The sequence below is a fragment of the Actinacidiphila sp. bgisy144 genome (assembly GCF_057708105.1).
On record NZ_JBYIRM010000023.1, the window covers coordinates 1 to 57,432 of the forward strand.

Sequence of the window (57,432 nt, forward strand, 5' to 3'; positions counted from 1 at the left end):
CACTTTCTGGGGGGGGGTTGTGCGCGCAGTTCCCCGCGCCCTTGGGGTGCGCCCCTGCGGGGCGCACCCGGTAAGTGGGTCAGGGGGCGCGGCGGACGCCCTGCGCCAGGTCGGCGGCGAGGGCGCGGACGGCGGCGAGGCCGTCGGCGAGGTCGGGGTGGTCGAGGAGCCGCTTGACGAACGCGGAGCCGACGATCACGCCGTCGGCGAAGCCGGCCACCTCGGCGGCCTGCTCGGCGTTGGAGACGCCGAGCCCGACGCAGACGGGCAGGTCGGTGGTCGCGCGGGTGCGGGCGACCAGCCCGGCCGCCTGCTCGCCGACGCTCGCCCGGGTGCCGGTGACCCCCATGAGGGAGGCCGCGTAGACGAAGCCGCTGCCGGCCGCGGTGATCCGCGCCAGCCGCTCGTCGCGGCTGGAGGGCGCGACGACGAAGACGGTGGCCAGCCCGTGCGCCTGCGCCGCCTTCCGCCACGTCTCGGACTCCTCCACCGGCAGGTCCGGCAGGATGCAGCCGGCCCCGCCCGCGTCGGCCAGCTCGGCGGCGAACCGCTCGACGCCGTACCGGTCGACCGGGTTCCAGTACGTCATGACCAGCACCGGCTTGCCGCTGGCCGCGTGGCCCTCGCGCACGGTGCGCAGCACGTCGGCGATACGGACGTGGTTCTTGTTGAGCGCGATGTCGTCGGCGGTCTGGATGACCGGCCCGTCCAGCACGGGGTCGCTGTGCGGCAGCCCGACCTCGACGATGTCGGCGCCGCCCTCGAACGCCGCCTTGACCGCCTCGATGCCGCCGTCGACGGTCGGGAACCCGGCCGGCAGGTAGGCGACGAGTGCGGCGCGCTGCTCGGCGCGGGCGTCGGCGATGGTCTGTTCCAGCAGCGTGATGGTGCCGCTCACTTCGCGTCCCCCTCGTCGTAGAGCCCGAAGTAGCGGGCGGCGGTGTCCATGTCCTTGTCGCCGCGGCCGGAGAGGTTGACCAGGACCAGGCCGTCGGGGCCCAGCTCGCGGCCGATCTCCAGGGCGCCGGCGAGCGCGTGGGCGCTCTCGATCGCGGGGATGATGCCCTCGGTCTCGGAGAGCAGCCGCAGCGCCTGCATCGCCGCGTCGTCGGTGACGGCGCGGTACTCGGCGCGGCCGGTGTCCTTGAGGTAGGAGTGCTCGGGGCCGACCCCCGGGTAGTCCAGGCCGGCCGAGATCGAGTACGGCTCGGTGATCTGCCCCTCGTCGTCCTGAAGGACGTACGACCGGGAGCCGTGCAGGATGCCGGGCTCGCCGACGGTCAGGGTCGCCGCGTGCTCGCCGGTGTCCACGCCGTGTCCGGCCGGCTCGCAGCCGACCAGCCGGACCGAGGCGTCCGGCAGGAACGCGTGGAACAGGCCCATCGCGTTGGAGCCGCCGCCGACGCAGGCCACCGCCGCGTCCGGCAGCCGGCCGGCGCGCTCCAGCAGCTGGCGCCTGGCCTCCACGCCGATCACCCGGTGGAAATCCCGCACGAGGGCGGGGAAGGGGTGCGGGCCGGCCACCGTGCCGAAGAGGTAGTGGGTGCGGTCGACGTTCGCGACCCAGTCGCGGAACGCCTCGTTGATCGCGTCCTTCAGCGTGCGGCTGCCGGAGGTGACCGCGACCACCTCGGCGCCGAGCATCCGCATCCGCGCCACGTTCAGCGCCTGGCGCTTGGTGTCGATCTCGCCCATGTAGATGGTGCAGTCCAGGCCGAACAGGGCGCACGCGGTGGCCGTCGCCACGCCGTGCTGGCCCGCGCCGGTCTCCGCGATGACCCGGGTCTTGCCCATGCGCTTGGTGAGCAGGGTCTGCCCGAGGACGTTGTTGATCTTGTGCGAGCCGGTGTGGTTGAGGTCCTCCCGCTTGAGGAAGACCCGCGCGCCGCCGGCGTGCGCGGCGAACCGCGGCACCTCGGTGAGCGCGCTCGGGCGACCGGCGTAGTTGGCCATCAGGTCGTCGAGTTCGGCGGCGAAGGCCGGGTCGGCCTTCGCCTTCTCGTACTCCGCGGCGACCTCGTCCACGGCGGCGACCAGCGCCTCCGGGATGAACTTGCCGCCGAACGGGCCGAAGTAGCCGGCCTCGGTGGGCACGGCGCCCTGCGGGTCGGGCAGGAAGAAGGTGTGCGTGTCTGGCGTGTCGGACATACGTGTCCCCTGGGGGGTGGTCGGTGCGAGGTGGCGGACGGCTGCTGCGCGGCTCAGCCGCGGCGCCATCGGCTCCCGTTCACCTGGCCCGGCTCGCACCCGATGACGTACCGCACCCGGCGGCCCAGCACCCGCCGCGCGGGCGCACGGCAGCCGCGGGGCTTGCACCCGGGTGCGAGACGCTGCGCGATGGCCATGGGGGAAAGTCTAGCGGGCCGGGCGGCGCGTGGAGCCGCGCCCGGGAGCCGCGCCGGTACGGTCAGTCGCGGCCGTGCCGCAGGGCCGGGTGCGCGCCGGCGGCAACGAGGTCGGCGACGGCCGTCCGCGGGTCGCGCCCGGTCACCAGCGACTCGCCGACCAGGACCGCGTCGGCGCCGTCGTGGGCGTAGGCGATCAGGTCGTGCGGCCCGCGCACGCCGGACTCCGCGACCTTCACGATGTGGTCGGGGATCTCCGGCGCGACCTGCGCGAAGGTGTTCCGGTCGACCTCGAGCGTCTTGAGGTTGCGCGCGTTGACCCCGATGATCCGCGCGCCCGCGTCGACCGCCCGCGCCACCTCTTCCTCGTCGTGCACCTCGACGATCGGGGTGAGCCCGATGGACTCGGCCCGCTCGACGAGCGAGACCAGCGCGGGCTGGTCGAGCGCGGCGACGATGAGCAGCGCCAGGTCGGCGCCGTAGGCGCGCGCCTCCCACAGCTGGTAGGCGGTGACGATGAAGTCCTTGCGCAGCACGGCCGTGTCGACCTTCGCCCGGACCGCCTCCAGGTCGGCGAGCGACCCGCCGAACCGGCGCTGCTCGGTGAGCACGCTGATCGCCGCGGCGCCCCCGGCCTCGTAGTCCGCCGCGAGGGCCGCGGGGTCCGCGATCGCGGCGAGCGCGCCCTTGGACGGGCTGGAGCGCTTGACCTCGCAGATCACCTTGACGCCCTCGCCGCGCAGGACGGCCACGCCGTCGCGGGCGTCCCGCGCCTTGGCCGCGCGCTCCTTGAGGTCGTCGAGAGAGACCCGGGCCTGTCGCTCGGCGAGGTCGGCTCGTACTCCGTCGATGATCTCGTCGAGCACACTCACGCGAGAACTCCCCTTCCGGCCGGTCCGAGCAGCGAAATGATCAAGCCAGTGGCGGTTGACCGCCGGCGCTCCGATGGTATCGGGCGGGGGCACGCTACCCGAATCGCGCCGCCCGCGATCCCACCACCTGGACGAACGCGCTCGGGGCAGCCGCGCAGGTCACGGGGCGAGCGCGGCGCCGAACGGCAGGTTCCGGACAACGGTGAAAGCCAGCACGAGCCCGCCGACCGCCCACCGCCAGGCCGGCCGCACCGCCGGGTCGAACGGCCGGCCGCGCACCGCCCGCACCGCCCACAGCACCCAGACGACGGCGAAGACGGCGTATCCGGCGACGGCCACCGCGTTGCAGCCCAGCGCGGTGCGCAGGTGGCCGTGCGCCAGCGCGTACGCGCCGCGCAGACCGCCGCAGCCCGGGCAGTACACGCCCGTGTAGTACAGCAGCGGGCAGGCCGGATAGTGCCCGGGCGTGTTGGGGTCGACGGAGCCCACGTACGCGAACGCCGCCGCGACCCCGCCGAGCACCCCGAACGGTACGGCGGCGCGGCGCAGCACACCGCGGGCGCCGGGAGCGCGGTCCCGCTCCGCGGCCAGGGGCGCCCGGGGCGCCTGGGAGGTCAGGTGCGTCACGGCGCCGATTCTGCCCCCGGACACACGAAGGCGCAGCGCGCGGACGGGGTCCGGGCACTGCGCCCTGCGGGGTCCTGCGAAGCTCTCGCGGCTGCGGCCCGGGCCTCCGCCCGGTTCCGGCCGTTGGGCCGACCGGGTCCCGTGCCTGCCAGGTCCTGCGCGGCGCGCTCAGACGCCGGCGTGGGCGCCGGGCTTCTCGATGCTGCCGCCGGTGCGCTGGATCGGCTCGTACTTCTGGCCGAGGCCCATCAGCTTCATCACGCCGCCGACGACGACGCCGACCGCGATGATCGCCATGCCCAGCCAGAAACCGGCCGTGTTCGCCGCCACCATGAAGCCGCCGGCCAGGCAGCTACCGATGAACGCGATGATCACACCGGTCCAGGCGGCTGGGGTGTGTCCGTGGCCGTGCTGTGCCGCCATGTGTGCTCCCTGCTGAGTCGGGGTCGGGTCGGGCGTCCTGCGCCTCCCACTTCTTCCCCATTGTTGCGCGTGGGGACGCACCTCCCCCCACCGGGGGGTGGCGTTTTCACCCACCCCGCCGCCGGAGGGCACCCCACCTGCTGCCTGCTGACCCGTACGTGGGAGCCGCGCTTACGGGGCGGCGCCGTTACGTGGAGCCGTTCTTACGGGTTGGTGCCGTCACGTGGGAGCCGTTCTTACGTGTCGGGCACCCGACGGGCCCCTTTTTTGCCGCCCTCTCGCCTCCGGGGGCTTTAACCCGGTGTCGACAGTCGATCATGCTCGGTTCGCTCGTTCCTCGCGAACCTCCGCGTTCCCCCAGAGCTTCGCCTGGGAGGGACCCCCACTTTTCGACACCGGCGCCCCCTTTGGCTCGCTGGCTACCACGGGCGGGCCGGGGGGAAGTTGGGCACCGACCGGGCCCCCGGGCGCACGTGCGGTGGGGGCTTCCACGCAAGGGCAACCAACCTTCTCCCGGCCGACCCGTGGTAGCCGGTGAGCCGAAGGGCGCGCCGGTGTCGAAAGATGGGGGTCCCTCCCAGGCGAAGCTCTGGGGGAGCGCGGAGTCCCCGAGGAACGAGGGGTCGAGCACGGTCGACTGTCGACACCGGGTTAAAGCGCCCGGAGGCGAAGCGGCGGCAAAAATCAGTCGGTGGGGTCCTCGCCGCGGTCGAGGGCTTTCCAGAGGTCTTCCGGGCGGTCCGGGTCGACCGGGCGGGCGGCGGCGGTGGAGGGGCGTTCGTAGCGCGTGGAGGAGGACATCGCGGGCCAGCGGGAGCCGTAGCGCAGGGCGGTGAGCCCGGCGAGGAGCAGGAGGACGCCGCCGAGGACGGAGACGTAGGGCCAGCCGGTGGTGGCGGTGTGGGCGGCGGTGGCGTGGGTGAGGCTGGTGGCGGTGGCGGCGGCGGAGTCGAGTGCGCCGTGGTCGCCGCGGCGGGCGAGCGCGGTGGCGGCGGCGCCGAGCCCGCTGAGGGTGAGCAGCGCGGCCACGGTGTAGCGGCCGATCCGGCGGACCGCGAAGATCGCCACCAGCGAGGCGAGCCCGACCAGCGCGAGGGCGCCGGGGAGCGCGGTCATCTGGCTGCCGCTGGCGTGCACGGGCATGGCGTGGCCGGCGGAGGAGGCGGTGCCGCGGGCCCAGGTCTTGCCGGCGGCCAGCAGCACCAGGCTGGCGCCGACGACGCCGCAGGCGAGCGCGACGGCCAGGGCGCGGTAGGCGGTGCGGCGCGCGGGGTCGCCGCGGCGCACGACGCCGGGTCCGCCGGGCTCGACCGGGTCGGGCTGCTCGGTGGACGTCGCGGGGTGCTCAGGCGCGGCCGGGGGCGTGTTCACCCCTCCACTATCCCCCTGCCCGCGCGGCGCCCGGCGGCGGGGTGCCGGGCAGGGCGCGGCGCGGGGGTCATGAGGAGCCCCCGTACCCGCCAGGTGAAGGTAAAGCGGAGATCGCCAGAGCTCCCTTGTTGACGTGGACTCGTCAGTAATAACGTGCCGGGCGTCCCACTGTTCCCAAAACCGAACAGAAGCAACAGCTTTCGCACGCACTACTCCTCGCACCCCCCACCACAGGAGGAAGTCGGTTGCGCCTCTCCTTCGGCAACTTCAAGCCCCTCTCACTCCGTACCGGCATCGCGCTGACCGCAGCAGCGGGGCTGGCCGCGTCCGGACTCGCCCTCGCCTCGTCGGCCGAGGCCGCCACGACCGCGCACACGCTGCGCACCGCCCACTCGTGTGCCGTCCCCTCGGGCGTCGGCCAGATGGCGTGTCAGGCCGTCAAGGTCACCAGCGGGGCGAACACCCTGGCCCGTTCCACCGGCGCCGTCAGCCCGGCCGCCGACCCGTCCGGCTTCGGCCCGGACGACCTGCACTCCGCCTACAACCTGCCGACCACCGGCGGTTCGGGCGCCACCGTGGCGATCGTCGACGCCTACGACGACCCCAACGCCGAGTCCGACCTCGCCACCTACCGCTCCACCTACGGCCTGTCGGCGTGCACCACCGCCAACGGCTGCTTCAAGAAGGTCGGCCAGAGCGGCAGCACCACCTCGCTGCCGAGCGCCGACGCCGGCTGGGCCGAGGAGATCTCCCTCGACCTGGACATGGTCAGCGCGGTCTGCCCGCAGTGCCACATCCTCCTGGTGGAGGCGAGCAGCGCGAGCATGACCGCCCTGGGCACCTCCGTGAACACCGCGGTGTCGCTGGGCGCTAAGTACGTCTCCAACAGCTACGGCGGCGGTGAGTCCTCCTCCGACACGTCGTACGACAGCTCGTACTTCAACCACCCGGGCGTGGCCATCACGGTCAGCGCGGGCGACTCCGGCTACGGCGTGGAGTACCCGGCGGGCTCGAAGTACGTCACCGCGGTCGGCGGCACCTCGCTGACGTCCGACTCCTCCTCCCGCGGCTGGAGCGAGTCGGTGTGGGACGGCTCCGGTTCGGGCTGCTCGGCCTACGACGCGAAGCCGAGCTGGCAGACGGACACCGGCTGCTCCAAGCGCACGGTGGCCGACGTCTCGGCGGTGGCCGACCCCAGCACCGGTGTCGCGGTCTACGACACCTACGGCGGTGACGGCGGCTGGGAGGTCTTCGGCGGCACGAGCGTGTCCTCGCCGATCATCGCCTCGGTCTACGCGCTCGCGGGCACCCCGTCGTCCGGCTCCACCCCGGCGTCGTTCCCGTACGGTCACACGTCCGCCCTCAACGACGTGACCAGCGGCTCCAACGGCTCGTGCAGCACGTCCTACCTGTGCGGCGGCGCCAGCGGCTACGACGGCCCGACCGGTCTCGGCACCCCGAACGGCCTGACGGCGTTCACCGGCTGACACCCGGCGGCCCGCCAGGGCAGCACACCGCTCACCCGGTTCCCCGCACCCTCCTCCACAAGGGGTGCGGGGAACCGCGCGTTCTCCCCCGCCGAACGACCCCCCTGGTGTTCCCCCGGGCCGCACATGAGAATTGGCCGGTCGGACGGGGGTGCCGGACGAAGGGTGGGACCGGGTGGCCGAACACGCGCTCGACGGGACGCGGTTCGTGGGGCGCGACCGCGAACTCGCCCGGGTGGTGGAGGCGTTGGCGGGCCCGCCCGCGCTCGTCCTGGTCGAGGGCGAGGCGGGCATCGGCAAGAGCCGGCTGGTGCGGGAGGCGGTGGCGGCCGGCGACCCCGACGGCGCGCGGACGCTGCCGGCGGTGTGCCCGCCGTTCCTGGAGGCCTTCACCCTCGGGCCCGTGGTGGACGCGGTACGGCAGGCCGCGCCCGACGTGGCCGCGTTGGGGCTGACCGCCGTCGCGGGCGTGCTGCGCCCGCTGTTCCCCGAGTGGTCCGGCGCCCTGCCGCCCGCACCCGAGGCACCGCCCGACGCCGGAGCCGCCCGCCACCAACTCGTCCGGGCCCTGGCCGAACTGCTCGACCGGGCCGGCGTGCGGGTGCTGGTCGTGGAGGACGTGCACTGGGCCGACAGCACCACATGGGACTTCCTGGTGTACGTCGCCACCCGCCGGCCACGGCCGCTGACCCTGGTGCTCACCTACCGTCCCGAGGAGGTGGCGGCCGGCTCGCCGCTGCTGCGGCTGACCTCCCGCCCGGCGCCGGACGTCCGGCAGGTGCGCGTGACCCTCGGCGGGCTGCCGGTGTCCGACGCGGCGGGACTCGCGTCCTCGATGCTCGGCGGCGCGCGCGTCTCGGCCGCCTTCGCCGCCTTCCTCCACGACCGGACCGAGGGGGTGCCGCTGGCGCTGGAGGAGTGCGTGCGCCTCCTGCGCGACCGGGACGACCTCACCTGCCGCGACGGCGAGTGGGCGCGCCGCGGCCTGGACGAGATCGCCGTACCGCCGACGATCCGCGACTCGGTGACCGAGCGGGTGGCCCGGCTCACCGCCGACGCCCGGCGGGTGCTGCTGGCCGCCGCCGTGCTCACCGACCCGGTCGACGAACACACCCTGGCTGCCGTCACGGGCCTGCCGCCCGACCGCTGGCCCGCGGCGCTGCGCGCGGCGTACGGCAGCGGGCTGCTCGGGGAGACCGCCACCCGGCCCGGCGGGGGCCTCGCCGCCGGCCGGACCGGGATCGCCTTCCGGCACGTGCTCGCCGCGCGGGCGGTGTACGACCGGGCACCGGCCCCCGAGCGCGCGGCCGCGCACCGCCGGGCCGGCGAGGCGCTGGAGGCCACGGTGCCGCGGCCGGTCGGGCGGCTGGCCCACCACTTCCGGGAGGCCGGGCTGACCCGGCGGTGGTTCGGCTACGCCCGCCAGACCGCCCTGCTGGCGCTGTCCTCCGGGGACCATCTGACGGCGGCGACGCTGCTGCACGCCCTGATCACCGAGCCGACGCTGCCGCCCACCGAGGTCGCGGCCCTGGCCGGGCAGGTGTCGGCGCACGCGTTCACCGGTGATCCCCGGGCCGGGGAGATCGTACGGACCCTGCGGGCGGTGCTGGACTCCGGGCGGCTGGGCCGGCGCGACCGGGCCGCCGTCCGCGCCCAACTGGGCCGGATGCTGCTGACGGTGGGCGAGTACACCGAGGCGGCGGCCGTCCTCGAACAGGCCATCCCCGACCTGGCCGACCACGGCTACCCGATCGCGTCGGCGATGACCGTGCTGGGGCTGCCGCTGCACGGCTCCTGGCCGGTGGCGACACATCTGCGCTGGCTGGAGCGGGCGGAGGCGGTCGCGGCTGCCTCCGACATCGGCCCGGTGGACGGGATCGAACTGCGGCTGGCCCGGATGACCGCGCTGTTCGAACTCGGCGAGGAGTCCGGGTGGGAGCTGGCCGGCCGGGTCGGCGCGGACGAGTCGAGCCCGCGGGCCGCGATGCTGACCGCCCGGTTCCACCTCAACACCGGGCACGCGGCGATGAAGTGGGGCCGGTACGCCGACGCCCGCCGCTACCTCGCCGCGGCGGTGGACGTCGCCGGCCGGCACGGCTACCAGCGGCTGCGCGACCTGGCCGTGGTCACCACCGGCCACCTGGACTGGCTCACCGGCGCCTGGGACGGCCTGGACGAACGGCTCGCGGCCTGGCAGGAGGTGGACGGCGAACCGCTGATCCGCATGGACGCCCTGCTGGTCGGCACGCAGCTGCGGGTCGCCCGCGGCGGCCCCGACGAGTCCGCCCGCGCCGTGCTCTCGGCGGTGCGCGAGGAGAGCACCCGGCGCGGCACCACCGACCTGCCCGCGGAGACCGCCGGCGCCCTGTCCAGGGTCGCGGCGCGGCCCTCGGCGGACCTCACCGCGGAACCGGTCGCCCGCATGGTCCGCAAGGGCGTCTGGCTGTGGGCCGGGGAGGTCCTGCCCGAGCACCTCGCGGCGCTGCTGTCGGCCGGCCGCCGCGGCGAGGCCGAGTCGCTGGCCGCGGCCTTCGAGGACGGCGCCCGGGGCCGCGACGCGCCCGTGCTCGCCGCCACGCTCGCCTGCTGCCGCGCCCTGCTCGCCGAGGGCCGCGGCGACCTGGCGGCGGCGGCCGCGGCCTGGGAGGCGGCCGCCACCGCGTGGCAGGCGCTGCCCCGCCCGTACGACGCGGCGAAGGCCCGGGAGCGCCGGGCCCGGTGCCTGCTGCCCGACCGGAACCGGGCCCCCGCGCTAACCGAACTGCGCACGGCCTGGCGCGAGTTCACCGCGCTCGGGGCGCGGCACGACGCGGACCGGGTGCGGCACGTGCTCGACGCGCACGGCGCCGGGACCGACGGCGCCTGGCGGCCCGGCCGGCGCGGCTACGGCGACCGCCTCTCGCCGCGCGAGCTGGAGGTCGTCCGGCTGGTCGCCACCGGCCTGACCAACCGGGAGATCGCCAAGGCGCTGTCCCGCTCGCCGAAGACGGTCGCCACGCAGCTCAACTCGGCGATGCGCAAGCACGGGGTCTCCTCGCGGACGGCGCTGGCGGTACGGGTCACCCAGGCCGGGTACGACGCCGGGGGCCCGCCCGGCCCCGGCACCTCGTGAGCCCCGCGACGTCGTGCGCCCCTGGAACCCCGTGGGCCCCGCGCCCTTGCGTGCTCGCAAGGGCGCGGGGCCGCGGGTCGGAGCCTCCGGGTCAGTGGTGCCCCTTCTTCGGGGTGACGGTGAAGGCGACCGGCACCGGCGGATGGACGTAGGGCGCGTCGGTGACCAGGGTCAGGCCCGCGGTGTAGCGGCCGGCCGCGGGGACGTCCGCGGCGTCCGCGGTGACCTGGAGGACCGAGGAGTGCCCGGGCTTGATGGTGAGGGTGGTGTGCTGCTCGGTCAGCCAGCCGACGTCGTCGCCCCCGCACTGGTCGAAGCCGGGGAGCACGTCGGCGTCGGTGGTGCCCACCCCGAAGGACAGGCCGTTGGCGTAGTCGCCGCCGACCTGGTACATCCCGCACCCGCTGCCTCCCCCGCGCAGCAGCGCGAGCGGGGTGTCCGGCAGGTCGGTCCACCGGTCGGTCACCGGGTCGAACTGGATCGCCCGGTCGGTGGAGCCCGAGGCGGTGTAGCCGCCGGCGACCTGGAGTTCGCCGTTGGCGCCGCTGGAGGCCATGCCCCAGACCGGGTAGGGCAGGTCGGGCAGCCGGGTCCAGCTGTCGGAACGGGGGTTGTAGGCGTAGGCGGTCGCCAGGGCCTGGGTGTGTCCGGCGGAGTCCTGGCTCGCCCCGCCGGCGCACACCACCTCCCCGGTGATCCCCGCGCACGCCTCGCGCTGCACGGTGCTCGGGTAGTCGGCGACCGCCGTCCAGGTGTCCGTGGCCGGGGTGTAGCGGTAGACGTCCGACCGGAGCGGGCCGCAGCCCTGGAAGCAGCCGCCGACGACGTAGAGCCCGCCGTCCAGCACCGCGGTGGCCGCGGTCTCCTCGGGTGCGGGCAGGCTCGCGACCGTGGTCCAGGTGTCGGCGGCGGGATGGTACGCGTAGACGGCGGACCGGATCTGGACGGTGCCCGCGTTCGCGTCGCCGGTCCAGCCGCCGACCACGTACAAGGTGCCGTCGAGGAAGGCCGCCGACGCGCCGGCCAGCGGCTCGGGCAGGTCGGCGATGCGCTGCCAGGCCGCGGCCACCGGGTCGTAGACGTACGCCTCGGCCAGCGCGGTGCCGCCGACGATCTGGCGGATGCCGCCGACGGAGTACGCCCTGCCCTGGTAGGAGGCCTCGGCGTTGTCCATCACCGGTTGCGGCAGCGCGGGCAGTTGCTGCCAGCTGCCGGACGAGGCGCCGGTGCCGGCGGTGTAGCTGCCGCTCTGCTCGCCCACGGTGACGGTGATCGGCGCGCCGCCGGTGTTGGTGAGGGTGACCTTCTGCCGGTCCTGCTTGCCCAGGGCCGCGCTCGCGGTGACCTTGCCGGGGGTGACCGCCAGTCGGCCCGCGGAGAGCGCCGTGTGCGTGGTGGTGACGGTGTCCCTGGTGGTGGCGACGGCCTTGGTGGCCGTGGTGTAGCGGTTGGCGGCCGCGGTGTAGGTGTGACGGCCGGCGCCCTGGGCGAACAGCCAGTACCAGCCGTCCGGCAGCGCCGGGTCGTCCGGGGTGGCGGCGGTGGCGGTGGTCACCTCGGGGTCGGCGGTGTCGGTGACGACGGCGCCGTCGACCGCCTTGCCGGTGTTCGCGTCGGTGACGGTGCCGGTGACGATCCCGCCGGGCACGGTCGCGCAGCTGCCCACCGTCACGTCGTCCACCTGCCAGAGCGTCGTGCCCTGCCCGGTGAAGTGGAAGCGCAGCTCGACGTCGCCGCGGCCGTAGGCGGCGGTGAGCGGCAGGCTGACCGAGCTGATCATGTCACCGGTGGTCTGGTGCCATACCGAGGTCCAGGTCTTCCCGCCGTCGGTGCTCAGCCCGACGTCGGCGGCCGTGTCGGACGTGCCGAGGTAGGCGGTGTCGAAGTGCAGCGCGGGGTCGGTCTGCCCGCTCAGGTCCATCGCCGGCGTGGTCAGGGTGGTGTCCTCGGCGGCACCCGCGTGGTCGTAGGGGTCGGCGGTGGCGAAGTTGCCGCTGCCGCCGGTGAGGTTCCACATGGAGGAGTCGAACTGCCAGGTGTCGCCCGTGCTTCCTCCGGTGACGGTCCACCCGCTCCGCGGCGCGGTCGACCAGCCCTCGAAGTCGGCCGCCGCCGGGTACGCGTAGCCGGGCGCCGCGCACCCGGCCTGGTCGGCGGAGAGCCGCACGTCGTGGCGCACGTCCGACGTGCCGACGGTGACGGTGCCGTCGGACTGCTCGTAGCCGGGGTAGACCGACGCCACGTGCAGCGTGTACGCGGCGTTCCGGGGCAGCTCGACGGAGTAGCGGCCGGTCTGCGGGTCGGTGTGGAGCACCCCGGACGGGTAGCCGTCGATGGTGATCTTCGCGTAGAGCGGGTAGCCGTGGCCGGAGCCGTCGGTGACCGTGCCGCTGACCGTGCGGGTGGGCTGCTTGGTCAGGGCGAGGTCGGTGGTGGCGGACCCGCCGACGGACACGGTGACGCCGGACGCGCTCGCGGTGTCGTAGCCGAAGTCGGTGGCGGCGGCGGTGTACGTGCCGGCCGGCAGGGTCAGGGTGTAGGCACCGGAGGAGTCGGCAGTGGCCCGGTAGGTGAGGGTGCCGTCCGCGGCGGTGAAGGTGACCACGGCGCCGGGCAGCCCGGCCCCGCCGGAGGCGTCGGTCAGGTGGCCGGCGACGGTGCCGCCGGGCTGCTGGGCGAGCGCGGACACGCCGTCAGGGGTGCCGAGGCCGGTCGGCCCGTCCCAGCCGGCGCCGGCCGTGCACAGCACGGTGCCGCAGCTGCCGTCGGTGCCGGCGGTGACGTCGAACAGGTGGTTGCCCTGGTCGGTGTACGGATACGTGACCGGGTAGGTGCTGTCGGCGGGGGTGCCGGCCAGCGCGTACATCGCGGCCATCAGCGGCGCGGACAGGCTCGTGCCGCCGACCTGGAGCCAGCCGTCCTGGCCGAGCGTGTCGTACACGCCCAGGCCCGTCTGCGGGTCGGCGTCGGCGGCGATGTCGGCGGTCGCCCGCCGGGCGCAGCCGGTGGCCAGCCCGCTCTGGTAGGCGGGCTGCGGCTCGTACAGCGAGCAGCCGCTGCCGCCCTCGGACCAGGCGGACTCGCGCCAGCCGCGGTCGCTGCCGGCGTCGGCGGTCAGCGTGGTGCCGCCGACGGCGACCACGTCCGGGTCGGACGCCGGCCAGTTGACGATGTTCCCCTTGTCCCCGGTGGACGCGGTGACCACGACGCCGGGGTGGTCGTAGTACGCGGAGTAGGAGGTCTCGATGCTGTTCTCGCCGGACAGGCCGTAGGAGTTCGAGACGAACTTCGCGCCCAGGCGCACCGCGGTGTCTGCGGCGGCGCCGAGGTCGCCGATGTCCGCCGAGTCGCCCTCGACCAGCAGGATGTGGCACTGCGGGCACGCGGAGGACACGGCGTCCAGGTCGAGCGCGGTCTCCAGGGCCCATCCGGCGTCGTCGGCGGGGTACCCGGTGCCGCCGCGCTGGTCCACCTTGCGGAAGCAGCCGTCGGAGCTCCCGCAGGCGGGCAGGCCGTACTGGGCGCGGAAGGCCGCGAGGTCGGACTCGGCGGCGGCGTAGCCGCCCGCGTCGACCACCGCGACGGTCTGCCCCTGGCCCGCGTCGGCGGGCAGCCGGTAGGCCTGCTGGATGTCGGCGGGGGTCAGCGCGGTGGACGGCGGCCCGGCGGCGTCCGCCCGGACGGTGTGGCTGGTGCCGGTGCGGATCAGGGCGTCGCAGGTGGCGACGGGCTGCCCGGAGTCCGCGTCGGCGGCGGCGCAGCCGGCCGGGGTGTACTGCGGCAGGTCGTCGGCGAGGGCGCGGGGGACCTCGGGTCCGGTGGTGCTCGTGGCGGCGGCGGTCGTTGTCACGGCGGTCGCCGGGGACGGCGTGGCCGCGGCGCCGGTGCCCTGGCCGGCGGCCAGCGTGCAGAGCGCGACGGCGGCGATGAACAGCGGGACAGGCGCGCGCGTGCGCCCGCGTCGGAACATGGCGGAGGTCACCCTTTCGTCGGTCCTGACGACTCGTCGGCCGCGCGTCGGCGCGCCCGCCGTGCGGGTAATCGTCGGTGGAGGCGCGCCCAGTATCCGCACCGCCGGGGCCCGTTGACGATCGGGCAGATGACCTAAACAACCCCCCGCGGTGCCCTGGCGGGCGGCAACCAGCGAACGCCCGCCGACGTACGGCGTGCAGCGGCATACGGCCGCCGGCGGCCCGGCGGCGGGCGACAACCGGCAGGCGGCGCTCGCGCTCGGCGGGGAACCCGCGGCGCAGCGGCAGCCACCGGACGGCGGGCGGCGGCATGCGCGCAACGACCCCGGTGCAGCGAGCGGCTCTCGGCGAGTTGCGGGAGAAGGGCGCCAGGCAGCGGCCCGTGCCGACGACCGGCGCCACGCGGGCAGCGGACGGCAATCGCTGCCAGCGTCAGGTCACCAAGCCGCACAAGCGGCGGCCCCCCGCCCGACCTCGCGGACGGCGGGCACAGACAGATTGCGGGCGGGAACCGTAATCCGCCGACGCCGGGCAGCGCGCAGCGCGACACACGACCCGACGGCGGGCAGCGGGCGCCAGACCGTTGCCGGTGGCGGGTCGGCACACCGCGCGGGCGGCGGGTGGCGATCCGCCGGCGACAGGCGGGAGCAGCGCAGCCCATGGCCGGACAGCAGACGCCGAACGGCGGGCGGCGGCGGTCAGTGGACCGTGCGGGCGGCGGCCGGGTTGGGCCGCCGCCCGGGGGCGGGTGTCAGGGGTGGAGGCGGTTGGCGGTGTCAACGGCGCGCAGCACCGCGGCGGCCTTGTTGCGGCACTCCGTGTCCTCGGCGACGGGGTCGGAGTCGGCGACGATGCCCGCGCCCGCCTGGACGTAGGCGGTGCCGTCGCGCAGCAGCGCCGTGCGGATCGCGATCGCGGTGTCGGAGTCGCCGGCGAAGTCCAGGTAGCCGACGCAGCCCCCGTACAACCCCCGCCTGCTGGGCTCCAGTTCCTCGATGATCTGCATCGCCCGGGGCTTGGGGGCGCCGGAGAGGGTGCCCGCGGGGAAGCAGGCGGTGAGCACGTCGAAGGCGGTGCGGCCGGGCGCGACGCGGCCGGTGACGGTCGAGACGATGTGCATCACGTGCGAGTAGCGCTCGATCGACATGAAGTCGACCACCTCCACGCTGCCCGGCTCGCAGACCCGGCCGAGGTCGTTGCGGCCCAGGTCGACCAGCATCAGGTGCTCGGCGCGCTCCTTGGGGTCGGCGAGCAGTTCCTCGGCGAGGGCCGCGTCGGCCTGCGGGGTCGCGCCGCGCGGCCGGGTCCCGGCGATCGGGTGCACCATCGCGTGCCCGGCCTCCACCTTGACCAGTGCCTCGGGGCTGGAGCCGACCACGTCGAAGCCGCCCGCCGCGCCGCCGTCCTCGCCCGGGAAGCGCAACAGGTACATGTACGGGCTCGGGTTGGTGGCCCGCAGCACCCGGTAGACGTCCAACGCGCTTGCCGTGCACGGCGTCTCGAACCGCTGCGAGGGCACCACCTGGAACGCCTCGCCCGCCCTGATCCGCTCCTTGACGTCCTCCACGGCGTCGCGGAAGTCCTGGCCGCCCCAGCGGGTGGTGTACTCCGGCAGCCGTGAGGACGGCAGGGCGACCGGCGGGTGCTCGACCGGGCGGCCGAGGTCCGCCTCCATCGCGTCCAGCCGGGCCACCGCGTCGGCGTACGCCTCGTCCACGCCGGTGTCCTGGTCGTTGTGGTTGATCGCGTTGGCGATCAGCAGCACGCTGCCGTCCCAGTGGTCCAGCACGGCCATGTCCGAGGTGAGCAGCATCGTCAGCTCGGGCAGCCGGAGTTCGTCGCCGCCCAGGTCGCCGATCCGCTCCAGCCGCCTGACGATGTCGTAGCCGAGGTAGCCGACCATGCCGCCGGTGAAGGGCGGCATGCCCGCGCCGAGGTCGCGCGGGGTGTGCAGCGCCTCCACGGTGGCGCGCAGCGCGACCAGCGGGTCGCCGTCCACCGGGACGCCGACCGGCGGGGTGCCGAGCCAGTGCGCCTGCCCGTCGCGGACGGTCAGCGTCGCGGCCGAGCGCACCCCGACGAAGCTGTAGCGGGACCATGCCTTGCTGTCCTCGGCGGACTCCAGCAGGAAGGTGCCGACACGTTCCCCCGCGAGTTTTCGGTACAGGCCGACCGGGGTGTCGCCGTCCGCGAGCAATCGCCGGGTGACCGGGATGACGCGGCGGTCGACGGCGAGTTTGCGGAAGGTAGCGAGGTCCATGCAGCGGAGACTAGCCGTCCGGGCGGCGCGCTGTCCCGCCCGCCTGTCCCGCCCGGCCGCCGGGTGCTGCCGGCTCCGGGACCGCCCGCCGCGGGAGCCGCACGCGCGGTGTCCGCGCCGGTGGAGCCGCTACCCCTCTTCCTTGAGGAGAACGTCCTCCTCGAAGCAGGTGCGGGCGCCGGTGTGGCAGGCGGCGCCGGTCTGGTCGACGCGGACGAGGAGGGTGTCCCCGTCGCAGTCCAGGGCGACGGACCTGACGTGCTGGACGTGGCCGGAGGTGTCGCCCTTGACCCAGTACTCGCGGCGGCTGCGGCTCCAGTAGGTGCAGCGGCCGGTGGTGAGGGTGCGGTGGAGCGCCTCGTCGTCCATCCAGCCGAGCATGAGCACCTCGCCGGTGTCGTACTGCTGGGCGATGGCCGGAATCAGACCGTCCGGGTTGCGTTTGAGGCGCGCGGCGATCGCGGGGTCAAGGGAGCTGGAGGACATGTTCCTATTCTGCCGCTGATTTCCCGCAACGAGAAAAGCCGCATTCGAACGCCAAACACCGCAAGGAGGTTGTCCGGTATGCGGTAAGAGCTCGCCCTGTGTCACCCGTATGGGGCATCCTTTTGCCATGGGTTTTCCTCCGCCGCCGTCAGATGGTCCGCCGCCGCCCCCGGAGCAGGGTGGCGGCTTCGGGCCGCCCCAGGGTTTCGGGCCGCCCCCGCCTCCTCCCCCGCCGGGTGAGGGCGGCTTCGGCACCCCCCAGCAGCCGGGCGGCGGCCAGTCGTACGGCTATCCGCAGCAGCCCGGCGGCCAGCAGCCGTACGGCTACCCGCAGCAGGGCCAGCCGGGCGGGTACGGCCCGCCCGGACCTCCCGGTCCGCCGGCGCCCGGCGGCGGCTTCGGCTACCCCGGCGACCCGCAGGGCTTCGGCTACCAGCAGCCGCCCCCGCCGCCGAACAACAACAAGCGCAACGCCTGGATCGCGGTCGGCGTGGTCGTGGTGATCGGCGCGATCATCGGCGGCATAGCCCTGTCGAGCGGGGGTGACGACAAGAAGAACCAGGCCGACGACAAGCCGACCGGCACCGCCAGCACCAGCAAACTGCCCACCGGCGTCCCCTCGTTCACGCTGCCGTCGGACCTGCCCACGGGCGACCCGTCGTTCACCCTCCCGACGGACCTGCCCACCGGTGACGACACCGGCCTGCCCACCGACTCCTCGTCGCCCACCGAGAAGCTGGTGCCGTACGTCTCGCTGTCGCCGGGCACCTGCTTCGACGCGCCGTCGCTGACCCCGTCGGTCTCCGAGGTGACGAAGCGGTCGTGCAGTTCGGCGCACGACGCGCAGGTGGTCGCGAATGAGACGCTGAGCGGCACGTTCTCCAGCGACGACGAGATCCAGACCAAGGCGCTGTCGCTGTGCCAGACCGACGCGCGCAAGCACCTTCCGCAGGACGGCCGGGAGTACTACCCCTACGCGCTGTTCCCGAAGCTCGTCACGTACGAGTTGCAGGGCAAGAAGACGGTCACCTGCTCGCTGACCCGCAACAACGGCACCAACGGCACGAAGCTGTACAGCAAGCTCTGACCGGTGGCGGACGCGCCGCGGCCCGAACAGGGATGATTCGGGCCGCTTCGCGGTTAGCCTTGCGGACATGACGACCCATGCGCAGCGTGAACGTCTGCTCCTCGCCGACCTGCTGGAGCGTTCGGGGCCCGACGCCCCGACGCTCTGCGAGGGTTGGACCGCCAAGGACCTCGCCGCCCACGTGGTGGTCCGCGAGCGCCGTGGGGACGCGGCCGTGGGGATGGTGGTACCCCAGCTCGCCGACCGCCTGGAGCGGGTGCGCAACGAGTACGCGGCCAAGCCCTACGCCGAGCTCATCCAGCTGATCAGGACCGGGCCGCCGCGGCTGTCCCCCTTCTCCCTCAAGCAGGTTGACGAGGCGTCGAACACCCTGGAGTTCTACGTCCACACCGAGGATGTGCGGCGGGCCGCACCGGACTGGACGCCCCGGACCATCGACCCCGTCTTCGGCGACGCGCTGTGGTCGCGGCTCGAACGCGCCGCCCGCCTGTTCGGGCGCCGCAGCCCCGTCGGGCTGGTGCTGCGCTGCCCCGACGGCCGCACCGCCGTCGCCCACAAGGGCACCCCGGTGGTCACGGTCACCGGCGAGCCCGCGGAGCTGGCGATGTTCGCCTCCGGCCGCCAATCCGCCGCCGACGTCCAGACCGAGGGCCCCAAGGACGCGGTCGCCCAGGTCTACGAAGCCCGTCTGGGCGTGTAGTCCCCCACTGGGTCTCCCCTGTCCTCCCCCTCAGTCCGCGGTGCGGACCGCGGGGGAGGACAGGGCTATGACGCCGCCGAGCATGCTGACGGCCGCGGCGGCGAGGAAGACGGGGGTGGGGCCCCAGAGGGAGACAGCGGCGCCGAAGGCCGGGTAGACCAGCGGCGCGATACCGAAACCGGTGAGGCTCATGACGGAGGTGACGCGGCCGAGGTAGGCGGGGTCGGTGGCGGTCTGGATCATGGCGACGGCGAGCCCCCCGCAGATACCGCAGATGAGTCCGGCGAGCAGCGCGAGCACGACGGCGGCACCGAGCACCGGGGCGGCGCCGATGAGGCCGATGGCGGCCGAGCCGGCGAAGAGCGTGGCGACCTGGACGACACCGGCCCGGCGCACCCTGCCGCGCACGGTGAGCAGCAGCGCGCTGGCGGCGGCGCCGGCGCCGAACGCGGCGATGATCCAGCCGTAGCCGGCCGAGCCCCAGCCGCGCTGCCGGGCGAGCAGCACCATGCCGATGTTGAGCGGGCCGGCGAGGCCGAACTCGCTGACGGCGCCGGACAGCACGAGCGGCCCGACCAGGCGGTGCCGGCGGACGTAGCGCAGCCCGTCCCGGAGTTCGGCCCAGGCGGTGCCACGGTCGGCGAGTTCGGCGGGCGCGGCCAGTCCATCGGGTCCGGCGGGTCCATCGGGTGCGGCGAGTTCGGTGGGTGCGGTGGGTGCGGCGGGTTCCGCGAGTTCGCCGGGTTCGGCGAGCCCATCGGGCCGGGCACGTGCGGCAAGTCCAGCGGCCGGGTCGTCGCGGTGCGCGGACGCGCCGATGCGGGTGCCGAGCAGGAGCGGTACGGACAGCGCGAACAGCCCGCCGGCCACGGCGAACGCGGTGCTCGCGCCGCCGAGTCCCATGGCGAGTCCGCCGAGCGGCGGCCCGGCGATGTTCCCCGTGCGGACGGCGAGCGCGCGCATCCCCTGGAGCCGGACGAGCTGGTCGCCGGTGACCAGCCGTGGCGGCAGCGCGCCGACCGCGGGCAGGAACAGCGCGTCCACGACGCCGAAGACCAGTGCGAGGGCGATCAGCAGCCACAGCCCGGGCGCGGTCAGCGCGAGTACCGCGGCGGCGGCGAGGATCAGCACGCAGCGCACCGCGTCGCTGCCTATCACCACCAGGCGCGGCCCGAACCGGTCGGCCACCACTCCCCCGCCGAGCAGCAGCAGGGCGCGCGGCACCGCGCCGACGGCCATGACGACGCCGACCTCGGCGGGTGGCGCGACCTTGGCGGCGGCGAAGCCGAGGGCGAGGAAGTAGACGCTGTCGCCGAGCAGGGAGGCGGTGTAGGCGGCGAGCCAGCGCAGCACGTTCGGGTCGCGGTGGGCGGAGACGGTGGCGGGTGGTGGAGCTGCGTGCGCGGTGCCGATCATGGCGGGCGGGCCTTCCTGGTGGGCGATTCGCTTCTACATGTAAGACACGCAAAGTGACGAAATATCACGCATTGACAGGGATCGGGGCATGCGGGCCCTACCGGCGGGCGGTCGGGCAAGGGCGCGCCGGGTGGTCGGGGAACAGCGGGGCCGGGCGGGGCGGTTGTCAGGCGGGCGGGGAGCGGACTCCTAGTCGCGGTACGGGAAGCCGTACATCTGGACCGCCACGTGTTCGCGGCCCTCGATGTCGCCGGCTTCCTCGGCGGCTCTGCCGCGCTCGGTCCAGCGCCGCATCAGGGCGCTCATCTCGTCGGCCATCTCCTGGAGTTCCGCGGCGGTCAGCCGCGGCATGAACTCGCTGCTGAACGCCGCCGAGGTCCACTCCCTGGACCAGGCCGCCTGTTCGTCGAGGTACTGCTCGTACCGCTCGTTGCGGGTGGCCAGGAGCTGCCGGGTGACCTGGCTGACGACGGCGGCGCCCTCGGGCCGGTCGTCGAAGTCGGCGTTGCGGAAGGTGAAGCCGCGGTCGGAGGAGAGCTGCCACCAGCGCTCGCGGCCGTCGCCGCCGTGGCCCGGCGCTTCGACGATGAAGCCGTGCGCGGCGAGCTTGCGCAGGTGGTAGCTGACCAGGGAGACCGCCTCGTCGACCTGGTCGGCCAGCCGTGAGGCGGTGGCCTCGCGGCTGGTGTAGAGGGCGCGGTAGATCCGGATGCGCAGGGGGTGCGTGAAGACCTTCAGCGCGTCCAGGTCGGTGATGCGCGGGTCGGGCCCGTGCGGGTCGGATGACGGTGCTGCCGGTTCGTCTGCCACCCTCTCACCGTAGATAGGAAAATTAAGTTGCACAATATTATTTGCGCAACTTTTCTTTCGTATCAGCCCGCAAGACAAGAGCGGTAACGGCGACGGCCGCGGGGACACCGGCACCCGCACCCGCACCCGCACCCGCACAGCGGACCCGCTCAGCGGACCGGGTGGCCCGCCCCCCGCAGCGCGGACTTGACCTCGCCGATCCGCAGGTCGCCGAAGTGGAAGACGGACGCGGCCAGCACCGCGTCCGCGCCGGCCTCGACCGCGGGCGCGAAGTCGGCGACCTGCCCGGCCCCGCCGGAGGCGATCACCGGCACGCTCACCCGGGCGCGGACGGCCGCGATCATCTCGGTGTCGTAGCCGTCCTTGGTGCCGTCCGCGTCCATCGAGTTGAGCAGGATCTCGCCCGCCCCGAGGTCCGCGGCGCGCTCGGCCCACTCCACCGCGTCGATACCGGTGCCGCGCCGCCCGCCGTGCGTGGTGACCTCGAACGAGCCGTCCGGGGCGCGCCGGGCGTCCACCGACAGCACCAGCACCTGGCGGCCGAACCGCTCGGCGATCTCCCGGATCAGCTCGGGCCGGGCGATGGCCGCGGTGTTGACGCCCACCTTGTCCGCGCCGGCCCGCAGCAGCTTGTCCACGTCGTCCGCGCTGCGCACCCCGCCGCCGACGGTGAGCGGGATGAACACCTGCTCCGCGGTGCGCCGCACCACGTCGTAGGTGGTCTCCCGGTCACCGGAGGAGGCGGTGATGTCGAGGAAGGTCAGCTCGTCCGCGCCCTCGGCGTCGTACAGCTTCGCCATCTCGACCGGGTCGCCCGCGTCGCGCAGGTTCCGGAAGTTGACACCCTTGACCACCCGCCCGGCGTCCACGTCCAGGCAGGGGATGACTCGGACCGCCAGGCTCATGCGCCCTCTTCTCGTTCACCAGGTTCTTCAGGCCCGCGCCGCACGTCACCGCGGTACGCCTCGATCTCCACCTCGACCAGCACCCGGGAGTCCGCGAAGCCCGCCACCACGACCATGGTGGCCGCCGGCCGCGCCGCGCCGAACACCTCGCGGTGCGCCCGGCCGACCTCGTCGGCGTCCCGGGCGTGGCTGAGGTACATCCGGGTCCGGACCACGCTGGCCGCGTCCAGCCCGAACGGCTCCAGCGCCGACAGCGCGCCGCGGAACGCGATCAGCGCCTGGCCGTACGGCTCGTCGTCGCCCGGGGCGCTGCCGGCGGCGGGCGACGGGGTGACCCCGGAGACCAGCACCCGGTCCCCCGCCGCGACCGCGCGGGAGGAGCCGATCGCCTCCTCCCAGGAGCTGTCCTCCGAGCGCAGCCGCTGCACCTGACCGGCGCTCTCCACGCTCTCGGGGCTCTCGGGGCTCCCTGCGCTCCCTGCGGGCGCCGGTTCCCCGGCGGACCGGGAGGGTCGCGGGGCGCGCGGGGACTCGGGCGGTTCCGGGGATTCGGTCATCGGGACACAGCCTCCAGGGCTTCCTGCAACGTGAACGCCTGTGCGTACAGCGCCTTCCCGACGATCGCGCCTTCCACGCCCTTGGGCACCAGAGTGGCGATCGCCCGCAGGTCGTCGAGGCTGGAGACGCCGCCCGAGGCGACCACCGGCTTGTCGGTGGCCGCGCACACGTTCTCCAGCAGCTCCAGGTTGGGGCCCTGGAGGGTGCCGTCCTTCGCGATGTCGGTCACGACGTACCGCGCGCAGCCCTCGGAGTCCAGCCGGGCCAGCGTCTCGTACAGGTCGCCGCCGTCGCGGGTCCAGCCGCGGCCGCGCAGCGTGGTGCCGCGCACGTCCAGGCCGACCGCGATCCGGTCGCCGTACTCGGCGATCACCTTCGCCACCCACTGCGGGCTCTCCAGCGCGGCGGTGCCGAGGTTGACCCGGGTGCAGCCGGTGGCCAGGGCCGCCGCGAGGGTGTCGTCGTCGCGGATGCCGCCGGACAGCTCGACCTTGATGTCCATGGTGCGGGCCACCCCGGCGATCAGCTCGCGGTTGTCACCGGTGCCGAACGCCGCGTCGAGGTCGACCAGGTGCAGCCACTCCGCGCCCGCCTGCTGCCAGGCCAGCGCCGCGGCGAGCGGGTCGCCGTAGGAGGTCTCGGAGCCGGACTCGCCGTGCACCAGGCGGACGGCCTGGCCGTCGCGGACGTCGACGGCGGGGAGGAGTTCGAGCGTGCTCATCGGATTGCGGTCCTCGGGGTCGGGCGGATGCGGGACGGTGGCCTACGGCGCGGCGGCCGTACGGCGGGACGAGCGGCGGTAGGGACGGGCGGGCGGGCGGGACGGCGGCGGCGGTACGGTCCCGCGGGTGCGGCGGCGCGAGCGCCGTACGGGCCGGTGCCCTGGGCGCCGCGGGCGCCCGCGGGGCGGGTCAGAGCGTGTCGAGCCAGTTCTCCAGCAGCCGCGCGCCCGCGTCCCCGGACTTCTCCGGATGGAACTGCGTGGCCCATAGCGCGCCGTTCTCCACCGCGGCCACGAACGGCTCGCCGTGCGTGGCCCAGGTGACCTTGGGGGCGCGGATCGCGCTGGAAGACGGCTCCATCTCCCACGCGCGCACCGCGTAGGAGTGCACGAAGTAGAACCGGGCGTCCTCCGCCAGCCCCGCGAACAGCTGGGAGTCCTGCGGCGCCTGGACGGTGTTCCAGCCCATGTGCGGGACGACCGGCGCGCGCAGCGGGGCGACGGTGCCGGGCCACTCGTCCAGGCCGTCGCTCTCCACGCCGTGCTCGATGCCGCGGCTGAAGAGCACCTGCATGCCGACGCAGATGCCCAGCACCGGGCGGCCGCCCGCGAGCCGGCGGCCCACGATCCAGTCGCCGCGGACCTTCCTGATGCCCTCCATGCAGGCGGCGAAGGCGCCGACGCCGGGCACGAGCAGCCCGTCGGCGGCCATCGCGCGGTCGTAGTCCGCGGTGATCTCCACCTCGGCGCCGGCCCGGGCCAGCGCCCGCTCGGCGGACCGCACGTTGCCGAAGCCGTAGTCCAGGACGACGACGCTCTTGCCGGTGGTGTTCGTCATGTCCGCACGCCCCTCTACAGCCGGAGCAGGCCGGTGACGAGCGCCATCGCCGACCCGATCGCGAGCAGCGTGATCAGGCTCTTGGACTGCTTCTGCTTCCAGAACGAGTAGACCCCGCCGGCCAGGAACAGCCCGAGCAGGATGAAGAGGGACGACCCCTTGTTCACAGCGCACCCTTCTTGTTCACAGCGCGCCCTTCGTGGACGGCAGGATGCCCGCGGCGCGCGGATCGCGCTCGCTGGCGTAGCGCAGGGCCCGGGCCAGCGCCTTGAACTGGCACTCCACGATGTGGTGCGCGTTGCGCCCGTAGGGCACGTGGACGTGCAGCGCGACCTGGGCCTGGGCGACGAAGGACTCCAGGATGTGCCGGGTCATCGTGGTGTCGTAGGAGCCGATCATCGGCGCCATGTGCTCGGGCTCGGTGTGCACCAGGTAGGGGCGGCCGGACAGGTCGACGGTGACCTGGGCGAGCGACTCGTCCAGCGGCACCGTGCAGTTGCCGAAGCGGTAGATGCCGACCTTGTCGCCGAGCGCCTGCCGGAACGCGGCGCCGAGCGCGAGCGCGGTGTCCTCGATCGTGTGGTGGGTGTCGATGTGCAGGTCGCCCTCGGTCTTCACGGTGAGGTCGAACAGGCCGTGCCGGCCGAGCTGGTCGAGCATGTGGTCGTAGAAACCCACGCCGGTCGAGACGGAGACCTGCCCGGTGCCGTCGAGGTCGATCTCGACGACGGTGGACGTCTCCTTGGTGGTGCGCTCCACGCGGCCCACGCGGGTCATGCGGACTCCTTGTCGGTGCGGCGGTCGCCGCCACTGTGCTCGGTGTGCTCGGTGCCGTACGTCGCGTACACGGCCTTGGCCGCGTCCAGGAACGCGCTGTTCTCGGCGGGTGTGCCGGTGGACGCCCGCAGCCAGCCGGGGACGCCGTTGTCGCGGATCAGGACCCCGCGGTCGAGGAACGCCTGCCAGGCGGCGTGGCTGTCGGCGAAGCGGCCGAACTGCACGAAGTTCGCGTCGGACTCGGTGACCTGGAAGCCGATGGCGCGCAGCTCGGCGACGACGCGGTCGCGTTCGGCCTTGAGCTGCTCGACGTAGCCGAGCAGGGTGTCGGTGTACTCCAGCGCGGCCAGCGCGGTCGCCTGGTTGACCGACGAGAGGTGGTAGGGCAGCCGGACCAGCTGGACCGCCTCGACCACGGCCGGGTCGGCCGCGAGGTAGCCCAGCCGCAGCCCGGCCGCGCCGAACGCCTTGGACATGGTGCGGGTCAGCACCAGGTTCGGCCGGCCGTCGATCAGCGGCAGCAGCGAGGGCCGGTGCGAGAACTCGCCGTACGCCTCGTCGATGACCACCAGCGACGGCTTCGCGGCCTGTGCGGCCTCGTAGAGCGCCAGCACGGTGGCGGCGTCGGTCGCGGTGCCGGTCGGGTTGTTCGGCGAGCAGACGAAGACGACGTCGGGGCGGAGCGCGGCGATCTCGCGGCAGGCCGCCTCGGTGTCGATGGTGAAGTCGGCGTGCCGCGGCCCGGACACCCAGCCGGTGCCGGTGCCGCGGGAGATCAGCGCGTGCATGGAGTACGACGGCTCGAAGCCGATCGCGGTGCGACCGGGCCCGCCGAACGCCTGGAGCAGCTGCTGGATCACTTCGTTGGAGCCGTTGGCGGCCCAGACCTGGCCGGCGGCGACCGGGTGGCCCGCGGTGCGGCTGAGGTACTCGGCGAGCGCGGTGCGCAGCTCGACCGCGTCCCGGTCCGGGTAGCGGTTGAGGTTGCGGGCGGCCTCGGTGACGCGTTCGGCGATCCGCGCGACCAGCGGCTCGGGCAGCGGGTACGGGTTCTCGTTGGTGTTCAGCCGCACCGGCACGTCGAGCTGCGGGGCGCCGTACGCGGACTGGCCGCGCAGTTCGTCGCGCAGCGGCAGGTCGTCGAGTGAGGTCATGATCCGGCTCCGAACCGTACGGTCACGGCGGTGCCGTGCGCGGGCAGGTCCTCGGCGGTGGCCAGCGCCACCACGTGGTGGGCGACGTCGGCGAGCGCGTCGCGGGAGTAGTCCACGACGTGGATGCCGCGCAGGAAGGACTGCACGGACAGGCCCGAGGAGTGGCAGGCGCAGCCGCCGGTGGGCAGCACGTGGTTGGAGCCGGCGCAGTAGTCGCCGAGGGAGACCGGGGCGTGCGGGCCGACGAAGACCGCGCCGGCGTTGCGCACGCGGGCGGCGACGGCGGCGGCGTCCTGGGTCTGGATCTCCAGGTGCTCGGCGGCGTAGGCGTCCACGACCTGAAGGCCCTGGGCCAGGGAGTCGACCAGGACGGTCGCGGACTGGCGGCCGGCGAGCGCGGCGGCGATCCGCTCGCGGTGCTTGGCGGCGGCGACCTGCACGTCGAGTTCCTTGTCGACGGCGTCGGCGAGCTCGGCGGAGGTGGTGACCAGGACGGCGGCGGCCAGCGTGTCGTGCTCGGCCTGGCTGATCAGGTCGGCGGCCACGAAGGCGGGGTCGGCGGAGGCGTCGGCGAGGATGGCGATCTCAGTCGGTCCGGCCTCGGCGTCGATGCCGATCCGGCCCTTGAGCAGGCGCTTGGCGGCGGCGACGTAGATGTTGCCGGGGCCGGTGACCAGGTTGACCGGGCGGCACTCGTCGGTGCCGTAGGCGAACATGGCGACGGCCTGGGCGCCGCCGGCGGCGTAGACCTCGTCCACGCCGAGCAGGGCGCAGGCGGCGAGCACCGGCGCGGCGGGCAGGCCGCCGTTGTCCTTCTGCGGCGGGGAGGAGACCGCGACGCCCTCGACGCCGGCCTCCTGGGCGGGCACCACGTTCATCACCACGGAGGACGCGTAGGCGGCCAGGCCGCCCGGTACGTACAGCCCGACGCGCTGGACGGGCACCCACCGCTCGGTGACGGTGCCGCCGGGCACCACCTGCGTGGTGGTGTCGGTCCTGCGCTGGTCGCGGTGGACGGTCCGGGCCCGGCGGATGGACTCCTCCAGGGCGGCGCGGACCTCGGGGTCGAGCCGGTCGAGGGCGTCGGCCAGGGCCTGGGCGGGCACCCGCAGCCGCTCCACGCGCACCCCGTCGAAGCGCTCCCCGTACTCGATCACCGCCGCGCCGCCGCGATGGCGCACGTCCTCGCAGATGGGCCGCACGGCGTCGAGCGCGGCCTCCACGTCGAACTCGGCCCGGGGCAGCAGGTCGCGGTCGATCCCGCCCTCGGGGAAGGCGGCACCGCGCAGATCGATTCGGGAGATCACGGTGCCAAGTGTAGAGACCTGCCCAGGGCACCTGTTCCGCGGTTCCACTCCGTGATACGGCGGCAAGGCGGCGGCAAGACGGCGGCGCGGGCGTTCCGGGCCCCCGCGGGGCCCGCGCGGCACGGCGTGTGGCACGGCCCGCGGCACGGCGGGCGGCCCTGCTGACAGCACGGGCGCCGGGAAGGGTGCCGAACGGGGGCGTACTGCCCGTACGCTGACCGCTGTGACCGATCGCCTTCCGCTCTTCCCGCTCAGTTCGCCGCTGTTCCCGGGGCTGGTGCTGCCGCTGAACGTCTTCGAGGAGCGCTACCGGGCCCTGGTGCGGGACCTGCGGGCGCTGCCGGAGGACGCGCCGCGGCGGTTCGGGGTGGTGGCGATCAGGAACGGCCAGGAGATCGCGCCGACCGGCCAGGAGGGCCGGGCCACCGGTCCGGCCGCGGGCCTGGGCGACGACCCGATGGCGGCGCTGTACGGGTACGGCTGCGTCGCCGACGTGGCCGACATCGTGGACAGCGGCGACGGCGGCTTCCGGATGCACGCGACCGGCATCGTACGGTTCCGGCTGCTGTCGGTGGACGCGTCCGGGGCCTACCTGACGGCGGAGGTCGAGGAGCTGGCGGAGGAGCCCGGCAGCGGGGCGGGCGGGCTGGCGCCGGAGGTGACCCGGGCGTTCCGCACCTACCAGAAGCGGCTGGCCGGCTCGCGCGAACGCAGCCTGTCGGGGCAGGAGTTCACCGACAACCCGACGGTGCTGTCGTACCTGGTGGCGGCCACGATGATCGCCGAGACGCCGGCGAAGCAGCGGCTGCTGGAGGCGCCGGACACCGCCACCCGGCTCGGCGAGGAGCTGCGGCTGCTGCGCCGGGAGGTCGCGGTCATCGAGAAGCTGCCGTCGCTGCCCGCGGTGGACCTGACCCAGCAGGCGATCTGCGCGAACTGACCGGCCGGGCCGCACCGCTGCGGCCGGACCTGGCAGGCTTGCCGGTCATGGCGAAGAAGTCACGTACCGGCGGCGGCACTCCGGCGACCGTCGCGCTGGACCGGGCCGGGGTGCCGTACACCGTGCACGCGTACCCGCACGACCCGGGCGGGGAGCTGTCCTACGGCCAGGAGGCCGCGGCCGCGCTCGGCGTGGAGCCCGGCCGGGTGTTCAAGACGCTCGTCGCGGAGGTGGACGGCGCGCTGACGGTGGCGGTGGTGCCGGTGTCCGGCTCGCTGGACCTGAAGGCGCTGGCGGCCGCGGCGGGCGGCAAGCGCGCGGCGATGGCCGATCCGGCCGCGGCCGAGCGCAGCAGCGGCTACGTCCGCGGCGGCATCTCCCCGCTCGGCCAGCGCAAGGCCCTGCCGACGGTGGTGGACGCCACCGCGCTGTCGCATCCGACGGTGTTCGTGTCCGCGGGCAAGCGCGGGCTGGAGGTGGAGCTGGCGCCGGCCGAGCTGGTGCGGCTGACCGGCGCGGCGACCGCGCCGCTACTGCGCCCGGCCGCCCGGGGCTGACCCCTCTGCCTCCTCGGCCTCCCCGGCCTCCTTGGCCCAGGTTCCCGGGCGCGGCTCCTCGCGCACCCCGAAGGTGTAGGTGAGCGCGGAGTACACCAGCATCGCGGCGGCCGGCCAGACCACGATCGCGACCTTGGCGCGCAGCTTCAGCGGGCCGTCGAAGACCACCTTCGGCCCGACCTGCTTGGCGTGCGCGATGATGTCCGTGGTCGGGCCGAGCCACACGCCCAGCCGCCAGCCGATGACGGAGGCGACCGCGCCGCCGACCGCCAGGCCGAAGACGACGCCGACGCCGCCCCTGCGGTGGCGCCAGAACACCGCGGCGGCGGTGAGCGCGCCCAGGATCAGCGCGATGACCACGAACGTGCCGTCGCCGCCGATCGCCTCCTCGCCCTCGGTGTCCTTGAGGTAGACCGCCTGCCCGTCGGAGACCATCGGCACCCGGGGCGACAGCCACAGCCAGAACAGCCCGAGGATGATCCCGCAGACCGCGACGAGCACTGCGACGACGAGCCCGTTGCGCAGCGCGGTGGCGACGCTGTCGCGGTCCCGGCCGGGCTGGTAGGGCGCGAGCGTCGCGCCGTCGCCGCTTCCCGCCGGGCCTCCCGCGGGAAGGGGCGGAAGCTGCGGGACGGTCGGGTCCTGCGGGCCCTCGGGCGGCGCGGGCTCGGGCTGCGGGGACCCGGAGTTCGAAGGCTCGGGCGTCAGAGGAGCGGTCACCAGGCCATCGTGCCAGGTGTTCCCGGCGGGTGCGCCACCGGCCGTACGGGCGCCGGGAAGCGGGCCTCCACCGGCCGGCCGGCGCCCGGCCGTACGGCGGTCAGCGGCGGGCGGCCCGCCGGTACGCCCAGGTCGCCACGGCCAGCGAGGCGACCCCGACGCCCGCGCACACCGCGAGGTCCCCGGCGACCGCGGCCCAGTCGGTGCCGCCGTGCCCGAAGGTCCGGGCGAACGCCTCCACCCCGTACGTCGACGGCAGCAGGTCGCGCGCCCAGCCGACCGGCGCGGGCATGTGCGAGGCCGGCAGCACCCCGAGCAGCAGGGCCGCGGACATGCCGAGCTGCCCCAGCAGCGTGGCGATCTCCTGCCGGGGTGCGAGCAGCCCGCAGGCCGCGCCGAGCCCGGACATCGCGGCGCCGGCCAGCGGCACCACGAGCACCAGCACCCACAGGTTGGCCAGGCCCAGGTGGAACAGCACGCAGCCGGTGACCGCGGTGACGAGGGTGCCGGGCACGGTGAACGAGGCGTACGCGCCCGCCGCGCCGAGGACGACCGCGGCCGGCGGCACCGGCAGCGTCGCGTAGTGGTCGAGTCCGCCGGAGGCGCGCAACTGGCCGAAGTACTGGGCGAGCAGGTTCAGCGCGACGAACGCGACGACCAGCACGCTGGAGCCGGCCACGACCGCGCGGGCCGCCTCGCCGTCGCCGGCGTGCACCACGCCGCGCAGCATCACCATGATCCCGATGGACTGGAAGGTGGCGACGAACAGCAGCGGGATGCGCGCCACCCGGGCGCGGGAGAGCTGGGCCCGGTAGACCGCGCCGAGCGCGGGCCACAGCCGGGCCCGGGGGGCGAGCGGTGTGGCGCCGCCGCCGATCAGCTCGCCGGGTTCGAGACCGGCCGGTGCCGCCAGGGTCATACCTTCACCAGTCCCTCGCTGCTGCCGCCGAGCGCCAGGTAGACGTCCTCCAGGCTGGGCATGGCCAGGGTGAAGTCGTCCAGCGCGGCGAACGCCGGGCCGGACGTGACCTCCGCGACCGCGGCCCTGGCCCGTTCCTGCGGCAGCCGCAGCGTCCAGCGGCGGCCGGCGACCTCTGCCAGGGGGCGCAGCGCGGCGACCGCGGGCAGGTCGGCCGGGGGGTCGTGCCGCCAGACCAGGTCGAGCCGCACCTCGCCCTCGACCAGGGCGCGCAGCCCGGCGGGCGAGTCGCAGGCGATGACCCGGCCGTGGTCGAGGACCGCGACCCGGTCCAGCACCGTTTCGGCCTCGATGACGTTGTGGGTGACCAGCAGGACGGTGGTGCCCTGCTCGGTGCGGCGCCGGTCCACCGCCGCCCACACCGCGCGGCGCGCGACGGGGTCCATGCCGGTGGTGGGCTCGTCCAGGACGAGGACCGGCCGCGGGCCGACGAGGGCCGCGGCGAAGCAGGCGAGGCGGCGCTGCCCGCCGGAGAGCCGCTTGATCGGGCGGGCCGCGAGCGGGCCGAGGCCCAGCTCGTCCAGGACCGCGTCCCGTGCGGTGCGGGCCGCGGCGGCGGGCATCCCGCGCAGCCTGCCGGTGGTCTCCGCGGCGAGCGCGACCGTCAGCTCGTCCAGGGCGGTGGACTCCTGGCCGAGGTAGCCGATCAGCCGCGCGGCGCGCTCGGGGTGGCGCACCAGGTCGTGGCCGAGCAGGTCGATGCTGCCCGCGTCCGGCCGCAGCAGGCCGGTGAGCTGGCGGACCAGGGTGCTCTTGCCCGCGCCGTTCGGGCCGAGGATGCCGAAGAGTTCGCCGGTGTGTACGTCCAGGTCGATGCCGTCGTTGGCCCGCACCGCCGGGATGTCCCGGCCGCGGCGCCCCCGGCCGCCCGGGTACGTCCGGACGAGGCCGCGTACGGCTACCGCCGGTCTCGCCCGTCCTTCGGTGCCCGTCCTCACGAGCACCGAGAGTACGCGGTCCCCGCGCCCCACCACGAAACGGGGTGCCCCGGCGGAAAACGGTGCCCGTCAAGGGCGCGTGGCCCCGGCGTGCGGCGCCCGACCCCGTGCGGCCCTCGTCGGCCGGTCTGCGCGACGGGCGGTTCAGTCCGCCGGGGAGGCGGTGTCGAACTCGCGCCAGAAGCCCGCGCGGATCGCGTAGCGGTCGTTCTCGTCGATCTGGTCGTCCTTGTGTGCCAGCAGCCCGAAGCGGGCCGCGTAGCGCAGGAGTTCCCCGTCGATCCGGTGCGGGACGCGCGGGTAGTGCGTGGAGAGGTGCTCCAGGTGGGTCCGGTCGCCGACCCGGGCGATCCAGCGGCGGGCGAAGACCTGCCCGACCTCGTAGGGGTCGCCGCTGACCGCGGTGATGTCGGCCTCGCGGTCGGCCCAGCGCTGCTCCGCGGTCGTGAGCTGCGCGAGGGTCGGCAGACCGGAGGTGTCGGGCTGGTCGGCGCCGGGCCGGTCGGTCCACCCCTTGTCGGAGGACCAGCGCAGGGTGCTGGGCGCGGGGTGGGCCGGGGGCGGCGCCGGCTGGGCGTGCACGCGGCCGAGGTCGGCGAGGTCCTTCGGGGTGGGCACGCCCTTGCCGGGCGCCGGGGCGGTCGCCGTGTCGCCGGGGTGCGGGGCGGGCGCGCTGCCGTTCTTCGCGGGGGTCTCGGCGGGGGCCGGCTGGACCGCGCGGGGCGCGGCGGCGTGCTCCGGCAGCGGCGCGGCCAGGATCGCGGCGATCTCCGGCCGTACCCCGGGGCGCGGCCCGGGTGTGGGCCCGCAGGCCCCGGCGACCTCCCGCGCCCGGATCGCCGCGGTGATCCACTCCCGGTCCAGCACGCGGCGCTCGTCGGCCTCGGCGACCAGGTCCTCCGACTGGTTGTAGTCGCCGTCGGCGGCCTGCACGGCCCACAGGTGGACGGCCACGCCGTGCTCCTTGGCCGACATCATGCCGGGCAGCAGGTCGCCGTCGCCGGTGACCAGCACCACGTCGGAGCAGGCCCGGTTGCGGGCCAGTTCGGACAGCTCGGCGTGCATCGCGGCGTCGACGCCCTTCTGCGCCCACCTGCCGTCCGTTCGGGTGAGGGCGCCGAGCCGTACGGTGACGCGCGGCATCACCCGCAGCCGGCGGTGCTCGGGTTGCGGAACGCGGTCGGGGGCCCCGTCGAACCAGTAGATCCGCAGCAGCGGCTGACCGGTCTCCGCTTCGGCGCGTTCGCGCAGGCCGGCGACCACGGCGGCATGATCGACGGTGATCCGCGAACGCGACGGTTCGCCGGCCAGCAGGCTCGCCGCTGCGCCCAGCAGGTACCCGGCGTCCACCAGGACGACGCAGCGGTCCATGTTGCACCTCTTCCGGTCGACCCCCGGCACGGATGCCCCCTGAGTTTCCCCCGAGTCTGCCCGAATGCCCGGGGGTTATGACCGCGAACACGATCTTCGGCGTGGCGGTCGGCGGTTTTTCCCGGCCAACGCCGGTCCCAAACGCCCGAAATGCGACCTTCGCCCCACCGTGTCAGTCTGATTGCGGCCGATCGGCCACCATCCCCTCACCAGGAAGGCACGATCGTGGCGAAGAACCGGAACCAGAACCGCCCGCAGCGCGACCGCCAGGACGAGCGGTCCCACCCGGCCGGCGAGGCCCAGGAGCCCCAGCACAAGGGCACCGTGGCCGAGGAGCACATGATGCCCGCGGCCACCCGCGTGGCGCGCAAGCAGCAGAAGAAGTTCGGCCACAACTGATCGCGCCTGACCCGCACTTCACGGACGCGGGGGTGCCTCCGGCAAGGGGGTGCCCCCGCGTTCGGCGTCGTGTGGGCGGGGCGGACTAGGGTGGAGCCCTCCCCCTCGACCGTCCTGGAGGTGCCAGCCCGGTGGCCGACAGCTTTGTTCACCTGCACAACCACACCGAGTACTCGATGCTCGACGGCGCCCAGCGCCTGAAGCCCATGTTCACCGAGGTCGCACGGCAGGGCATGCCCGCCATCGCGATGAGCGACCACGGCAACATGTTCGGTGCGTACGAGTTCCAGCAGGTCGCCAAGGGCTTCGACGACGTGAAGCCGATCATCGGCATCGAGGCGTACGTCGCGCCGTCGCACCGCCGGTACAAGAAGCAGGAGTTCTGGGGCCCGGGCGGCCAGCGGGCGATGTCGGACGACGGCGAGGGGAGCAAGGACGTCTCCGGCGGCGGCCGCTTCACCCACATGACGATGTGGGCGCGGAACGTCGAGGGCCTGCGGAACCTGTTCTACCTGTCGACGGAGGCCAGCTACACCGGGCAGTTCCCCGCCGGCAAGCCCCGCATGGACATGGAGCTGATCTCCGAGCACGCCGGCGGCATCATCGGCACCACCGGCTGCCCCTCGGGCGCCATCCAGACCCGGCTGCGGCTGAACCAGTACGACGAGGCGAAGAAGGTCGCCGCCTCCTACCAGGACATCCTCGGCAAGGAGAACTACTTCCTGGAGCTGATGGACCACGGGCTGGACCTGGAGCGGAACGTCCGCGGCGACCTGCTGCGGCTGGCCAAGGAGCTGGAGATCCCGCTGCTGGCCACCAACGACGCGCACTACGTCCTGGAGGAACACGCCGACGCGCACGACAACCTGCTGTGCATCGGCGTCGGCAAGAACAAGGACGACCCGAACCGCTTCAAGTTCAACGGCACCGGCTACTACCTCAAGACCGCAGCGCAGATGCGGGAGCTGTTCCGGGAGCTGCCGGAGGCGTGCGACAACACGCTGCTGATCGCCGAGCGCATCGAGTCGTACGACGAGGTCTTCGACCTCGAGGACGAGATGCCGCAGTACCCGGACGTCCCCGAGGGCGAGACGCAGGAGTCCTGGCTGCGCAAGGAGGTCCTCAAGGGCCTGGCGATGCGCTACGGCGACCCGATCCCGGCGGAGGTGCTGGAGCGCTTCGAGACCGAGATGAAGGTCATCGGCCCGATGGGCTTCTCGTCGTACTTCCTCGTGGTCGCGGACATCTGCCGGTACGCGCGGGACAACAAGATCCCGGTCGGCCCGGGCCGCGGCTCGGCGACCGGTTCGATCGTCGCCTACGCGACCCGGATCACCGAGCTGTGCCCGCTGGAGCACGGCCTGCTCTTCGAGCGGTTCCTCAACCCCGAGCGCATCAACCCGCCGGACGTCGACCTCGACTTCGACGACCGCAAGCGGGACCAGATGGTCGCCTACGTGGTGGAGAAGTACGGCGACGAGTACACCGCGCTGGTCAACACCTTCGGCAAGCTGAAGGCGAAGAACGCGATCAAGGACACGTCGCGGATTCTCGGCTACCCCTTCGCACACGGCGAGCGGATCACCAAGGCGCTGCCGGCCGACGTGATGGGCAAGAGCATCCCGATCGACGGCATCTTCAACCCCGAGCACCCGCGGTACGGCGAGGCCGGCGAGATCCGGACGCTCTACCAGAACGAACCGGACGTCAAGAAGGTCGTCGACAGCGCCAAGGGCGTCGAGGGCCTGATCCGCAACACCGGTGTGCACGCCGCCGCGGTCATCCTGTCGAAGACCAAGCTGACCAACCGCATTCCGCTGCACATGCGGAAGGACGGCACGAAGATCACCGGGTTCGACTACCCGTCGTGCGAGTCCATGGGCCTGGTCAAGATGGACTTCCTGGGCCTGCGCAACCTGGGCGTGATCGACCAGGCGATCCAGAACGTGCGGGAGAACCGCGGGGTCGACCTGAGCACCGAGAACATCCCGCTGGACGACAAGAACACCTACGCGCTGCTCGCCCGCGGCGACACCTTCGGCGTCTTCCAGCTCGACGGCGGCGGCATGCGGACCCTGCTGAAGGCGATGGAGCCGAGCCGGTTCGAGGACATCGCGGCGGCCCTGGCGCTGTACCGGCCGGGCCCGATGGCGGCCAACGCGCACATGAACTACGCCAGCCGCAAGACCGGCCGGCAGGCGGTCGAGCCGATCCACCCGGAGCTGAAGGACGCGCTGGAGCCGATCCTCGGCAACACCTTCCACCTGCTGATCTACCAGGAGCAGATCATGGCCATCGCCCGCCAGCTGGCGGGCTACACCCTCGGCGGCGCCGACCTGCTGCGCCGCGCGATGGGCAAGAAGAAGCCCGAGGTGCTGGCCGCGGAGTGGGAGAAGTTCCACGGCGGCATGCGGGACAACGGGTACTCCGAGGAGTCCATCAAGGCGCTGTGGGACGTCATGCTCCCGTTCTCGGGATACGCGTTCAACAAGTCGCACACCGCCGGCTACGGACTGGTGTCCTTCTGGACCGCCTACCTCAAGGCCAACTACCCGGCCGAGTACATGGCGGCCCTGCTCACCTCGGTCGGGGACGACAAGGACAAGGCGGCGATCTACCTCGCCGACGCCCGCAAGAGCGGGGTCAACGTGCTGGCGCCCGACGTGAACGCGTCCGTCGCGGAGTTCACCGCCGTCGGCGAGGACGTCCGGTTCGGGCTGAAGTCCGTCCGGAACGTCGGCGAGGGCGTGATCGAGGCGCTGATCTCGGCGCGCAAGTCCAAGGGCCAGTTCACCTCGTTCGCCGACTTCCTGGACAAGGTGAGCATCCCGGTCCTGAACAAGCGGGCCATCGAGTCGCTGATCAAGGCGGGCGCGTTCGACTCCCTCGGCCACACCCGGATGGGGCTGTCCGCGGTCTTCGAGGACGCCGTCGACGCGATCGTGCCGGTCAAGAAGGCCGAGGCGTACGGCCAGGACGACCTCTTCGCGAGCCTGGGCGGCCCCGACGAGAACGTGCAGACCTTCGGGCTGGACTTCGCGATCCCCGAGACGGAGTGGCCGCGCAAGCAACTCCTCGCCATCGAGCGGGACATGCTGGGCCTGTACGTCTCGGCGCACCCGCTGGACGGCACCGAGCACATCCTCGCCCGCAACCGCGACACCACGCTCGCCGAGCTGCTGGCCTCCGGCCAGGAGCGGCCGGTGAAGGTCGCCGGGCTCATCACCGGCGTCGACCGCAAGATGACCAAGCAGGGCAACGCGTGGGCCGCGGTCACCTTCGCCGACCGTGACGCGAGTATCGAGGTCTGCTTCTTCCCCGCGACCTACCAGCTCGTCGGCCACGCGCTCATCCCCGACAGCGTCGTCTCGATCACCGGCCGGGCCCAGGACCGCGACGGCACCATGAACATCATCGGCTCGGAGCTGGCCGAGCTGGACGTCTCCTCCGCGGAGAGCGGCGGCAAGCCGCCGGTGCAGCTGTCCTTCCGCGAGCACAAGATCCTGCGCCAGGACGCGATCAGCGAACTGCGCCGCATCCTGTCCTCGCACCCCGGCGACAGCCCGGTCCGCGCCCGCGTCGCCGGCCCGCAGAAGACCACCGTCTACGAACTCGGCTTCCTCGTCGACCCCACCACGGTCGCCTCCGAGATCAAGGTCTCCTTCGGCGCCGAGGTCTGGCTCGGCGTCGCCTAGCCGCCACCCGCAGTGGGCGCGCCGGGAGCCCCGGCCCCGGCGCGCCCGCACTGTCTTCGTGTTGTTATCCGACCTTTAAGTCACGCATACAGGTTCGCGTGGCACACTCTGTGCCCATGGAGACCATGGGCGAGATACGTCCGCGGCTGAGGGCGGCGCGCGCCGCCCTCTTCGCCGCGCTCTGCGTCACGCTCTCCTCCACCTCCCATGTGCTGATGGCCCACCGGCCGCTGCCGCTGACCGTCGTCCTCGCCGCCTTCGCGGCCGTCTTCGCGCTGGCCTACGCGCTGGGCCGGCGCGAGCGCGGGTTCTGGGCGATCAGCGGGATGATGGTGCCGCTGGAACTGGCCGTGGACACCGTCTTCACCTCCGGCCAGCAGTCCTGCTACGGGCCCGACGGCGGCCCGGTCACCGGTTCGTGGCGGTCGCTGCACGAGGCGGTCGTCTGCCACGGCCAGGTCGGCGCCAGGCTGCCCGAGGTCTCCCCCGCGCAGGCCGCCGCCGTCCACACCGGCACGTCGGCCCTGCCGTGGCTGCTGCTGGCCGTGCACGTCTGCGTCGGCCTGGCCGCGTCCTGGTGGCTGCGGCGCGGCGAAGCCGCGGTGCACCGCGTGCTACGGGCGGTGGCCGTCGCCGCGTTCCGCCCGCTGCTGTTCGCCGCCGGCGCCGTCGCCGCCCTCACCGGCGCCACCGCCGGCCGGGTCCGCGCCGCCGCCCCGGCCGCCGGCCGGCTGGCCGCCCGGCCACTGCTGCACTCCGTCGTACGCCGGGGACCTCCGCTCGCGCTCGCCGCCTGAACGGCTCGGACGGCCGCAACGGCCGCAACGGCCTGAACAGGCGGCCGGACCGATCCGTATGTCCCCATCACACAGCCACGCGTGCGTCACGCGTCATCCCCACGGAGTCACCCAGCCATGAGCAGCAGGAACAGCAAGCAGAGCAAGGCCGCCGCCCGCGAGCGGCTGCGTGTCCAGCGCGAGAAGGAGGCGAAGCGCGCGAAGGTGCGCCGCCAGGTCCTGGTCGCCGCCGGTGTCGTGGTGGTGCTGGCCGCCGCGGGCGGCATAGCCGTGGCCGTCAACAACGCCAACAAGCCCAGCTACTGGAGCGCGGCGGCGAAGAAGACCCTGGTCAAGCCGGCCAACACCTCGGGCACCAACGGCACCACCATCACCCTCGGCGACGCGAACAACAAGAACACCGTCGAGGAGTGGGAGGACATGCGCTGCCCGTACTGCGCCGCCTACGAACAGGAGTCCGGCGCCGCGGTGCTCAAGGGCGCCACCGACGGCGACTACAAGATCGTGCTGCACATGGGCACGTTCCTGGACACCAACCTCGGCGGCACCGGCTCCAAGCGGGCCCTGAGCGCGCTGGGCGCGGCCCTCAACGTGTCGACCGACGCGTTCGAGCAGTACCACACCCTGCTGTACTCGAAGACGTACCACCCGGACGAGACCACCGACAAGTTCAACGACAACGCCTACCTGCTCAAGGTCGCCGCCAAGGTGCCCGCCCTGAAGGGCAACACCAAGTTCACCACCGCGGTGAACAACGGCACCTACGACAAGTGGGCGCTGGACACCAGCGCCGCGTTCGAGAAGTACCTCGACAACAACTCGATCTCCGGCACCCCGACCGTGCACGTCAACGGCAAGAACGTGGACGTCAACGGCGTGAAGGTGGCCACGGTGCAGGCCGGCATCAAGGCCGACCTGAAGTAGCGGGCCGCGGGCCCCGCAGGCCGCAGGCTTGCGGGGCCGCGCACCCGGGCGGCCCGGGGCGGGTCAGAGGTCGCGGAGGAAGTCCAGGGCGACGGACCAGGTGGCCTCGGCGGCCTGCTCGTCGTAGTCCGGCAGGTCGGGGTCGGTGTAGAGGTGGCCGGCGCCGCGGTAGCGGAAGACCTCGACGTCGGCACCCACCCGCCGCATCCGCAGGTACCACGCGTTGAGCCAGTCCTCCGTCTCGAACGGGTCCGGGTCGGCGACGTGGAGCTGCACGGGGATGTCGGTCGCCGCACCGTCGGCGATGTCCGAGGTACCGTGCAGGAGCAGCAGCCCGCGGGCCTTCTCGTCGCCGAGCGCGAGGTTCTGCGCGAGCGCGGCACCGACCGAGAAGCCCGCGTAGACCAGGCCCTGCTCGGAGTGCGGCGCGGCGGCGGTGATCGCCCGGCGCAGCAGCTCGTCGTTGCCGATCCCGTCGGCGATCTCCCGGCCCTCCTCGACGCTGTCGGCGGTCCGCCCGTCGAACAGGTCCGGCACGTACACCTCGTGCCCGGCCGCGCGCAGCCGCTCGGCGGCGGTGTGGACGGCGGGCCGCAGCCCGTAGGTGGAGTGCAGCAGCACGATCGTGTGAGATGTCACAAGGGGCCTTCGTTCACGGTCCGTCGGGTACACCACCCATGGTGCCAGTTGCCAGCGGCGGGCCGGACGCCGTACACAGGTGCCTTACGGGGCCGCCGACGGACAGGAACTGAAACAGGTGGTGGGCATGGAGAGCATGCTGCGGCCGATCGTGGTGGTCGGCGCCGCGGTCGTGCTGACGGTGCTGCTCGGCTGGATAGGCGACCGGGCGCTGCGCTCGGTCGACGCGCGGCACCCGGAGACCCCGCTGTGGGACCTGCTGCGGCGCTGCCGGCTGCCCTCGCAGGTGGTGCTGTGCACCGCGCTGCTGCGCGGCGCCTACCACGCCGCGCACTTCGAGGACCAGCACGCCGCCTCCATCGGGCAGGCGCTCACCCTGGTGCTGATCGCCGCGTCCGCCTGGCTGGTGGTCCGCGTCGCCGCCGCCGTCATCGACTCCTCCTACGCCCGGTACGCCGCCACCGCGCACAGCGTGCCGAAGATCCGCCGACTGCGGACCCAACTCACCCTCATCCAGCGGGTGCTGACCGCGATCGTCGGGGTGATCGCGGTCGCCTCGATGCTGTTCACGTTCCCCGAGATGCGGACCGTCGGCGCCTCGGTGCTGGCGTCGGCCGGCATCATCGGCATCGTCGCCGGTGTCGCGGCCCAGTCCACGCTGAGCAACCTCTTCGCCGGGTTGCAGATCGCCTTCGGCGACATGGTGCGGATCGGCGACACCGTGGTGGTCGACGGCGAGTGGGGCGAGGTCGAGGAGATCACGCTCACCTTCCTCAGCGTCCGCACCTGGGACGAGCGGCGGATCACCATGCCGGTGTCGTACTTCACCAGCAAGCCGTTCGAGAACTGGTCGCGCGGCGACCCGCGGATGACCGGCGCGGTGATCTTCCACCTCGACCACTCCGCGCCCATGGACCTCATGCGCAAGCGGCTGCTGGAGATCCTGGAGCAGGCCCCGGAGTGGGACCGCCGCGCCTGGAGCCTGGTGGTGCTCGACACCACCCCGAGCACCGTCCAGGTCCGCGCCGTCGTCACCGCCAAGGACGCCGGCGACATCTTCGCGCTGCGCTGCCACATCCGCGAGCAGCTGCTCGACTGGCTGCGCGCCGAACACCCCTACGCCCTGCCGCGCGTCAACCTCCAGATGCAGGACCCCGCGCCGGACCCCACCGCCGAGTAGGTACGGCCCCTCCCCCGGCGCTCTACGCCCCGCGCATGGAGCGCAGGTCGAGGTGGCGCAGGACCCGGTCGACGATCTCGGGGTCGGACCCGGGCTCGCTGCGGGCGGAGAGCACCTCGTGCCGGGCGGCGGACAGCATGTCGTCCTGGATACGGCGCAGCGCCTTGATCCGCTTGGCGCGCCCCGCGTGGCTCTCGCGCCGCTCGTCGTCGATGACGTCCGGCGAGATCCGGGCGCCGAGGTCCATCGCCCGGTGGTAGAGCATCTCCGCGAGTTCCTCGTCGAGCGTCTCGGAGGTCTCGATCTCCTTCAGCCGCCGCCGGGCGGCCTTCATCGCGCGCAGCGCCAGCGCCCGTTCCTGGTCGTGCTCCTCCTCGACGTCCGCGCTGACCCCGAGCCTGCGCACCAGCCAGGGCAGGGTGAGGCCCTGGAGCACGAGGGTGACCAGCACCACGGAGAAGGCGATGAACAGGAGTTGGGCGCGGGCGGGGAACGGGTCGCCGTGGTCGGTGGTGAGCGGGATCGCCAGCGCGAGCGCGACGGAGGCGACCCCGCGCATCCCGGCCCACCACATGGTGACCGTCTCCCGCCAGGTCAGCGGGATGTCCTCGTCCATGTCCCGCAGCGTGTGCAGCCGCTTCGCGATGGCCGCGGCGGGCAGCAGGTACAGCAGCCGGATGCCGACCACGACCGCGACGATCAGCCCGGCGTCGCGCAGCAGCGGCCCCCAGTTCCCGGCGGCGGCGCTGAAGACGTGGTGCATCTCCAGGCCGATCAGCCCGAAGGCGATGCCGGTCACGAGGGTGTCGACGATCTCCCAGAACGTGTTGCCGGCCAGCCGCGCGGAGACGTCGTCGGCCTCGAAGGCGTACTCGGTGAGGAACAGCGCCGCGGTGAGCACCGCCAGCACCCCGGAGCCGTGCAGCCCCTCGGCGATGGTGTAGGAGGCGAAGGGCACCAGCAGCGACAGGCCGATCTGCAAGGTGGCGTCGCCGACCACGCCCATCAGCTTGTTGGCGCCCCAGCCCAGTGCCAGCCCGACGGCGACCGCGACCACCGCGGACAGCACGAACTCCAGGATGGCGTGCGGCAGCGAGAAGTGGCCGGAGACCACCGCGGCGACGGCCACGTGGTAGAGCACGATCGCGGTGACGTCGTTGAAGAGCCCCTCGCCCTCCAGGATGGAGATCATCCGGCGGGGCAGGCCGAGGCTGCCGGCCACCGCGGTCGCCGCGACCGGGTCCGGCGGCGCCACCAGGGCGCCCAGCGTGGCCGCGGCGGCCAGGGTGATCCCGGGCACGACCACGTCGGCGACGGCCGCGACGGCGGCGGTGGTGAGGAACACCAGCGCGACCGCCAGCAGGAAGATCGCCCGCCGGTTGGCCGCGAACTGACGCCAGGACGTGCGCTGCACCGAGGCGTACAGCAGCGGCGGCAGCACCAGCGGCAGGATCAGGTCGGGGTTGATCTGGATGTTCGGCACCTGCGGGATCAGCGCCAGGATGCCGCCCACCACGGTCATCAGCACCGGCGAGGGCAGCCCGACCCGGTCCGCGACGGGCACCATGACGATCGCGGCCAGCATGATCGCGAAGAACAGCGCGAGTTGGTCCACGCCGCTAGGTTGCCACGCGGCTACTGGCTGTCGGCCCGCACCACGTCCAGCGCGGCCTGGAGGTCTGCCGGGTATGTGCTTTCGAACTCGACCCACTCGCCGTCGGCGGGGTGCTCGAAGCCCAGCCGTACCGCGTGCAGCCACTGCCGGGTCAGCCCCAGCCGCTTGGCGAGCGTCGGGTCCGCGCCGTAGGTGAGGTCGCCGGCGCAGGGGTGGCGGTGCGCGGACATGTGCACTCGGATCTGGTGGGTGCGGCCGGTCTCCAGCTTGATGTCGAGCAGGCTCGCGGAGCGGAACGCCTCGATCAGGTCGTAGTGCGTCACGGACGGCTTGCCGTCGGCGACGACCGCCCACTTGTAGTCGTGGGTGGGGTGGCGGCCGATCGGCGCGTCGATGGTGCCGCTCATCGGGTCCGGGTGGCCCTGCACCAGGGCGTGGTAGCGCTTGTCGACCACCCGGTCCCGGAACTGCTGCTTCAGCCGGGTGTACGCCCGCTCGGACTTGGCCACGACCATCAGCCCGGAAGTGCCGACGTCCAGCCGGTGCACGATGCCCTGGCGCTCGGCGGCGCCCGACGTCGAGATCCGGTACCCGGCGGCGGCCAGCCCGCCGATCACGGTGGTCCCGGTCCACCCGGGGCTGGGGTGCGCGGCCACGCCGACCGGCTTGACGACGACCACCACGTCGTCGTCGTCGTGCACGATCTCCATGCCCTCGACGGGCTCGGCGACGATCTGCACGGGGGCCGGGGGCGCCGGCATCTCCACTTCCAGCCACGCCCCGCCGTGCACCCGCTCGGACTTGCCGGCCGCGGCACCGTCGATCGACACCTTCCCGGACGCGGCGAGCTCGGCCGCCTTCGTCCTGGAGAAGCCGAACATACGGGAGATGGCGGCGTCGACGCGCTCGCCCTCCAAGCCGTCGGGCACGGGCAGGGAGCGGACCTCGGGAAGCGTACTCACCCGGTCGAGTATGCCGGACGCGGCGCGGCCGAAGTGCCCGCAGGTCAGTCCTGGGGGCCGTCGTCCTCGCGCTGCTGGCGCCTGCCGTCGGGCTCGATGCCGAGGAAGGACAGCAGCACGATCAGGACGCCCCCGCAGGTGATCGCGGAGTCGGCGAGGTTGAAGATCGCGAAGTGCTCGGGCGCGATGAAGTCCACCACCCGGCCCTGGAAGCCGCCCGGCGCACGGAAGACCCGGTCGGTGAGGTTGCCGAAGGCCCCGCCGAGGAGCAGGCCCAGCGCGATCGCCCACGGCACGCTGTACAGGCGGCGCGACAGCCGGGCGATCACCACGATCACGCCCACCGCGATCACCGTGAACACCACGGTCATGCCCTGGCCCATGCCGAACGCGGCGCCCGCGTTGCGGATGGCGTCCAGCCGCAGGTAGTGGCCGAACACGTCGATCGGGGCGTGGTGCTCCAGGCTGTGCACGACCCACAGCTTCGAGAGCAGGTCCAGCAAGTACGCGAGCGCGGCGACACCTATCAGCACCGCCACCCGCCGCCGCCCCCGCGGGGACGCCGGCGCGGCTTCCTCCGCACCCGCGTCCCCGTCCGGTGTCTCCGGTGTGGCGATGGTGCGCTCCGCTTCCGTCACGTCAGTTCCTAGCTGTGTGTGCCCGACCCTCGGTGCGAGGGTACCAAGGGGGCCCGACCCCCCGGGCTGCCCCGTGCTGCCGGTTCCGGGACCACCTCCGGTGGTGGGCTGGTCGCGTCCGCAGGGGCGCGGGGAACTGCGCGACCAGCCACCGCGGACCGAGAGGTCCCGGAACCGGCAGCACGGGGCAGCCCGGGGGGGGTCAGGCTCCGCCGCCCGCGGAAGCTACCTGCGCTCCTGGCGCTGTTTGTCGTCCAGGCAGAGGGTCGCGCGGGGGAACGCCTGCATGCGGGCCTTGCCGATGGGCTTGCCGCAGACCTCGCAGAGCCCGTAGGTGCCCTCGTCGAGGCGGCGCAGCGCGTGGTCCGCCTGGGTGAGCATCTCCCGGGTGTTCGCGGCGAGCGCGAGTTCCGACTCGCGGGTGATGTTCTTGGACCCGGTGTCGGCCTCGTCGCCCGCGCCGTCGCCGGAGTCCCGCAGCAGCCCGGCCACCGCGGCCTCGGAGGAGGCGATCTCCGTGCGGAGCCGCTCCACCTCGGCGAGCAGTTCCGCGCGGGCCTCCTCGATCTCCTCGGGGGTCCACGGGTCCTCGCCGGGCAGCACCGCGAGGCTGCCGGGCTCCGCCGCGATCCGCGCCGCGGGCACCGCGGAGTCGGCCGCCTTCGCCACGGTCTTCTTAGCTGCCACCTTGCGGGCTCCTGTCTTCTTCGCCGCCGTCTTCCCGGCGGCGGCCGCCTTCTTGGCCGGTGCCTTCTTGGCCGGTGCCTTCTTGACCGCGGCCTTCTCGGCGGCGGTCCGGTCGGCCGCCGTCTTCTTCGCCGCCACCTTCTTCGCTGCCTTCTTCGCCGCGGCCTTCTTCGCGGGCGTCTTCCCGGCCGCGGGCTGCTTCACCGCCGCGGTCTCGGCGGACTTCTTGACGACCATGGCCGCGGCCCCTTCACCTCAGTGATCTCGTTCGCGAATCGTGCCGGAAACGGTAAATCGGGCACCGACCCGCGGCAACGGGGCGCGCTGCCGGGCCGACCGGCCCCTTCGGCGGGAACCGGTCTGCATCCGTTGTGCCCAGCTCACGGTCAGGTATTCCGCCGCGAGCCGCGAACCATGCCGCATCCTGGAACAAACGCCGCCATCAGGGTCAGTGCCCGCGCCCCCGGGCGCGCCCCTCGGCGCGGGCGAAAACCGTGCGCGGGCGCGCCGCGCGGGCCCGTACACTGGGCGCAGCGAAAGGCGTGGATGGGACGAGTAGCGCCGCACGCAGCCATGAGCGACCCGGGGACGGTGGAAGCCCGGGGGCGTGCGCGGTGTGAAGATCACCCCGGAGCCGCCGGAAGAAGGCCCACGGGCGCGCACCGCCCGTCTGCTGGTAGAACCGGCCTCGCGACCCCAATGAGGGGGCGGTGGGTCCCGTACGGGCCCGGACACCGCCAAGGAGGGTGGTACCGCGGGAGCGCCGGCACGGGTTCTCGTCCCTCCGACGGAAGAACGCGACCAGCGCCAAGCGTCCGCCGGAGGAAGAACCCCTGATGAGCCAGCCGCAGTACCGCCAGGTGCCCGCCCAGGTCGACCTGCCCGCCCTCGAACGCGAGGTGCTGGAGCTGTGGAGCGACCGGAAGACCTTCGCCCGTTCGGTCCAGCAGTCCGAGGGCCGCCCCGACTGGATCTTCTACGAGGGCCCGCCCACCGCCAACGGCATGCCCGGCGCCCACCACATCGAGGCCCGGGTCTTCAAGGACGTCTTCCCGCGCTTCAAGACCATGCAGGGCCACCACGTGACCCGCAAGGCCGGCTGGGACTGCCACGGCCTGCCGGTCGAGCTGGCGGTGGAGAAGGAGCTGGGCTTCACCGGCAAGCAGGACATCGAGAAGTACGGCATCGCGGAGTTCAACGCGAAGTGCCGTGCCTCGGTGACCCGCCACACCGACGCCTTCACCGAGCTGACCACGCGCATGGGTTACTGGGTGGACCTCGACGACGCCTACCGCACCATGGACCCGCAGTACATCGAGTCGGTGTGGTGGTCGCTGAAGCAGATCTTCGACAAGGGCCTGCTCGTCCAGGACTACCGGGTCGCGCCCTGGTGCCCCCGCGACCAGACCGGGCTGTCCGACCACGAACTCGCGCAAGGGTACGAGACGGTCGTCGACCCGTCGGTCTACGTGCGCTTCCCGCTCACCTCGGGGCCGCTGGCCGGTCAGGCCGCGCTCCTGGTGTGGACGACCACCCCCTGGACGCTGGTCTCCAACACCGCGGTCGCCGCCCACCCCGAGGTCACCTACGTGGTGGCCACCGACGGGACCGAGCAGCTGGTCGTCGCCGAGCCGCTGCTCGGCAAGGCGCTGGGCGAAGGGTGGACGGCCACCGGGCAGACCTTCACCGGGCGCGAGATGGAGCGCTGGACCTACCGGCGCCCGTTCGACTACGTCGAGATCCCCGACGCGCACTTCGTCGTCAACGCCGAGTACGTCACCACCGAGGACGGCACCGGTCTGGTGCACCAGTCCCCCGCGTTCGGTGAGGACGACCTGAAGACCTGCCGCGCGTACGACCTGCCGGTGGTCAACCCGGTCCGCCCGGACGGCACCTTCGAGCCGGACGTGCCCAAGGTCGGCGGGGTGTTCTTCAAGAAGGCCGACGAGACGCTGGTCGCCGAACTCGACGCGGCCGGCCGCCTCTTCCGGCACCTGCCGTACGAGCACAGCTACCCGCACTGCTGGCGCTGCCACACCGCGCTGCTCTACTACGCCCAGCCGTCCTGGTACATCCGCACCACCGCGGTCAAGGACGCGCTGCTGCGGGAGAACGAGCGCACCAACTGGTACCCGGAGACCGTCAAGCACGGCCGCTTCGGGGACTGGCTGGACAACAACGTGGACTGGGCGCTGTCCCGCAGCCGCTACTGGGGCACCCCGCTGCCCATCTGGCGCTGCGCCGACGGCCACCTCACCTGCGTCGGCTCGCGGGCGGAGCTGACCGAGCTGACCGGCACCGACCAGTCCGGGCTCGACCCGCACCGCCCGTACATCGACGCGGTCACCTTCCCCTGCCCGACCTGCCGGGCGACCGCGACCCGGGTGCCGGAGGTGATCGACGCCTGGTACGACTCGGGGTCGATGCCGTTCGCGCAGTGGGGCTACCCGTACCGCAACAAGGAGCTGTTCGAGCGGACCTACCCCGCGCAGTTCATCTCCGAGGCGATCGACCAGACCCGCGGCTGGTTCTACACGCTGATGGCGATCGGCACCCTGGTCTTCGACCGGTCCAGTTACGAGAACGTGGTCTGCCTGGGCCACATCCTCGCCGAGGACGGCCGCAAGATGTCCAAGCACCTGGGGAACATCCTCCAGCCGATCCCGTTGATGGACCAGCACGGCGCGGACGCGGTGCGCTGGTTCATGGCGGCGGGCGGCTCGCCGTGGGCGGCCCGCCGGGTCGGGCACGGCACCATCCAGGAGGTGGTGCGCAAGACGCTGCTCACCTACTGGAACACCGTCGCCTTCCAGGCGCTGTACGCCCGCACCTCCCACTGGGCGCCGTCCGCGGCCGACCCGGCGGTGGCGGACCGGCCGCTGCTGGACCGCTGGCTGGTCGGCGAGGTGAACGCGCTGGTGCGCGACACCACCGAGGCGCTGGAGGACTTCGACACCCAGCGGGCCGGCAAGCTGCTCTCCGCGTTCGTCGACGACCTGTCCAACTGGTACGTACGGCGCTCCCGGCGGCGGTTCTGGCAGGGCGACGCGGCGGCGCTGCGCACCCTGCACGACGTGCTGGAGACCTTCACCCGGCTGATGGCGCCGCTGGTGCCGTTCATCACCGAGCGGGTCTGGCAGGACCTGGTGGTCCCGGTGGTGCCCGACGCCCCGGACTCGGTGCACCTCGCGCAGTGGCCGGTGGCCGACGCCGACCGGATCGACCCGGAGCTGTCGGAGCAGGTGCGGCTGGTGCGCCGGCTGGTCGAACTCGGCCGCGCCACCCGCGCGGAGTCCGGGGTCAAGACCCGGCAGCCGCTGTCCCGGGCGCTGGTGGCGGCGAGCGGCTTCGGCACGCTGCCGGCCGAGTTGCGGGACCAGATCGCGGAGGAGCTGAACGTCTCCTCGCTGGCGGCGCTCGCCGAGGTCGGCGGGTCGCTGGTGGACACCACCGCCAAGGCGAACTTCCGGGCGCTGGGCAAGCGGTTCGGCAAGGGGGTGCAGGCGGTCGCGGCCGCGGTCGCCGCCGCGGACGCCGCGGTGCTCGCGGCCGAGCTGCGGGAGCGGGGCGCCACCAGCGTGCAGGTCGACGGGGAGACGGTGGAGTTGTCCCCGGAGGAGGTCATCGTCACGGAGACCCCGCGCGAGGGCTGGTCCGTCGCCTCGGACTCCGGTGCGACCGTCGCGCTCGACCTCGCGATCACGCCGGAGCTGCGGCTCGCCGGGCTCGCCCGGGACGCGATCCGGTTGATCCAGGAGGCCCGCAAACAGTCCGGGTTGGACGTCGCCGACCGCATCGCGGTGCGCTGGTCGGCGCAGGACGCCGATGTCGTCACCGCCCTGACCACGCACGCCGGGCTGATCGCGGAGGAGGTGCTCGCCGTGGACTTCGCCCAGGGCGCGCCCACCGCCGACTTCGGCCCCGCCTTCACCGACGAGCCGCTCACCTTGGTCTTCCACCTGCACAAGGCCTGACCGCGCAGGTCCCCGCCGCCTCTTGAGGGTGCCCGCCACCCTCGAGGGGCGGCTCGCGGTGCCCTCGGCAAGCAGGCGGGCGGACAGGAAACGGCAAAAAGGTCCGGGCCCCACTGGGGAAATGTTTCCCCGGGGGCCCGGACCTTCGTCGTGCTGGACGGGTGGCGCTACCGCGCCGACCTAACTGTTCAGTTGTCGTCCTCGTCGATGAGGAACCCGCGCATCGGCGTGGGCGCCTGCTGCAACGGCTGCGGGCCCTGGGGCCGCACCGGTGCCATCGGCTGGGTCATCGCGGGCGACATCTGCTGCTGGCCGCCGTACGTCGGGCCGGGCGTGTGGCCGTTGCTCATGGCGCCGTTGCCCATCGCCGCGTTGCTCATGGCGCCGTTCTGCGCGCCGCCGCCGTAGGACGGTCCGCCGGAGCCGCTGTGGCCCATGGACGCACCGGCACCCGCGGGCGCCATTCCGCCCATGGAGCTGTTGCCGCCCATCGACCCGCCGCCCATGGAGGGCGCGGAGGGCAGCGACGGCGCGGGCGGGGAGGTCCGCGGCGGGGCGAGCGAGTCGTCCGCCTGGTTCTCCAACTGGCGCAGCTGCGACTCCAGGTAGGACTTCAGCCGGGTGCGGTACTCCCGCTCGAAGCCGCGCAGGTCCTCGACCTTGCGCTCGAGCGTGGCCCGCGCGGACTCCAGGGAGCCCATCGCGACGCGGTGCTTCTCCTGGGCGTCCCGCTCCAGCGCGTCGGCCTTGGCGCGGGCGTCCCGCTCCAGGCCCTCGGCGCGGCTGCGCGCCTCACCGACGATCTTGTTGGCCTCGGAGCGCGCCTCGGCGATGGCCTGGTCCGCGGTCTGCTGGGCGAGCGAGAGGACGCGGGCGGCGCTGTCGCCACCGGGGCCCTGCTGCTGCATCGGGTGCTGGCCCATCGGGCCGGGGCCGCCGGGGCCCTGCATACCCGGTCCACCGGGACCACCGGGACCCTGCATGCCCGGGCCGCCGGGGCCCTGCATGCCGCCGGGACCCTGCTGCTGCATGGGGTGCCCCTGCTGCATCGGGTGCTGGCCGCCCATCTGCCCCATCGGGCCGGGGCCCTGCTGCATGGGGTGCTGGCCCATCTGCTGCATCGGGCCGGGCCCGTGCTGCTGCTGGCCGCTCGGTCCAGCCGGCAACTGCGGCGCGCCGCCCGGCAGCTGGGGCGGACCCACCTGCTGCTGCGGCATCTGCTGCTGCACCGGCTGCGGACCGGATATGGCGGCGGGCACCGGACGATCCTGCTGCTCCGGCTTGCGCATGTTCTGCTGCGACTGCTGCTGCTGGTTGGCAGCGGCGGCCCGAGTCGCGGCGGCCAGCTTGGCCCGCAGGTCCTCGTTCTCGCGGAGCAGTCGGGTCAGCTCCGCCTCCACCTCGTCGAGGAAGGCGTCGACCTCGTCCTCGTCATAGCCCTCTCGGAGGCGGACGGTCGTGAACTGCTTGTTCCGAACGTCCTCGGGGGTCAGCGGCATCTCTTCACCTCAACGTGATCGTCGACATATCGGGAGCCCGCACCGTTCACATCAGACCCCCGACGACGGAGATCAGGATGTATACGATGATCATCAATACGAAGAAGGACAGGTCGAGCGCCACGCCCCCGAGACGTAGCGGCGGAATGAAACGCCGCAGAAGCTTAAGTGGCGGATCGGTGACAGTGTAGGCGGCCTCCAGGATGACCACCATCGCCTTCCCAGGGTGCCATGAACGGGCGAACTGGAAGACGTAATCCATCACCAAACGGAAGATGAGCACGAACAGGAGGCAGTACAGCGCGATGTACAGCACCTGGAGTGCGACATTCATCGCGCTTCCCTCTCCCCTGCTCATCCATCGGCCTGCCGACCGGGTCCTACATGTCGTGCGGTTGCGTTCTGCCTGGTCAGACCAGGTTCAGGCTAGCTCTGGTTGAAGAACCCACCCTCGGCGATGCGAGCCTTGTCCTCCGCCGTGACATCGACGTTAGCAGGCGAGAGCAGGAAGACCTTCTGCGTCACCCGCTCGATGCTGCCGTGCAGGCCGAAGACCAGACCGGCGGCAAAGTCGACAAGTCGCTTCGCGTCGGTGTCGTCCATCTCCGTCAAGTTCATGATCACCGGGGTGCCTTCGCGGAAGTGTTCCCCGATGGTACGGGCTTCGTTGTAGGTCCGGGGGTGCAGCGTGGTGATCCGGTACGGCTCCCGCTCTGACACGACCTTGGGCATGATCACCGGTGCGTTCTTCTCCAGGTTCTGGCGTTCGGGTGTGATGGATGCCACTGGGGCGATCCGCGGTTCGCGCGGCGCCGGGGCATGTACCAGTCGCGGGGGTTCGTCCTGCGGCTGCGGGCTCGGCGCCACGTGCTGGCTGTGCGGTCGGCGGGGGGCGACGTGCTCGGGCTCCGGGTCGGCGCGACCGCTGGGCGGCGCGGCCATCTCGGGCTCGAACTCGTCGTCAGGGTCAAAACCCGGCCCGTCGTACCCGTCGTCCTCCACGAGGCCGAGGTAGACCGCCATCTTGCGCATCGCGCCGGCCATGCTCTGCGTCCTCTCAGCGGGGGTTCGGTCCGCGGCCGCCGCCCTCGGCGGCCGCCACACCATATTTATGCTGTGGTCCGACTTGTTTGGTGACGTTACCGGAGCCCGGGACGGACTCCGAGTACCGCCGTACCGACGCGTACATGTGTCGCTCCGGCCGCCACCGCTTCGTCGAGATCCTGACTCATCCCTGCCGAGACCATGTTCGCAGCCGGATGCGTCTCGCGCAGGCGGGATGAGATTTCCACCAACCGATCGAAGGCCGCCCGCGGTTGGCCGGCGTACCGGCCGGCGAGCGGGGCGACGGTCATCACGCCGTCGAGCCGCAGCCCGTCGGCGGCGGCGATGGCGTCGGCGAGCGGGCCCACCGCGTCGGGAGCCACCCCGCCGCGCTCGCCGCGGTCGCCGGACTCGGCGTCCAGGGCGACCTGGACCAGGCAGCCGAGCGGTCTACCCGCGGCCACCGCCGCGCCGGACAGCGCGGCGACCAGGCGGGGGCGGTCGACCGAGTGCACATGGTCAGCGTAACGGACCACGGAGCGCACCTTGTTGGTCTGCAACTGCCCCACGAAGTGCCAGGTCAGCGGGAGTTCGGCGCAGGCGGCCGCCTTGGGCGCGGCGTCCTGGTCGCGGTTCTCGGCCACGTGCCGGACGCCGAGCCCGGCCAACGTGCGGACGTCCTCGGCCGGATAGGTCTTCGTCACCACGATCAGGGTGACCTCGTCGCGGCCGCGGCCGGCCGCGTCGCACGCGCGCGCGATCCGGTCGCGCACCGCCGCGAGGTTCACGGAGATCTGTTCGACTCTGCTGGGCACGCGCGTTCACCCGGTCCGTTCCGGCGCCGGGGCGCCCGCGCCGGCAGCGCCGGCAGGTCCGCCGTCGCACCAGACGTAGCCGGCCAGCCGACCGGTGGTGCGGTCGCGGCGGTAGGAGAAGTGGTCCGCGGACTCCCGCGTGCAGACGGCCGGCCCCTCGACCACCCGTACGCCGCAGCGCGCGAGTTGGGCGGCCACTCCGGCGCCCACGTCGAGCGCGGGCGTACCCCAGCTCGTTTCGGCGTACGACTCGGGCACGGCGGCCGCGACCTCGCTCCGGAGCGCGGCGGGCACTTCATAGCACTTACCGCACACCGAGGGGCCGAGCAGTGCGCTGATCCGCTCCCGGCGGGCGCCGTGCTCGACCATCGCGTCCACGGCCGCCGGCACCACGCCGGCCAGCAGGCCGGGGCGCCCGGCGTGCGCGGCGGCGACCACCCCGGCGTCGGGGTCGGCGAGCAGCACCGGCACGCAGTCGGCGGTGAGCACCGCGAGGGTGAGGTCGGCGCGGGTGGTGACGACGGCGTCGGCGGCGGGCGCCGGCCGGTCGCCCCACGGGCGGTCGACGGCGACGACGTCGCGGCCGTGCACCTGGTGCATCCACACCACGCGCGCGGGGTCGCGGCCCAGCGCCCGCGCGGCGCGGTCCCGGTTCGCCAGGACGGCGGCCGGCTCGTCGCCCACCGCGCCACCGAGGTTGAGGCTGTCATACGGAACGGCGCTCACCCCGCCCCACCGGTCGGTGAAGGCGAAGTGCGCGCCGCCCACGGTCGTGCTGTGCCCTATCACTGCCGGGCGGTCACTTCAGGAAGTCGGGGACGTCGAGTTCCTCGACGGCCGGGTCCTGGTACGGCCGGGCCGGCGGGACCAGCGGGCCGACCGGGGTCGGGGCGGTCTCGGCGACCGGCTCGCTCTCCGGCTCCGGGTCGCGCTCGGCCGGCGGGGCCGGCACGCTGCCGATGCCGGTGAACGACGAGGTGGGCCGGCCGGCGTCGGAGCCGGCGGCGCGGCCGGCGCCGGACGGGCCGGTGCCGCTGCCGGAGTCCTCGCGGGCGGTGTAGCCGCCGACCAGCTTCTCCCGGCCGCCCTTGGTGGGCGGCTGGCCGCCGTCGAAGCCGGCGGCGATCACGGTGACCCGCACCTCGTCGCCGAGGGCGTCGTCGATGACCGCGCCGAAGATGATGTTCGCCTCGGGGTGGGCGGCCTCGCTGACCAGTTGGGCCGCTTCGTTGATCTCGAACAGGCCGAGGTCGGAGCCGCCGGAGATGGACAGCAGCACACCGCGGGCGCCGTCGATGGAGGCTTCCAGCAGCGGCGAGGAGATCGCCATCTCGGCCGCGGCGACCGCGCGGTCGTCGCCGCGGGCGGAGCCGATGCCCATGAGCGCCGAACCCGCCTCGGACATCACCGACTTGACGTCGGCGAAGTCGAGGTTGATCAGGCCCGGGGTGGTGATCAGGTCGGTGATGCCCTGCACACCGGACAGCAGCACCTGGTCCGCGGAGCGGAAGGCGTCCAGGACGCTCACCTGGCGGTCGGAGATCGACAGCAGCCGGTCGTTGGGGATCACGATCAGGGTGTCGACGTTCTCGCGCAGGCCGGCGATGCCGTCCTCGGCCTGGTTGGCGCGACGCCGGCCCTCGAAGGTGAAGGGGCGGGTCACCACACCGATGGTCAGCGCGCCGAGCGAGCGGGCGATGTTGGCCACGACGGGGGCGCCACCGGTGCCGGTGCCGCCGCCCTCGCCCGCGGTGACGAAGACCATGTCGGCGCCCTTGAGCACCTCTTCGATCTCCTCGCGGTGGTCCTCCGCCGCCTTGCGGCCGACGTCGGGGTTGGCGCCCGCACCGAGGCCCCGGGTCAGTTCGCGGCCGACGTCGAGCTTGACGTCGGCGTCGCTCATGAGCAGGGCCTGTGCATCGGTGTTGATCGCGATGAACTCGACGCCCTTGAGACCGACCTCGATCATCCGGTTGATGGCGTTGACGCCACCGCCGCCGATGCCGACGACTTTGATGACTGCGAGATAGTTCTGCGGTGCTGCCACGTCGAAGGCCTCTCGCCTCGAGTTACGAATCGGTGGGACGGTCGGTCACGCTCGCCGATGCCGGGACGAACCCTAACGCTGAGGTTTAGGGTTAGCCGTAAGCGGGTCCCATGTGTTCCCTTGGGACGAGACACTAAGTCGACAAGCGGTGGCGGTTCAACGAACACGCCGAACCTCCCGTTTTTCTTTTCACCCTATGTGATCACGCTGTCCGTTGCGCAGCCGGGGCCGCACGCCTTGTCCCGCTTGGCCGGCGCCGCGTCAACTCCCTGACGCGGCAGGGGCGGTGGGCGCACTGACGTCGTAGTGCGTCGCGTCGGGCTGCGCCTTCATCAGTGCGGTGAGCACGCGGGCCTTGGCTGCGCCGTCCGTGCTGCTCCCCCACACCACCTCGCGCCCGCCGGAGAGTTCGACGGTGATGCCGTCGTAGGAGCGCACCCGGATCGCGGTGGCGTGGCCGTTCAGGGCGCGCGGCAGATCGGCGGAGACCTCGATGGCCGCGCGCAGCAGTCCCTTGGTGCCGAACTGGCGGACGCTGGCCGCGCGCGGGGCGGCCAACTGGATCAGCGGAACGCCGCGGGGGGCCTTTGCCACGGTGGCGAACCGCACGCCGCCGCGGTCGACTTCGGTGTACCGGGTGCCGTTCTTCAGGACGGCCGACGGGGTGCGTTCGGTGATCCTCAACCGCACGGTGTGCGGCCAGGAGCGCTCCACCGCCACATGGTCGATCCGCGGCAGCGCGGCGGTGAGGCGCCTGCTGACGGCGCCGGTGTCCACGGAGAACAGGGCGCCGCCGAGGGGGACTTTCGCCGCACCGACGATCTGATCATCGGTCAATACGGAATTACCGCTGACCTTGACGTGCTCGGCCCGCAGCAGCGGGGAGCCGTAGACCAGATAGCCGCCGCCCCCGCCGACCACGGTCAGCGCGACCAGCCCCAGCAGCAGGGCGCGGCGCCGGCGGCGCACCCGGGAACTCCCGGAATCCGTCCGGCTGGACGGGCGCGGCCCGCCCTCCACACGGCTCGCGCCGGGCGATGCGAGTCGGGTCATCTCGGCCTCCGATGTGGGCGGTAATGCCCCTATCCTGCAACGTGTCGGCCCGCGGCCGCGGCAACGCGCGGCGGCGGGAGCGGCGTCAGCGCCGGGCGGCCACCGCTTCGTACACCATGCGCACCAGCAGGTCGTCCGCGTCGCGGCGGCCGAACTCCGCGGCGGCGCGGGACATGTCGTACAGCCGGTGCGGGTCGGTGAGCACCGGCAGCACCTGGCCCAGCACCCAGTCCGTCGTCAGTTCCGCGTCGTCGACGAGGAGTCCGCCGCCGGCCCGGACCACCGGCTGCGCGTTGAGCCGCTGCTCGCCGTTGCCGATCGGCAGCGGCACGTACGCCGCGGGCAGCCCGACCGCGGAGAGTTCGGCGACGGTCATCGCACCGGCCCGGCACAGCATCATGTCCGCGGCGGCGTAGGCGAGATCCATCCGATCGAGGTACGGCACCGGCCGGTACGGCGGCATCCCGGGCATGTTGTCGGACTGCGGCAGTTCGTTCTTCGGGCCGACCGCGTGCAGGATCTGCACTCCGGACTGCTGGAGCCGCGGGGCGACGGCGGCCACCACCTCGTTGAGCCGCCGGGCGCCCTGGGAGCCGCCGGAGACCAGCAGCGTCGGCAGGTTCTGGTCCAGGCCGAAGGCGTGCCGGGCCTCCGGGCGGGCGGCGGCCCGGTCGAGCGTGGCGATGGACCGGCGCAGCGGGATGCCGATGTAGTGGGCGTCGCGCAGCTTGCTGTCCGGGGTGGCGACGGCCACGGTGTGCGCGTAGCGGGAGCCGATCTTGTTGGCCAGGCCCGGGCGGGCGTTGGCCTCGTGGACGACGATCGGCACGCCCAGGCGCTTGGCGGCGAGGTAGCCGGGCAGGGCGACGTAGCCGCCGAAGCCGACGAGGCAGTCCGCCTTGGTGCGTTCGAGCACCTGCTCGGCGGCCTTGATGGTGCCGCGCAGCCGCCCGGGCACGGTGATGAGTTCGGGGGTGGGCCGGCGCGGCAGCGGCACCGCGGGGATGAGGGCGAGTTCGTAGCCGCGTTCGGGCACGAGCCTGGTCTCCAGTCCGCGCTCGGTGCCCAGTGCGGTGATGCCCACGGCCGGGTCCTGCCGGCGCAGGGCGTCGGCGAGCGCGAGTGCCGGCTCGATGTGGCCGGCGGTCCCGCCGCCGGCGAGTACGACATGCACCGAAATTCACCGCTCTCCCGACGGCCGCCTTCCGGTACGCCGTCGCATCGTCCGTCTCATCGCCCTGGTCAGGGAGCTGCGTTCCCGGGTGACCAGGGCGGCCCGCGCCGCCGGCTCGCTCCTGGCGAAGGCGATCAGCAGGCCCACCGCGTACATGGTCGGCAGGAGGGCCGACCCCCCGTAGGAGAACAGCGGCAGCGGGACCCCGGCGATCGGCAGCAGCCCGAGCACCGCACCGACGTTGATCACGGACTGCACCGTGATCCAGGTGGTCACGCCACCCGCTGCGAACCTGACGAAGGGGTCCTCCGTACGACCGGCCACGCGGATACCCGCGTAGCCTAGTGCCGCGAAGAGGGCGAGGACGGACAGCGTCCCGGCCAGACCGAGTTCCTCACCGGTCACGGCGAAGATGAAGTCGGTGTGCGGCTCGGGCAGTTCGCCCCATTTCTCCACGCTGGCGCCCAGGCCGGTGCCGAACCAGCCGCCGGACGCGAGGGCGTAGATGCCGTGCACGGCCTGCCAGCACTGGTCGCCTGCGCCCGGCGAGGTCGCGGCGATGCAGTGCAGCCGGCCCATCCGGTTCGGGCTGGTCAGCACGAAGAGCGCGGCCAGCGCGCCGGCCGCGGCGAGCACCCCGGTGAACATCCGGGTCGGGGCGCCGGCCAGCCACAGCAGGCCGAAGAGCACCGCGGTGAGCACCATGGTGGTGCCCATGTCGCCGCCGAGCATGATCAGGCCGAGCAGCAGGACGGCCACCGGCACCAGCGGGACCAGCAGGTGCTTCCACTGGGTGAGCAGCTTCTTCTCGTTCTTGCGGGCGAGCAGGTCCGCGCCCCACAGCACCAGCGCGAGCTTCCCGAACTCGCTGGGCTGGAGCTGGAACGGGCCGCCGATGGACAGCCAGTTGGTGTTGCCGTTGACCGTCTGCCCTATCCCCGGGACCTGGACCAGGCACATCAGGAAGACCGCGCCGAGCAGCAGCGGGTACGCCAGTGCCCGGTGCAGCCGGATCGGCATCCGCGCGGCCGCGTACAGCAGCACCGAGCCGATCGCCACGGCCATCAGCTGCTTGCGGAAGTAGTACGTCGAGGGCAGGCCGTAGCGCAGCGCCTGGATCATCGACGCGGAGTACACCATCACCAGGCCGAGCACCGTGATCAGCAGCGCGGCGCCCATGATCACGTAGTACGCGGTGAGCGGGCGGTCCCATGCCTCGCGCAGCTGCTTCGGCAGCCGGGCCGCGGCGCGGCGGGCGCTGCCGCGGCTGCCTCCGGCGGAGAGGCGGGGTGCCCGGGCGGCGGGCACATGGCCGCTCCGGGGTCGGGCGGCGGCCGCCCCCGCCGAGCGCGCGGCCCGCCCACCACCCGAAGCAGCATCCCCGGCGGGCGGGAGCCGGTCCGCGCTTTTCGCCCCGGCCGCACCCGCGCGCCCACCACCGGAAGCGGCACCGCCACCCCGGGCACCGGGAGCGCCCTTCGCCGCGGCCCCGCCACGCCCGGACGGCGACAGCCGACCCATGCCGCCGCCTGCGGAAGACCCGCCGGCCGCGGGCGGT

At 73.4% G+C, this 57,432-nt stretch carries 50 protein-coding genes; 12 read left to right on the top strand and 38 right to left on the bottom strand.

The window, feature by feature from the left end:
- Positions 1–79: 79 nt before the first annotated feature.
- The 7 genes from trpA to AC3EVP_RS24525 all read right to left on the bottom strand — a co-directional run bounded on the left by trpA (position 80) and on the right by AC3EVP_RS24525 (position 5,638).
- A complete protein-coding gene (gene trpA / locus AC3EVP_RS24495; RefSeq protein ID WP_335973662.1) occupies positions 80–898 on the bottom strand; it encodes a tryptophan synthase subunit alpha in 819 nt (272 codons plus the stop codon).
- Complete coding sequence (trpB, locus tag AC3EVP_RS24500) at positions 895–2,148, bottom strand: tryptophan synthase subunit beta (protein ID WP_435133067.1); 1,254 nt, start codon at positions 2,146–2,148, stop codon at positions 895–897. Before trpB ends, trpA begins: the two co-directional genes overlap by 4 nt.
- A 53-nt stretch (positions 2,149–2,201) precedes the next feature.
- On the bottom strand, positions 2,202–2,345 hold the full coding sequence (trpM, locus tag AC3EVP_RS24505; protein ID WP_435133069.1) for a tryptophan biosynthesis modulator TrpM: 144 nt from the start codon (positions 2,343–2,345) through the stop codon (positions 2,202–2,204).
- 62 nt (positions 2,346–2,407) lie between these two features.
- Positions 2,408–3,217 (bottom strand): indole-3-glycerol phosphate synthase TrpC, encoded by an 810-nt coding sequence (gene trpC, locus AC3EVP_RS24510; RefSeq protein ID WP_335973669.1) that lies wholly within the window; start codon positions 3,215–3,217, stop codon positions 2,408–2,410.
- 159 nt (positions 3,218–3,376) lie between these two features.
- Entirely contained in the window at positions 3,377–3,835 is a 459-nt protein-coding gene (locus AC3EVP_RS24515; protein ID WP_435133281.1) for a DUF2752 domain-containing protein, read from the bottom strand.
- Positions 3,836–4,012: 177 nt separating this feature from the next.
- The gene (locus AC3EVP_RS24520) at positions 4,013–4,267 is read right to left on the bottom strand and encodes an HGxxPAAW family protein (protein ID WP_335973673.1); all 255 of its coding nucleotides are present in this window, start codon (positions 4,265–4,267) and stop codon (positions 4,013–4,015) included.
- A gap of 684 nt (positions 4,268–4,951) precedes the next feature.
- Positions 4,952–5,638: a TIGR02234 family membrane protein gene (locus AC3EVP_RS24525; RefSeq protein WP_435133072.1), complete on the bottom strand. Its 687-nt coding sequence runs from the start codon at positions 5,636–5,638 to the stop codon at positions 4,952–4,954.
- Positions 5,639–5,883: 245 nt separating this feature from the next.
- Between AC3EVP_RS24525 and AC3EVP_RS24530 the strand changes: the two genes are divergently transcribed.
- Complete coding sequence (locus AC3EVP_RS24530) at positions 5,884–7,125, top strand: S53 family peptidase (RefSeq protein WP_435133074.1); 1,242 nt, start codon at positions 5,884–5,886, stop codon at positions 7,123–7,125.
- Positions 7,126–7,300: 175 nt separating this feature from the next.
- Positions 7,301–10,237 carry a helix-turn-helix transcriptional regulator gene (locus AC3EVP_RS24535; RefSeq protein WP_435133077.1) on the top strand — a complete coding sequence of 979 codons (2,937 nt, stop codon included), beginning with the start codon at positions 7,301–7,303 and terminating at the stop codon, positions 10,235–10,237.
- Between the two features lie 91 nt (positions 10,238–10,328).
- Here AC3EVP_RS24535 and AC3EVP_RS24540 read toward each other — a convergent pair whose 3' ends face one another.
- The 3 genes from AC3EVP_RS24540 to hisI form a co-directional block, all read right to left on the bottom strand.
- A complete protein-coding gene (locus AC3EVP_RS24540; RefSeq protein ID WP_435133080.1) occupies positions 10,329–14,207 on the bottom strand; it encodes a carboxypeptidase regulatory-like domain-containing protein in 3,879 nt (1,292 codons plus the stop codon).
- A 752-nt stretch (positions 14,208–14,959) separates the two neighbouring features.
- A complete protein-coding gene (locus AC3EVP_RS24545; protein WP_435133083.1) occupies positions 14,960–16,468 on the bottom strand; it encodes an anthranilate synthase component I in 1,509 nt (502 codons plus the stop codon).
- A 129-nt stretch (positions 16,469–16,597) separates the two neighbouring features.
- A complete protein-coding gene (gene hisI / locus AC3EVP_RS24550; RefSeq protein ID WP_435133085.1) occupies positions 16,598–16,954 on the bottom strand; it encodes a phosphoribosyl-AMP cyclohydrolase in 357 nt (118 codons plus the stop codon).
- 127 nt (positions 16,955–17,081) lie between these two features.
- Between hisI and AC3EVP_RS24555 the strand changes: the two genes are divergently transcribed.
- Both AC3EVP_RS24555 and AC3EVP_RS24560 read left to right on the top strand, forming a co-directional pair.
- Entirely contained in the window at positions 17,082–18,041 is a 960-nt protein-coding gene (locus tag AC3EVP_RS24555) for a hypothetical protein (protein WP_435133088.1), read from the top strand.
- A gap of 67 nt (positions 18,042–18,108) precedes the next feature.
- The gene (locus tag AC3EVP_RS24560; protein ID WP_335973698.1) at positions 18,109–18,741 is read left to right on the top strand and encodes a TIGR03085 family metal-binding protein; all 633 of its coding nucleotides are present in this window, start codon (positions 18,109–18,111) and stop codon (positions 18,739–18,741) included.
- 30 nt (positions 18,742–18,771) lie between these two features.
- Here the strand turns inward: AC3EVP_RS24560 and AC3EVP_RS24565 are convergent, their stop codons facing one another.
- The 10 genes from AC3EVP_RS24565 to hisD form a co-directional block, all read right to left on the bottom strand.
- The gene (locus AC3EVP_RS24565) at positions 18,772–20,157 is read right to left on the bottom strand and encodes an MFS transporter (protein ID WP_435133090.1); all 1,386 of its coding nucleotides are present in this window, start codon (positions 20,155–20,157) and stop codon (positions 18,772–18,774) included.
- 189 nt (positions 20,158–20,346) lie between these two features.
- Complete coding sequence (locus AC3EVP_RS24570; RefSeq protein WP_435133093.1) at positions 20,347–20,967, bottom strand: helix-turn-helix domain-containing protein; 621 nt, start codon at positions 20,965–20,967, stop codon at positions 20,347–20,349.
- Positions 20,968–21,116: 149 nt separating this feature from the next.
- Positions 21,117–21,872: an imidazole glycerol phosphate synthase subunit HisF gene (hisF, locus tag AC3EVP_RS24575; protein WP_335973706.1), complete on the bottom strand. Its 756-nt coding sequence runs from the start codon at positions 21,870–21,872 to the stop codon at positions 21,117–21,119.
- On the bottom strand, positions 21,869–22,318 hold the full coding sequence (locus tag AC3EVP_RS24580; RefSeq protein ID WP_435133096.1) for a Rid family hydrolase: 450 nt from the start codon (positions 22,316–22,318) through the stop codon (positions 21,869–21,871). The genes hisF and AC3EVP_RS24580 overlap by 4 nt, the downstream gene beginning before the upstream one ends.
- 107 nt (positions 22,319–22,425) lie before the next feature.
- Positions 22,426–23,151 carry a bifunctional 1-(5-phosphoribosyl)-5-((5-phosphoribosylamino)methylideneamino)imidazole-4-carboxamide isomerase/phosphoribosylanthranilate isomerase PriA gene (priA, locus tag AC3EVP_RS24585; protein WP_335973713.1) on the bottom strand — a complete coding sequence of 242 codons (726 nt, stop codon included), beginning with the start codon at positions 23,149–23,151 and terminating at the stop codon, positions 22,426–22,428.
- A 190-nt stretch (positions 23,152–23,341) separates the two neighbouring features.
- Complete coding sequence (hisH, locus tag AC3EVP_RS24590; protein ID WP_435133099.1) at positions 23,342–23,989, bottom strand: imidazole glycerol phosphate synthase subunit HisH; 648 nt, start codon at positions 23,987–23,989, stop codon at positions 23,342–23,344.
- A gap of 14 nt (positions 23,990–24,003) precedes the next feature.
- Positions 24,004–24,156 (bottom strand): hypothetical protein, encoded by a 153-nt coding sequence (locus tag AC3EVP_RS24595; RefSeq protein ID WP_335973717.1) that lies wholly within the window; start codon positions 24,154–24,156, stop codon positions 24,004–24,006.
- Between the two features lie 16 nt (positions 24,157–24,172).
- Complete coding sequence (hisB, locus tag AC3EVP_RS24600; RefSeq protein WP_335973719.1) at positions 24,173–24,766, bottom strand: imidazoleglycerol-phosphate dehydratase HisB; 594 nt, start codon at positions 24,764–24,766, stop codon at positions 24,173–24,175.
- Positions 24,763–25,920 carry a histidinol-phosphate transaminase gene (locus AC3EVP_RS24605; RefSeq protein WP_435133103.1) on the bottom strand — a complete coding sequence of 386 codons (1,158 nt, stop codon included), beginning with the start codon at positions 25,918–25,920 and terminating at the stop codon, positions 24,763–24,765. The genes hisB and AC3EVP_RS24605 overlap by 4 nt, the downstream gene beginning before the upstream one ends.
- Positions 25,917–27,227 carry a histidinol dehydrogenase gene (gene hisD / locus AC3EVP_RS24610; RefSeq protein WP_435133106.1) on the bottom strand — a complete coding sequence of 437 codons (1,311 nt, stop codon included), beginning with the start codon at positions 27,225–27,227 and terminating at the stop codon, positions 25,917–25,919. Before hisD ends, AC3EVP_RS24605 begins: the two co-directional genes overlap by 4 nt.
- Positions 27,228–27,450: 223 nt before the next feature.
- On the opposite strand from hisD, the gene AC3EVP_RS24615 reads away from it, so the two are divergent.
- Positions 27,451–28,167, top strand: coding sequence for an LON peptidase substrate-binding domain-containing protein (locus AC3EVP_RS24615; RefSeq protein WP_335973727.1), 717 nt, complete (start codon positions 27,451–27,453; stop codon positions 28,165–28,167).
- Between the two features lie 47 nt (positions 28,168–28,214).
- On the top strand, positions 28,215–28,724 hold the full coding sequence (gene ybaK / locus AC3EVP_RS24620; protein WP_435133109.1) for a Cys-tRNA(Pro) deacylase: 510 nt from the start codon (positions 28,215–28,217) through the stop codon (positions 28,722–28,724).
- Here ybaK and AC3EVP_RS24625 read toward each other — a convergent pair.
- The 4 genes from AC3EVP_RS24625 to AC3EVP_RS24640 form a co-directional block, all read right to left on the bottom strand.
- Complete coding sequence (locus AC3EVP_RS24625; protein WP_435133111.1) at positions 28,698–29,444, bottom strand: ABC transporter permease; 747 nt, start codon at positions 29,442–29,444, stop codon at positions 28,698–28,700. The genes ybaK and AC3EVP_RS24625 overlap by 27 nt on opposite strands.
- 100 nt (positions 29,445–29,544) lie before the next feature.
- Positions 29,545–30,363: an ABC transporter permease gene (locus AC3EVP_RS24630; RefSeq protein ID WP_335973737.1), complete on the bottom strand. Its 819-nt coding sequence runs from the start codon at positions 30,361–30,363 to the stop codon at positions 29,545–29,547.
- A complete protein-coding gene (locus AC3EVP_RS24635) occupies positions 30,360–31,361 on the bottom strand; it encodes an ABC transporter ATP-binding protein (protein WP_435133114.1) in 1,002 nt (333 codons plus the stop codon). Before AC3EVP_RS24635 ends, AC3EVP_RS24630 begins: the two co-directional genes overlap by 4 nt.
- A gap of 144 nt (positions 31,362–31,505) precedes the next feature.
- Positions 31,506–32,732: an NYN domain-containing protein gene (locus AC3EVP_RS24640; protein ID WP_335973745.1), complete on the bottom strand. Its 1,227-nt coding sequence runs from the start codon at positions 32,730–32,732 to the stop codon at positions 31,506–31,508.
- Positions 32,733–32,957: 225 nt separating this feature from the next.
- Between AC3EVP_RS24640 and AC3EVP_RS24645 the strand changes: the two genes are divergently transcribed.
- The 4 genes from AC3EVP_RS24645 to AC3EVP_RS24660 all read left to right on the top strand — a co-directional run bounded on the left by AC3EVP_RS24645 (position 32,958) and on the right by AC3EVP_RS24660 (position 38,547).
- Complete coding sequence (locus tag AC3EVP_RS24645) at positions 32,958–33,131, top strand: hypothetical protein (protein WP_335973748.1); 174 nt, start codon at positions 32,958–32,960, stop codon at positions 33,129–33,131.
- 131 nt (positions 33,132–33,262) lie between these two features.
- Positions 33,263–36,826, top strand: coding sequence for a DNA polymerase III subunit alpha (gene dnaE / locus AC3EVP_RS24650; RefSeq protein WP_335973752.1), 3,564 nt, complete (start codon positions 33,263–33,265; stop codon positions 36,824–36,826).
- 116 nt (positions 36,827–36,942) lie between these two features.
- Positions 36,943–37,623, top strand: coding sequence for a hypothetical protein (locus tag AC3EVP_RS24655; protein WP_435133118.1), 681 nt, complete (start codon positions 36,943–36,945; stop codon positions 37,621–37,623).
- 117 nt (positions 37,624–37,740) lie between these two features.
- On the top strand, positions 37,741–38,547 hold the full coding sequence (locus AC3EVP_RS24660) for a thioredoxin domain-containing protein (protein WP_335973761.1): 807 nt from the start codon (positions 37,741–37,743) through the stop codon (positions 38,545–38,547).
- Positions 38,548–38,610: 63 nt separating this feature from the next.
- On the opposite strand, the gene AC3EVP_RS24665 is transcribed toward AC3EVP_RS24660, so the two are convergent.
- On the bottom strand, positions 38,611–39,186 hold the full coding sequence (locus tag AC3EVP_RS24665; protein WP_435133120.1) for a dienelactone hydrolase family protein: 576 nt from the start codon (positions 39,184–39,186) through the stop codon (positions 38,611–38,613).
- A 127-nt stretch (positions 39,187–39,313) separates the two neighbouring features.
- On the opposite strand from AC3EVP_RS24665, the gene AC3EVP_RS24670 reads away from it, so the two are divergent.
- Positions 39,314–40,366 (top strand): mechanosensitive ion channel family protein, encoded by a 1,053-nt coding sequence (locus AC3EVP_RS24670; protein WP_435133123.1) that lies wholly within the window; start codon positions 39,314–39,316, stop codon positions 40,364–40,366.
- Between the two features lie 22 nt (positions 40,367–40,388).
- Here AC3EVP_RS24670 and AC3EVP_RS24675 read toward each other — a convergent pair whose 3' ends face one another.
- The 4 genes from AC3EVP_RS24675 to AC3EVP_RS24690 form a co-directional block, all read right to left on the bottom strand.
- Positions 40,389–41,981, bottom strand: a complete 1,593-nt coding sequence (locus tag AC3EVP_RS24675; RefSeq protein ID WP_335973772.1) for a Na+/H+ antiporter — start codon at positions 41,979–41,981, stop codon at positions 40,389–40,391.
- A gap of 20 nt (positions 41,982–42,001) precedes the next feature.
- Positions 42,002–42,943: an RluA family pseudouridine synthase gene (locus AC3EVP_RS24680; RefSeq protein WP_335973776.1), complete on the bottom strand. Its 942-nt coding sequence runs from the start codon at positions 42,941–42,943 to the stop codon at positions 42,002–42,004.
- A gap of 44 nt (positions 42,944–42,987) precedes the next feature.
- On the bottom strand, positions 42,988–43,581 hold the full coding sequence (lspA, locus tag AC3EVP_RS24685) for a signal peptidase II (protein WP_335973780.1): 594 nt from the start codon (positions 43,579–43,581) through the stop codon (positions 42,988–42,990).
- Between the two features lie 225 nt (positions 43,582–43,806).
- Positions 43,807–44,505, bottom strand: coding sequence for a TraR/DksA family transcriptional regulator (locus tag AC3EVP_RS24690; protein WP_435133126.1), 699 nt, complete (start codon positions 44,503–44,505; stop codon positions 43,807–43,809).
- A gap of 599 nt (positions 44,506–45,104) precedes the next feature.
- Here AC3EVP_RS24690 and ileS point away from each other — a divergent pair.
- Positions 45,105–48,242: an isoleucine--tRNA ligase gene (gene ileS, locus AC3EVP_RS24695; RefSeq protein WP_435133129.1), complete on the top strand. Its 3,138-nt coding sequence runs from the start codon at positions 45,105–45,107 to the stop codon at positions 48,240–48,242.
- A gap of 188 nt (positions 48,243–48,430) precedes the next feature.
- Here ileS and AC3EVP_RS24700 read toward each other — a convergent pair whose 3' ends face one another.
- The 9 genes from AC3EVP_RS24700 to ftsW all read right to left on the bottom strand — a co-directional run bounded on the left by AC3EVP_RS24700 (position 48,431) and on the right by ftsW (position 57,395).
- On the bottom strand, positions 48,431–49,741 hold the full coding sequence (locus AC3EVP_RS24700; RefSeq protein WP_435133132.1) for a DivIVA domain-containing protein: 1,311 nt from the start codon (positions 49,739–49,741) through the stop codon (positions 48,431–48,433).
- Positions 49,742–49,787: 46 nt separating this feature from the next.
- Positions 49,788–50,075, bottom strand: a complete 288-nt coding sequence (locus AC3EVP_RS24705) for a YggT family protein (protein ID WP_335973791.1) — start codon at positions 50,073–50,075, stop codon at positions 49,788–49,790.
- 92 nt (positions 50,076–50,167) lie between these two features.
- A complete protein-coding gene (locus AC3EVP_RS24710; RefSeq protein ID WP_335973794.1) occupies positions 50,168–50,785 on the bottom strand; it encodes a cell division protein SepF in 618 nt (205 codons plus the stop codon).
- 95 nt (positions 50,786–50,880) lie between these two features.
- Entirely contained in the window at positions 50,881–51,600 is a 720-nt protein-coding gene (locus tag AC3EVP_RS24715; RefSeq protein ID WP_435133136.1) for a YggS family pyridoxal phosphate-dependent enzyme, read from the bottom strand.
- A gap of 6 nt (positions 51,601–51,606) precedes the next feature.
- Positions 51,607–52,389, bottom strand: coding sequence for a peptidoglycan editing factor PgeF (gene pgeF, locus AC3EVP_RS24720; protein WP_435133138.1), 783 nt, complete (start codon positions 52,387–52,389; stop codon positions 51,607–51,609).
- 10 nt (positions 52,390–52,399) lie between these two features.
- Positions 52,400–53,647 (bottom strand): cell division protein FtsZ, encoded by a 1,248-nt coding sequence (ftsZ, locus tag AC3EVP_RS24725; RefSeq protein ID WP_435133141.1) that lies wholly within the window; start codon positions 53,645–53,647, stop codon positions 52,400–52,402.
- Between the two features lie 261 nt (positions 53,648–53,908).
- The gene (locus AC3EVP_RS24730) at positions 53,909–54,700 is read right to left on the bottom strand and encodes a cell division protein FtsQ/DivIB (RefSeq protein ID WP_435133144.1); all 792 of its coding nucleotides are present in this window, start codon (positions 54,698–54,700) and stop codon (positions 53,909–53,911) included.
- A gap of 85 nt (positions 54,701–54,785) precedes the next feature.
- On the bottom strand, positions 54,786–55,874 hold the full coding sequence (murG, locus tag AC3EVP_RS24735) for an undecaprenyldiphospho-muramoylpentapeptide beta-N-acetylglucosaminyltransferase (RefSeq protein WP_335973811.1): 1,089 nt from the start codon (positions 55,872–55,874) through the stop codon (positions 54,786–54,788).
- Positions 55,875–55,880: 6 nt separating this feature from the next.
- Positions 55,881–57,395, bottom strand: a complete 1,515-nt coding sequence (gene ftsW / locus AC3EVP_RS24740; protein WP_435133284.1) for a putative lipid II flippase FtsW — start codon at positions 57,393–57,395, stop codon at positions 55,881–55,883.
- Between the last annotated feature and the right edge of the window lie 37 nt (positions 57,396–57,432).

Coding starts and splice junctions, on each gene's coding strand:
- trpB (WP_435133067.1), bottom strand. CDS start 2,148: ATGTCCGACACGCCAGACACGCACACCTTCTTCCTGCCCGACCCGCAG.
- trpM (WP_435133069.1), bottom strand. CDS start 2,345: ATGGCCATCGCGCAGCGTCTCGCACCCGGGTGCAAGCCCCGCGGCTGC.
- AC3EVP_RS24520 (WP_335973673.1), bottom strand. CDS start 4,267: ATGGCGGCACAGCACGGCCACGGACACACCCCAGCCGCCTGGACCGGT.
- AC3EVP_RS24540 (WP_435133080.1), bottom strand. CDS start 14,207: ATGTTCCGACGCGGGCGCACGCGCGCGCCTGTCCCGCTGTTCATCGCC.
- AC3EVP_RS24545 (WP_435133083.1), bottom strand. CDS start 16,468: ATGGACCTCGCTACCTTCCGCAAACTCGCCGTCGACCGCCGCGTCATC.
- hisI (WP_435133085.1), bottom strand. CDS start 16,954: ATGTCCTCCAGCTCCCTTGACCCCGCGATCGCCGCGCGCCTCAAACGC.
- AC3EVP_RS24555 (WP_435133088.1), top strand. CDS start 17,082: ATGGGTTTTCCTCCGCCGCCGTCAGATGGTCCGCCGCCGCCCCCGGAG.
- AC3EVP_RS24560 (WP_335973698.1), top strand. CDS start 18,109: ATGACGACCCATGCGCAGCGTGAACGTCTGCTCCTCGCCGACCTGCTG.
- AC3EVP_RS24565 (WP_435133090.1), bottom strand. CDS start 20,157: ATGATCGGCACCGCGCACGCAGCTCCACCACCCGCCACCGTCTCCGCC.
- hisF (WP_335973706.1), bottom strand. CDS start 21,872: ATGAGCCTGGCGGTCCGAGTCATCCCCTGCCTGGACGTGGACGCCGGG.
- priA (WP_335973713.1), bottom strand. CDS start 23,151: ATGAGCACGCTCGAACTCCTCCCCGCCGTCGACGTCCGCGACGGCCAG.
- hisH (WP_435133099.1), bottom strand. CDS start 23,989: ATGACGAACACCACCGGCAAGAGCGTCGTCGTCCTGGACTACGGCTTC.
- hisB (WP_335973719.1), bottom strand. CDS start 24,766: ATGACCCGCGTGGGCCGCGTGGAGCGCACCACCAAGGAGACGTCCACC.
- AC3EVP_RS24605 (WP_435133103.1), bottom strand. CDS start 25,920: ATGACCTCACTCGACGACCTGCCGCTGCGCGACGAACTGCGCGGCCAG.
- ybaK (WP_435133109.1), top strand. CDS start 28,215: ATGGCGAAGAAGTCACGTACCGGCGGCGGCACTCCGGCGACCGTCGCG.
- AC3EVP_RS24630 (WP_335973737.1), bottom strand. CDS start 30,363: ATGACCCTGGCGGCACCGGCCGGTCTCGAACCCGGCGAGCTGATCGGC.
- AC3EVP_RS24640 (WP_335973745.1), bottom strand. CDS start 32,732: ATGGACCGCTGCGTCGTCCTGGTGGACGCCGGGTACCTGCTGGGCGCA.
- AC3EVP_RS24655 (WP_435133118.1), top strand. CDS start 36,943: ATGGAGACCATGGGCGAGATACGTCCGCGGCTGAGGGCGGCGCGCGCC.
- AC3EVP_RS24660 (WP_335973761.1), top strand. CDS start 37,741: ATGAGCAGCAGGAACAGCAAGCAGAGCAAGGCCGCCGCCCGCGAGCGG.
- AC3EVP_RS24670 (WP_435133123.1), top strand. CDS start 39,314: ATGGAGAGCATGCTGCGGCCGATCGTGGTGGTCGGCGCCGCGGTCGTG.
- AC3EVP_RS24690 (WP_435133126.1), bottom strand. CDS start 44,505: ATGGTCGTCAAGAAGTCCGCCGAGACCGCGGCGGTGAAGCAGCCCGCG.
- ileS (WP_435133129.1), top strand. CDS start 45,105: ATGAGCCAGCCGCAGTACCGCCAGGTGCCCGCCCAGGTCGACCTGCCC.
- AC3EVP_RS24700 (WP_435133132.1), bottom strand. CDS start 49,741: ATGCCGCTGACCCCCGAGGACGTTCGGAACAAGCAGTTCACGACCGTC.
- AC3EVP_RS24705 (WP_335973791.1), bottom strand. CDS start 50,075: ATGAATGTCGCACTCCAGGTGCTGTACATCGCGCTGTACTGCCTCCTG.
- AC3EVP_RS24710 (WP_335973794.1), bottom strand. CDS start 50,785: ATGGCCGGCGCGATGCGCAAGATGGCGGTCTACCTCGGCCTCGTGGAG.
- AC3EVP_RS24730 (WP_435133144.1), bottom strand. CDS start 54,700: ATGACCCGACTCGCATCGCCCGGCGCGAGCCGTGTGGAGGGCGGGCCG.
- ftsW (WP_435133284.1), bottom strand. CDS start 57,395: ATGGGTCGGCTGTCGCCGTCCGGGCGTGGCGGGGCCGCGGCGAAGGGC.